Origin of the sequence: Zobellia uliginosa, from assembly GCF_018860745.1 — a bacterium.
GTDB lineage: Bacteria > Bacteroidota > Bacteroidia > Flavobacteriales > Flavobacteriaceae > Zobellia > Zobellia uliginosa_B.
This window is the reverse complement of record NZ_JAHKPY010000005.1, coordinates 57672-98149: the sequence shown is the minus strand read 5'-3', so window position 1 is coordinate 98149 and position 40478 is coordinate 57672. Positions and strand designations below refer to the sequence as shown.

Below are 40478 nucleotides of genomic sequence, written 5' to 3'. Positions count from 1 at the left end.
GATGGTATATTTTCCAGTTCGCCATTCACAGATAAATTCAATTTTTTGTTCCATAATCGTCTGTTCTTTCCAAGGCATAGCATCTGAATTTTGGTTTCAAATGCAACTTAAAAAGTGTAAACGATGTTTCTATAACTCTGTAAAGGATGTTTGTATATCGTACCAAATGTTGGGTAACGGTTCGGCTAAGCGTAGTGCGGAGGCAAGGAAACTTTTCGTTTCCGTCTGAGCACGAAGCTAAAGCTTTTGGTTTTTCTTTTTCTTTTTTTGTCCAAAGCTAAATCCCAAAGATTTAGCGACTTTATAAATATACACAGACCTTTCGGTTTTGCCCTAAAGTCCGCATTACGTTTAGGCATTGTTAGCTACCGCATTAATGCGTTCAGTTTTTCAATTAACTCTTCTGGTAAGTCCGTTAGAGTTTTAATATGTCCAGTATTTGTTTCCCAAAACATTTTCGGTTCTTTAGCCTTAGCAAAAAGGTTCTGTCCTCTCTGGAATGGTACAGCTCTGTCTTCTGTACTATGAATAATAAGCTTAGGGATGTTTTTTATGTCAGTAATATCTCTTATTGCAACATATTCTTGATTGTAATTCTCTGGATTTTTTGTAAAACTCTGTAAATAGAACTCTCGAAAATTGTCAGTTATAAAGCTATGTGCGGATTCTAATGCTCCGTCTAATACCAAAGCATCAATTTTAGTTTGATTGTCTCTAGCTAACTTAACTGCTAATTGACCGCCTAAAGACATTCCATAAACTATGGTTTTTACGCTATCATTTTTTGTTTGGTTCAAAAAATCCACAAAAGCTGTTTGGGTGTCTTTCATTACTCCTTTGTAATTAGGTATACCATTTGACTTTCCATATCCTCTCCAGTCCGTTGAATAAACTTTAAATCCATTGTCGATTAATGGTGTAATTAATTCTTTGCCTTGACTGGTATTTCCGCTATTTCCACGAATTAGAAAAACGTTTGCTTTCAATTCCGTTTTTGGGTTAAACAAATAGGTGTGGATTTTAATTGAATCTTCTACACTTAATATGTTTTCAGAGTATTCAAAATCATCTAAATTTTGGATTTCAGTCGATGGTCGGTAGAAAAGTTTAGACTCATCATTGTTTACCAAAGCCTTTATATAAGGGTCGGATTGATATTTAAAAATTCCATATGCTGTTACTAAAATTAATAGAACTACAATAATTTTGATTAGTTTTTTCATGTTTTTTTAGATATGGTAGCTAACGGCTCGTATAAGAGCAGTAGCGGTTATATTACACTTGTTTTTCAGGAAGTAAGATACTTAAATAAACACAAAAACGGTTCGAATTTGAACTCGAGCCGCTATTGCTTTTATACATTGTTGTAGCTAGTTTTTATTTTGTCAAATCAGGTCTCAAAAAAATGACTTCACGTATTACTTGCCAACGATTATCTTCGAAAATCAAGTCAATACTTAAAAGTAAAATTTGATCTATCCCACTCAAATTATTCTTTCTAGATATTAGTACATGAGCTTTATTGTTATTCACATCAATTTTATGATACTTAGCCCAAGTATTCATTGGCGGGTCACCAGCCTCTTTTTTACTTTTGAAAATTCTCTTAAAAGTTTCTTTATCTGCTATATTTAAATTATCATCTGTATCTATCATAATAACGCTGAGGTTGTCATGATATATATGGTCTAATTTTTTAATATCAAAATTAGTCGCTGTTTGTATAAGATCATCTATAACTTTTTTTACTACAGCTTCGTTTTTTTTAATGTCCATAAACTATTCTTTTTTAATAACTCTTTGAATGTAGTTTCCAAATACTTTTCTATCGAAAAACCATGAAATAGCTATAAGAACTAAAGCTATTATTGCCGGAGCATATTCTCCATCACTTACGATAATGTGAGCTGCTAGGGCTAAAATCACGTCAAATAAGAAACCAGAATAAGCGAGTTCTTTCAAGAAATTGGATTTCTTAGTTAATATCGCAATTACTCCTAAAATTTTAAGTATTGCCAAGGGATAAATAATCCAAGTTGGAAATCCAAGGCTTATAAAAAAGCCTTCTGCTCTTGGGTAGTTAAAAATATACATCATTGCTCCAGCGAAAAATAAGAGCGTTAATAGTCCAGTTGCTATCCAATAAATGATTTTATTTTTTTTCATAATTATTTAGTTTATAAAGTTTGTAATTAATTCTGTTGCTTCTTTAGCATATTCTTCAAGCATAAAATGTCCTCCTTCAAAGAAATGCATTTCAATATTTTGAAGATCCTTACTGTATTCTTTGGCTCCATTTTGATTAAAATATCTATCATTTTTACCCCAAAGAACTAGTGTTTTAGGTTGGTGATTTTTAAAATATTCTTGCCATTCTGTGTATTTTGGGAAATTACTACCGTAATCTGAAAACAATGCTGTTTGAACCTCGTTGGCATTTGTTCTGTTTAGAAAAGCCTTGTCTGTCAAGTAAGATATTGGGTCTACTTTATCAGGATTAGAAGCTTCGTTTAAGTATTGATCTTTTAACCCTTCTAGAGAAATTAGATAGTCCTTAAACTTTAAGAGTCCTTCTATGTCATTATTCTTTTTAAACGTGCCAATTTTCATTCCCCATTCTCCAATACCTTCCATATAAGCATTAGCATTTTGGATGATTAAACCTTTGATATAACTAGGATATGTCGTGGCTATTCTAAATCCTATGGGGCCTCCATAATCATGCATGAGCAAATAAAAAGACTTGAGTCCAAGTGTTTCTATAAAATCTGAAACTGACTTGGCAATGTTCTCAAATGTGTATTCAAATTCAGAGACCAAAGGCATATCACTCAGCCCAAAACCTATATAATCAGGTGCTACCAGATGATATTTGTCTGATAATTCATTAATGATTTCTCTATACATATGAGACGAAGATGGAAAGCCATGTAATAAAAGAATGGTTTCATTTTCAGGATTACCTGCCTCTCTGTAAAAGATAGAGTAATTGTTGATACTAATTGTTTTTCCTTTCATCTTAGTTAAGATTTAACAGCTGTTAATTTATTTTTTATAAGTTCTAATAAGATAGACGGCTCTAGCCTTGTCATATAGTCCTCTTCTATATGGACATATACTATTTCTCTATCTTTATTTATGACATAAACAGCAGGTACAGGTAATTCGAAACTATTATTGGCATGAATTTCATCTAGATGTATTCCAAAATTGATATACTCTTCTTTTGATGCAGTGTCTAATTGGAATACAATCCCGATTTCCTTCATCAACTGAGCATTTACATCTGTAAGAATAGGAAATGACAATGAATTCTTATCAAAGGTCTGACTAGTATATTCTACTCTTTCTGCACTAATACCTAGTATATCAGTATTTAATTGATTAAAGTCTTTTCTTAATCTTTCATATTCACGCAGCTCCATATTACAATAAGGACACCACCCACCTCTATAAAAGTTAAGAATTAGATAGTCAGCTTTTTGTAATTCACTTAAAAGAACCGTTTCTCCATCAATGCTTGTCAATGGTAAATCTGGAATTTGTTCCCCTATTTTAAGTGCTTTCTCTTTTAATCCGTTATTCTTGATTTCTTCAATACTATTTTCAAAAATCTGAATTATCGATTGAGGCATACGCTCTATAGATGCCTCTTTCATTTGTTTTAATTGTTTTCCAAGTCTCATTTTTATCAATTCTTATTTGATGCAAAGGTTGGAAGGAGTAGGAGTTAACTGATTATCTATTAGAAATTTTAGATAGTCAATATCTAACTGGAAATTATTTAACTAGTTTTTCTTTGAATTGATTTGGTGTAAAATCTGTATATTTTTTAAAGAAACGAATAAAGTTAGAAGGTTCGTTAAAGCCCATTTTATAGGCAATCTCTTGAGAAGTGTATTTGTTTTCAGAAATATTCCTTTTTATTTCTAACAATAGCCAACTATCTAAAAATTCTTTGGCTGTTTTTTGACTTATTTCTTTACAGATATCATTCAAATATTTGTAGGAAACAGATAGTTTATAGGCATAATCATTTACATTATGTGTCTCATTATAATGCTCGGTAATTAATTGTTTGAATTGAATAAAGTCTTTAAAGCGCTGACTTTTAAATATTTTGTGTTGATAGATTGATAAGCGTTTAATCTGAAAGAGTAAAGCTATAAAAACTGAATTCACTATTTCGGCTTTTAGATTATTATTGGAATCGTTTTGTAAATTTTGAAGTGTTTGTAAAAAAGGATTCAACCTAATTAGGTTTTCTTTGCCAATTAAAATACTTGGTGAATGATAAATATGTAAAAAGTGAAATAAGTTCTTTTCGTTTAAATACTGAGTAATAAAACTTTCTTCAAACGAAATCACATAACCTTTAACCAGAAGCTTTTTGTTAAATGAATGTACTTGGTCTTTTACTAGCGGAAGAATTACACCAGGCGAAAGAATTTCATCCTTAAAATCTAAATTATGATTGCTTTCTCCTTCTGTTATAATAATAAGTGCATGAAATTCGATTCTATGTGGTTTAGATAAATCAAAATTAGTTTTATCAAGTTTTTCATAAAGTTCTTTAATTGAGAGAATCTCAAAAGGAATAGATTGGTTAACAAACTGTGAAAAATTGATGTTTTCTATTTTGCTTTTCATTTTGTCATTGACACGATTGTTGTTACAAATTAGCTACAACGGTTTAGCTATGAACAGTACGGGAGCAAACTAGCGTTTGCTTTCCGCCACGCACATAGCGAAATCTTTTTGTTTTGTTTTTTCTTTTCCTTGTTTAAAGCAAAATCCCAAAGATTTTGCGGACATCATAAAAATACGCAAACCCTGCGATTAAGCCCGAAGCCCGTATTGTTTATAGGTTTTGTTGTGCTTAGTTTTCTGCGATGTTTTCCGTTATAAGGTTTTTTATCTCTTTTAAGTTTGCATAATGGGCATTTGTAAGAATTACATAACCAGAACCATTGGTTAAGTTTAAATAGAAAAAAGAGGAATATCCTACATTGGCACCACCATGACTTATCCCTTTCACTTTTTTATTTTCATCTAACTGAAGACCTACTCCTAATCCAGACCTAATTAACTTACCATTTGATAATTTTGCGGGTGATTTCAATAAAGCGATGGATTCTTTGGTTAAAATTGAAGATTTGTCATCGTTTAAACCTGCTAGTACTTCAAGTAGTAATTGGGAGTAATCAAAAGAATTAGTCCATAATGCTGCGGCAGCTTCTTGGGGATAAACTCTATATCCAAACTTAATAGGTTTCCCGTTTTTATAACCATATGCGATGTCATCTTCTTTATTTGGGTTTAAACCAAAATAGCTATTCTTCATATTTAAAGGTTGCAATAACTCTTTTTGCATAACAGTTCTGAATAACTCTCCCTTAGTGTCTTTTATTACTTTCTGTAAGTAACAATAGCCCCCGCCAGAATAATTAAATTCACTATTTACTTTATTCTTAATTTTGATTTCAGATTCCCACAAAAATGTATGTTTTCCATCAATTACATTTTCAATGGTTGGTATAATTTTTCTATTAGGTTTATAACCAAGAAATCCGTGCGTATTCATACCACCTGTATGACTGAGTAGTTGTGAAATTGTTGGAATCGTATTTGGCTCTGAGTTATAACCATCTAACTTATTAGTTTTTAGGTAGACATTCACGTCATTGTCGAGGTCAAATATTTGATTTTGAGTATTAATAAGAAATAATAATCCAGTTGGAAATTTACTTAGTGATGCTGCTTGGAAAATTGTCTTTTCGTTGACCTTATTAGAGGCATTACTAATTCCGAATCCTTTGTTATAGACAACTTTGCTGTTTTTTAAAATACTCAAGCTTGCACCAGGTATCTTATTCTCTTTCATTAAACTGTCTAATTTTTGCTCTTCTGACCTACTCAATTGACAATAGGCTGAAGTATAAATTGCTAGAAATATGATGAGAATAAATGTTCTGATTTTCATTTTTTTAAATTAAGCACAACGATAAGTATAAGAAATGTAGGGCAGGTGATAAGCGATACGTTTCGGTTTGGTACTAAGCCAAATATAATATTTTGCTTTTATCTTTTTTGTTGAAAATGCCAAATTTTATATTTGGCGACTTTATAAATAAACACAGACCTTTCGGCAAGCCAAAACCGCCCTATGTTTTTTATACCTTGTTATATGCTTTTTTCCATTCTTCTTTCAGGATACTGTAAACGTAAGTTCCTTTACTTTCCCCATAAGATTGAATGTTGTAATTTCTTAAAAGCCCCTCTTTAACTGCCCCAAGTTTTTCTATTGCTTTTTGTGATTTCAGATTTTTTATATCTATTTTGAATTCTACTCTTCTAAGTTTTAAATCGTCAAAGCAATAGTTTAGAAGAAGCCGTTTACAAATTGAATTAATTCCTGTTCCTTGGAATTTTTCACCAATCCACGTCCATCCGATTTCCAATCTTTTGCTCTGGAAATTAATATTTCCAAACATTGTCAATCCTATTGGATTATTATCATCTTTATTTACAATTATTAGAGGGTAAAGTTCTTTTTCTTTTTTTGAATTAAGACAAAAGTCAAAATAACTCATTAAATCAGTTCTGTTTTTTACTCTTGCTCCAAACTCACCAAGTTCTTTATTATAACTTATAGATTCTATCGTATCAATATCATTAATCGATAAAGGGCGCAACAAAACAGACTCGTTTTCAAGAATCAATTCAGATGAGAAAAATTTTTCTAAGTTCATTTTTGTAATTGCATATAACGGCTAGGCTAAGCGTAGTGCGGTAGTAAGGAAACTTTTCGTTACCGTCTGCGCACGAAGCTAAAGCTTATTGTTTAGTTTTATTTTTTCTTGTCCAAAGCTAAATCCATAAGATTTAGCGACTTTATAAATATACACAGACCTTTCGATTTTGCCCAAAGGTCCGCATTACGTTTAGGCTTTGTTAGCAAAAGTATTTTCCGTCCGAGTAAAGTCCATTTGCGCTCAGTTATGCGCGAACATTGATTAGTCCATAATTACTTTCTGTACTTAAATCCATATATTTCTTGCAGTCTATGATTCATGTAATTGTCAGATGGAAATACTGTCAATTCAATTTTTTCGTTTTTTGATTTAATCCATTTAACAAATTCGATATAATCAATATTATCAATTGTTAAGAATTTTATGGACATATTCTGTTTTTCATGCTTGAATTTTATTTCGTTTGTGGTTGGGCTTTTGGAAGCATTTATATATTTCAATTCCGTAATATCTGAATAATCAATATAATTTGTCTTGTTGATAAAACGATATTTTACGACTACATGTTTTTCTTCAAACAGAATAGAAAATGTATTTGTTCTTGCATAATAAATTACGAAGCCAATTAGGAATAAAGTAATAGAAATCACAAGGATTTGATATGTAGTATTTTCTAGAGCAGAAAAAATTCCATACCCAATAACGGCTATAATTATGCCAGCTGCAGATGACTCCCAAACTAGGTTTGTTTTTGAGTTATATTTTGACATATTAGTTAATTGGTCTTTTTTTTGATAATATTTTTGCTAACGGTCAGGCTAAGCGTAGTGCGGAGGCAAGGAAATTTTTCGTTTCCGTCTGAGCACGAAGCTAAAGCTTTTGGTTTAGTTTTATTTTTTCTTGTCTAAAGCTAAATCCATAAGATTTAGCGACTTAATAAATATACCCAGACCTTAGCGTTTTTACCCTAAAGTCCGCATTACGTTTAGGTATTGTTGTACGCCGTTTTTATCCGCCAAATTTGTCTGCGTAACCGCTAGTCTCAAGAAATTTTTCAAAGTCCGTAACTTCTATGATTTCTTGAATTGCTTTGTTTTTGTCCATAGCTTTTTCATAATAAGATTGTGAAATCATATAACCAATGAAATAGCCTAAGTCGGCTGGTCTATCTTTTTTTCCGCTTTCTATATAAAACCAATTTGAAATGTCGGCTGAATCCATTTCTTTTGCGAATTCAATCCAGAGTTTTTCTTCGTTTTTACGCCCATAAATGTAGGCTTGGCTCTTATAGGGTTCATTCAAGAATAGTTCGGCAAGAAAATCTGCTGAACCCTCATGGATGGCTTGTCCTAAAAGTGTTTCCACATCTCCTTTTTGTTGTAAGTGAATTGTTTCATGAACTATTGTTGATTTAATGCTATTTTGGTAGGGGAAAGTTTCTCCGGGTTTAAACTCGCTCAAATCAATCTTATCGAATTGTAAGTTCAATTCTCCGCCCATAAATATCAAATTTCCATTATTAGGAACACTTGCTTGAATAGAACGAACACCAATGAATATGCAAACATCGCCCGGTTTAAAATTCGGATACAATTCTTTTACTCTGCTAAAGCATTCAATAATTTCACTCTCTATATTTTGTAATTCTAATGTGGGATTTCTTAGGCTATTCCAAAATTTCGGATATTCCTCAAAGCTGCTTAAATAATTTTCTGGGTTTCTTATGTCTCCTGAAAGTGCAATCATTTTTTTGAATGGCTCACTTGCCTTATCTAAATAGAGTTCAGAAAACACTTTCGCTTTTTCAGCTGAGTTCTGTATAGAATCATAAGCTTTCCAAAAATTTGGAATGTCGCTCGTTTCAATAGTGAAATTATCCGAGACTTGAGCTGTGCAAGAAAATAGAATAAACGACGCTAATATTACTAAAATGGTTTTCATTATCACTTAATGTTATTTTTTGCTAAATGGCGTACAACGGTTTATGTATGAAACGTAGCGTGTAAAAAGACGCTAACTTTTCGTATTAACACAGAGCCGAATTTTTATATTTTGTTTTTAACTTATCAATCTTAAAAGCCAAATTTAAAAATTTGGCGGTTTTTGTAAATAAGCACAAACCTTTCGATTTGCGCTTATTAGCTATGTTTTATACACGTTGTTGTAACACGTACTATTCCACATACTTTTTTATCTGCTCTTTATTTTTCAAGTCAATTAGTTCGAGTGAATTCCAATCCATAAGTAGCAAATTCCATTTCGTTCCTATTTCATTTAATACACTTATTAGCTTTTCGTCATTCACGTCTAATCTCCCTGAAATCCAGATATTAGAAACTATGTCTTGGTTAAAATCAAAGAACAGTCCATTGTAATTTTCGCCATATCCAAACGTGTTTTTACTCAACATTTCGTCAGGTCTAATTCCAGTTGTTGCTATTGTATGTTTTTCTACAGATAGTTTAGATAGTATTTCATTAAGTTCAGAAACTTTTATTTTCCGCTCTTCGAGTTTTAGGCCGCTTTCTTCTCTAACATACATATCAGTAAAACTTCCTCCGTCAAAATGCTTTTCCGCAAAGTCTTTTACGTTTTCTGCCTCTTTAATTAGTCTATCAAAATTTTCATTTGGAATAATTTCTACTTGTCCAAAATCATCTTCGTGATAAAAGATTGTTCCTTTAATTTCTTTTGAAGAGTTTTTGATTTCGGTTAAATCAGAGTTTGATTTATTTTCCGTTTTATTCATTTGCGTATACGCCAAAATCAAGACTATCAAAACGACCAAAATTATTATTACTGTCTTCATTTCTCGTATGTGTTACAACGTTGTTGTATATGGTTTGTTGCGTGGTTTAAGCACCTAATTTAGCAAATACAAACCGAATAGAAAATCCGCGAGGATTTTCGTAAGTAGGCTAGAACTAGCAATAAATTATATACGGTGTTGGCAAATCGTTTTTTATTCAAATTTTCGGTAGTCATTTTTTATTTTGTCATTCAGTTTAATCCATTCTGGATTACTCTTAATTTCTATTATTTCCACTTTAATTTCTGATTCAAATTTCGGTGGGATTTTCGGTTTTTGAGTTGAGTAAATTTTCAGAGTATCATTTTCCGTTTTGTATATTATTCCGCCAAATCCGTGAAAAATATATTCAGATATTGAGTCAGGTTGAAATTCCATTTCTCTTTTCGTAGAAATCACAGATATTTTATGGTCAGCCGTTAATCCCCAATTTTTACTTTTCAGATACAGAGAACTTTTTTTATTCGGAAAGTAAATCTGTTCCCTTTCAAATACAGGTTTTCCTATTTCGTCCCAACTTGCAAATTCACGTTCTACTTTCATTCCGAACCAAAAGGAAAGTATAATTAGTAAAATCGAAATTATTATTAAATGTCTTTTTTTCAATTCGGATTTCGGTTTTTCTTAAATGTTTGCCAACGGTCCAGTGTATGAAACGTAGCGTGTAAAAAGATACTACATTTTGAGTTTAGCACTGAGCCAAATTTTTACATTTTGTTTTAACTTTTCTATTCTTAAAGCCAAATTAAAAATTTGGCGGTCTATGCAAATAAACACAAACCTTTCGGTTAAGCACTTATTAGCTATGTTTTATACACCGTGTTACCTGCTGGCTTTTCTTTCGGTTGTTATTTCCCCAACTAATTCTGTTCCTTCTTGATTGAAAAAGAAAGTTGTCGAATTCTTCGGGTCTTCTTTGTTCGAAATATGCAAACTTAACAGTTCGTAATTCGAGTCATACTTTTTAGTGTTATTAGTCAATTCCTCAAGTCCGTTTACAGTTATATAATCGGAACTTGATTCTATCAAAGAGTTATAAATCCGCAAATTCAATTCGATACTTTGAGAACCAATGCTTTTTCTCAATTTATTCTCTTTACTATATTTTTCTATTATTAATTTAATTAGTGGAAGGTTAACTCTGTCGTCAATATATAAATCTTCTCTACCCAAATACATTTGAAGCAATTTTTTAAAGAGGTCAGTGTCCGACTTTAAATCTGTTCCCTTGTATTCATCTGTATTTCTCGTAACTTTTAAGTTGTTGAGTTTTATTCTACGTCTTTTGATTTCTAAATCAGCTTTGTAAATACAATTGTTAGTCCAACTTCTTGTAAAGAATAGCGAATCCTTATGAATGAATATATTCCATTTTTCATCCATACTTCTGGCAAAAATACCTCTGTCTAAAAGCTCGAACTCTTTTTGTGATAAGTCAATATCCAATTCAGTCTCGGCATATTTATTCGAGAATGATTCGGCTATTTTTATTTTTCGTTCGGTTTTCATTTTTCAGCTTGCAGGTAACGGCTCGTATAAATGGTCGTTTTAATGCCATTTATACCTTGTTGTATGCCGTATTATTTTATTCATAGTCATCTTCAAATGAAGTATATGACCAATTATTAATATTTAAGTTCTCTAAAAGATTATCAAATCGTTCTCTATGACTTGTTCCAATAAAAATAGCCGTACAATTATTGTTCTGATCAAAACTCAGGCTAATAACTTCTTCAAAATCAATAGTGTAAATTCGTTGCTTTTCCCAACTGATTTTATCGATTTCTTTCCAAATTTCCTGAATCTTTTTTACTGTATCAGGTTCTATATTTTCAAAACAGTTTGCATTATATTCTAGTCCACCTAATGTTCCATTATAAACCCCCATAAGTAATAAGAAATTCTCAATTGTATTTGTTTCTAAATGCCAATCAGGAGATTCGTTTGTTCCATAATTCCCCCAAACAGGCGGGTTGTCAAGTTTTAAATCTTCTTGTTTAACTCCCCAATATGCTGATGCTTGATTCTCCTCATAAAAGACTAAATATCCGTCATCAGAAAATCCAATTTCTTGATTTGGTTTTAAAAGTCTGTTGTGAGAGTTATTTATGTTTTCGTTCTTTCCTAAAGAAAGATAATAACTTTTTAGTGTTTGAGGGATTTTGGTTTTTAATCGAGATTCAACTTCATTTATCTCATCCACTCGATAGCCAAACTCATTTTCTTTTTCAGATATATTGTAAAGTTTTATTATTTCATTCCAATTAGTCATTCGGTTCAGCTTTATGGCATACAACGGTTCGGCTATACTTAGTGCGGGGCGGAAATCCAGCGGATTTCCTGTCTCGCGCTTAGCTAAACCTTTGGGTTTCGCTTTTTCTTTTTTTGTCCAAAGCTAAATCCCAAAGATTTAGCGACTTCATAAATATACACAGAACTTGGCGTTTAAACCTAAGCCCGCATTAAGTATAGGCATTGTTGTCATTAGTGATTTTGCGTTCTGCTTGGCACGTTTTACTTGCGTAACTATTACGTTTTGATTGGTTGTTTTCGCAATGAAGCTAGAAAGTCCATCGACATAACAGTTGCGTTTGAGTAAGTTGTCCATTTACTTAAAATCCGAGATTTGCTTTTCGAATTTAGAACTGTCTTTAAATGCACATAAATTACCGTCAGGGTCTCGGAATTTTGCAATGGTACCCCAAGAATGTTCTTGATAGTCCACTTCTATATTATTAGAAGTCAATCTATCCGAAAGTATTTTTACATTTGGAACATTCATACGCAAACACATTTTTGTCCGTTCCGTTCCAGTTTTTTGTCCATCATATTCGTCATCCAACTCCACCATCAAATATGCTTGTCCGAATTTAAAACAAGTCAAATTTTTGCCCTCAAACATTTTTTTAAGACCTAGAATTTTTTCATAAAACTCTACGCAATTGTTGTATTCAAGAGTATATAATATTATTCCTGTTCGGTCAAATTCCATTACACGATTTTATTTTTTCATCATTAATGACAACGGTTGGGCTAAGCGTAGTGCGGGGGCAAGGAAACTTTTCGTTTCCGTCTGCGCACGAAGCTAAAGCTTATTGTTTAGTTTTATTTTTTCTTGTCCAAAGCTAAATCCATAAGATTTAGCGACATTATAAATATACACAGACCTTTCGGTTTTGCCCTAAAGTCCGCATTACGTTTAGGCATTGTTGTAAAACGTTTTTTATCCAATCCAAATTCTTAAATCCTGATTCGGAATCTGTTTTTCCCATAATCTTGTGAAAATTAGATTAGATGGTCGAACTTTTAGGTCTTGTTGATTTTTTAGTTTAATGTAATAATATCCGTATTCGGGAACATCCAGAACCATTATTTTCTTTGCTCTTTCTCCGAATTCGTATGACTGAACTCTCCAATCCGTATTTTTCGGGGATATAATTTTATTAGTTTCTCTGTTTTTTAAAGAGAACGAAAAGTCTCCAATTGAAACTTACCAACCGCCAAGAACTTTAACGCTGTATATGCCAACTGGTAATTCTATTATTTGACCAGAATTATGAATACTAAAAGGAAATCTTAGTTCTAAAAACCTTAATTCAGTTTTTGAAATTTTAATATTTTCTGGGACCTTATCACGGTGAAGAAATCCTAAAATCTTTTTGTCGGGAGTTAACTGATTGTAGCTACTTTTAATATAGGGTCTTGCTCCATCTGAAGGCTCGAATTTTGTTTCCAAATATTCAATTTCTCCTTTGTCCAGTTCTCTTACAGTTCCATCAATTTCAACGTAAACATATTCAAATCCATCATTATTTGTTTCCAATAGATATTATTTTATGATTGAAATTAATGTTTGTGTAAATGTTTTACAACGTCTGAGCTAAGCGTAGTGCAGTTGTAAGGAAAATTTTCGTTTCCGTCTGAGCACGAAGCTAAAGCTTATTGTTTTGATTTATTTTTTTTGTCCAAAGCTAAATCCATAAGATTTAGCGACTTTATAAATATACACAGACCTTTCTGTTTTTCCCTAAACTCCGCATTACGTTTAGGTTTTGTTAGCATACGTACTTTTTTACTCCGCAACTATTTTTTTCCATTTGTCCGTTTCCGCAAAGTCCTTTACGATTCTATTCCGCTCTGCTAATAAGTCCGTCATATATTTTAGCAAGAATAACTTGTCCGCTAACTTGCCCAAGATTCCAAAAGGAGATTCATAATCAAAATAGTCGGTCATCAAAGTCCCGCCATTCGATTCCGTAAAATGATGTTCGTGTCTAAAACCCTTAAAAGCTCCTTTTACCATTTCATCTACAAACAAATTGGCGCGTTCAAATTCCGTAATCTTCGACGTAAGCAGTTGATAGATCCCAAAGTGTTTTGCTCTCCACGTAACAGATTCATCCATTCCAATTAATCCGCTAGTTTTTCCCGCAATTGCAGTTTCGTTGGTGTGTTCAATAGAAATTTTGTGAAGGTCGATACTCCGAGATAAGTCAAAAACGATTTCTTTATTGGCGTTTATTAGAGTTTTTAGTTCTATTCTTGGCATAATCTAGAAGTTTCTAATCAGTAGGGTTATGCCAAACATGATTAATATCAGAGCCACCACCCAAGTATTTACAAAAGCTTTCCAAGTGAATAAGTCATGCTTATTCATGTTAAAAGATTCTTTTTTCCTAATCTGATAGACAAAAACTAGGATGCCAAGGACTAAAAACAATATTCCAAAATGGATTGGATAGGTGTCAATCAGGTTTACAAAAAAGTCTTTTACTTTTCTCAATTAGATTAAAATTATTAGAGTATGTATGCTAACGGTTTAGCTATGATTAGTTGCGGCGTTGAAATCCGCAGGATTTCCCGCCACGCAACTAAGTTAATTAAATTGCGCTAGATTTTCCGCAGGAAAATCCCAAGCAATTAATTATAGGTTTTGTTGTCATTAGTGATTTTCGCACTATTGGCACGTTTTGCTTGCGTATTACTGCGTTCTGATTGGTTGTTTCATAACGAAGCTAAAAAGTCCATCAACATAACAGTTGCGTCTGAGTAAGGTCCATCAGCGCAAACTTGCTAAGAAGTCCATCTGCGCAGCGATTAGATAGGAGTGAAGTCCATTTGCGCAAAGTTGTTCAGAAATTCATTTTAGAGTTCGAGAAAAGCCAAAAAAAATCGGGACTTACGTCCCTAAAATGACCTTTGTTTTAGAAGTTGTTTATCGGTCGAAATATTTTTTATCATTAATGACAACGGTTAGGCTAAGCGTAGTGCGGAGGCAAGGAAACTTTTCGTTTCCGTCTGCGCACGAAGCTAAAGCTTATTGTTTAGTTTTATTTTTTCTTGTCCAAAGCTAAATCCATAAGATTTAGCGACACTATAAATATACACAGACCTTTCGGTTTTGCCCAAAAGTCCGCATTACGTTTAGGCATTGTTGTAGTGCGTTTTTTTCCGCAAACTTGTCCATTTCTGCTTGCGTAAAGATTGGTTATTCCAATTCTCCGTTATCTTTTAGAAATTTAAATATTTTTTTGTCCACTTCAGATATGATGTCCAAATCCTTATAGTTTAGCCATCTAATTTCTTCAATTTCGCTAGTCGGTTCCATAATTCCTTCATACTCCGCTTTGTAACAAGTCATTTTTACAATAACTCCTTCTTTTGCTCCGTCAGATTGAGCTTTGAAGGTCCCAACGTATCCAATCGTATTATTATCAATCCGTACGTTTAACTCTTCGGATATTTCTCTAATCAAAGTTTGCTCGTCCGTTTCTCCAGATTCCCTTTTTCCACCAGGAATATAATATTTCGATTTCCCTTTGGATTTGGTGCTTAGAATCTGTCCATTTTTTATTTCTATAAATGCGATTTTATCGACTTCCTTCATTCTTGCAAAAATTTTGTCAAAATGCACTACAACGTTAAATATATGGCAAGTTGGGCAGAAAATAAAAAATAACTTTCGGTTTAGTCCCAAGCCAAATCTTTTTATTTTGTTTTAATTTTTCATTTTAATACCAAATCAAAAGATTTGGCGACTTTGTAAATAGACAACAGCCTTTGGATTAAAAACTAATCGCCCAATTTGCTATATATAGTGTTGCCAACAGTTATTTTTAGTACCACTTTTCATATTTTATTGAGGTTGGGATATTTTTTGCTTGTTTTGTCTTATTACAGTTTTCACATAAAAGTTGAATATTTGTAACGTCATTAATTCCACCAATTGCTAGAGGAATTATATGGTCAAAATTCCCAATTTCACCTATACTAATTTGTCCACTTACGTCTTTATTACAGCTAGCGCACATTCCTCGGTCACGGTGTAATACTGCTCTTTGTACCCATTTAGGAATGTTTACTCTTTTTAAAACTCCATTTTTTCTAAAATAAGGTAAATCCTCCTGATTTAGTTCGTCTAATTCTTTGTCCTGAATTTGGTGAGAAATTAATTGGTTAAATCTTTGTAAAGTCTGTCTATTTAAAAATAGTATAAAGAAAATTTCTTCAGACATTTTTTCTAATAGTTCTTCATAAGGGCCATAAAACATTAAATCTCTAAAATAGTCGGCAATGTCATCATCTATTGCTTGTGAGATATTTTTGTCTTTTTCTTTTAGCCAATCTTGAAAACTATCATATTCTAATTCATAATGCTCAAGAGCTAACTCAATCCACAACTTTCTTTTTCCATTAAGAAAAGATTCATTTTCAGCTTCTTTCGTATCATCATAATTTATAGAATCAATTATAAAACTTATAAAATCGTGTAACCGGGAAACTTTAGGAAATGGTTCAATAAAATTCACATAATTTTCATCTCCGAAAAAATCATTTAGAGAACGTAAATATTCGAAAGGGTCATTTAAAATATTATTCACAATGTTTGCGAAGTAGTAAGTTTCAAAATATCTTATTTCAGAAATGTTTGGTCTCAACTCTCTAGGTTAGTTTTAATTGTTGGCAACGGTTTGTGTATGAAACGTAGCGTGCAAAAAGACACTAACTTTTCGGGTTAACACAGAGCCGAATTTTTATATTTTGTTTTTAATTTTCTCTTTTAAAAAGCCAAATTAAAAAATTTGGCGGTCTTTGTAAATAAACACAAACCTCTAGGTTAAACACTTATTAGCTATGTTTTATACACCTTGTTAGGCGTAGTAATTTATTACATCATCAAGTTTCCTAATTCTCTTGTGTTTGCATTAACTCTATCTAAAACATTTTCATCCATTTCTAATGTTAGCTTGAACTCTAAACTTATATCTTTTTCCCCATTGAGAACTTTTTCTTTAGCTTGTTTTAATTGTTCTTTAATTCTAAAAGGAAAATTCCAAATCTGTTCAGATGGTTTTAAAATTAATTCTGAAAGATCCATTTTTATGTGATTATATTCTTCGTCTATGTATGTACTTTTCGTTTCAATACTCCAATTTAAAAGACTTTTATATAATTGAGAGTACTTTAGGGCGACATAATAAAGCCCTTTTAAATCAGCAGGCTTGCCAGGCTCATTTAAAAACTTAATTAAAGCATCATTTACTAAACTAGAAAAACCTCCAATAAGATTTTGTGCAGTTGCAAGTCTTTCTCCTGCCCAAATAGGAATATCATTTAAATCGTTAACAGTATGTTTGGGTTCTGTTAAAATGGAATATTCAATGTCATTTTTTAAAAATTCATTTTTTTGAATTTCGTCTACAAAAACTTGAGCTAAGAACATATATTCAAACATTGTATTTTCTTCAATTATGATTTTCAGAGCTTTATCGGAAAGGTTTAATTGAAAAAAATCAGAAATTTTTTCATCTATTTTATTTTTAGCCTTTAAACTATCTTTAAAAAGATAAGATAACTGAATTTTTAGGGTACTTATTATGTCTTGCGCTTTATCAAAAGGAAAAGTCCAAATTTTTGAATTATTTCTAATGTCATCTATAAATTCAAATATTTGTGTGTTATCTACAATATCAGAAAAATCCCCTTCTTTATTCTTTCTCCAAAAGCTTAATGCATTTAATGTGGTTTTATCAATAAAGCAAAAAATAGGAATTCCTTTTTTCTTAGCTACTAAAAATTCATTATTGGTAATTGATTTTCCATTATCAATTATACTTCCATATCTATTACCAACAATAAGCACCAAAATATCAGCATTGTCTTTCACAATTTTAATACAGTTCTCTATTGTGTTTAACTCTGGAGTAATTGGAAAATTTTCGAACTCAGATAAGATAGGATTATGTCCAGAGTTATTGATGAATTCTGAAATATCAACTCTAATTTGTGCTAAATCATAGCAAGTTGAACTGATAAAAATATTTATATTGTTCATATTCTTAAATGAAGTTTGTGTATTACGCCTAACGTCTAAGCTATGGCAAGTAGGGCAGGTAAGGAAACTTTTCGTTTCCGTCTGCGCACTTAGCTAAAGCTTTTTGTTTTGTTTTTATTTTTTTCATTTTAAAAGCCAAATCCAAAAGATTTGGCGGACTTAGTAAATAAGCGCAAACCACTAAATTTAATACTTTACGCCCTATTTGCTATAGGTGTTGTTGGCACCAGTTTTTATTTTTTTCCTTTCAGTTACTTTTTCCGCTAAAAGGTCAAACCTCACAATTTTCTTACGATACATTGGGCTGTCATATCCACAAATTTCATTACCATCAAAAGTCCGTAAATCCAGTACATTAAATATTTTTTTATACCGAATCAATTCTCTTTTTTCAATATCTAAAACCATTATCTGCTGGACAGTCCCTCTCAGGAATTTTCTTGTCCAACCTGGTATGGCAACTTTAGTCCCTGTGGTATTCCATAAAGCGGGTCCGCCACACCATTTTTCCAATATTTGTTTTTCCCCAGTTTGGTTAATCCAAGAACAAGGTCCGCCCAATGGCGCACCCATTGCAATTTCCATTAAATTGTCATACTCAATTTTATTAATTCCGTCATTTGAAATCAATTGAGGGTTTCCATTAAAAAAATCCCACGGGTTTGGATATGTATTTAATACTTCTTCTGTCATTTTTAAATTGGTGCCAACGTCTCGGCTATGCTCAGTGCGGGGCTGCATGAAACTGCTTTTGCCCCACGCAATAGCCAAAATCTTTTTGTTTTGGTTTTATCTTGTCCCGCGTAAAAGCAAAATCCAAAAGATTTTGCGGTGTTCGAAAACACGCCCAGACCTTTGGTTTAGGCACTTACGCCCGCATTGAGTATAGCCTTTGTTACCCAACGTTTTTTGTTTCACTGATTCTCTCAACCTATAATTTTCTCCAATCCGAATTTAGGCTAATTTTTTAATTTCGATAAAATTTATCAATCCATCTGTTGGTTTTTCAAGAACTTATGTTTCAATTTAAATCTTTAATAGTGTAGAGGACTTTTTTTTCTTTATTCAAAATAAACATTGTGTGAAAGCTAGTTTTTATCTCGTTCTTGGACTGATAAAATTGTTCTGTGATACAGGCACCAAAAAATCCCTCTTCAAACTTCAAATCCTGGAGTACCTTGCATTCCGGGTAATTTTTGTGAAAAAAATCAAACATCTGAAGAATCTCTTTTTTTCTTCTTTCAGATAGAAGTTTATATGGTGTCCAAGGTTGTTGCATCGGTCTTTTCGAATAACCTTCGCACGTTAAATTATCCTGCCATTCGTCAAGTGGTACGCTATTTTTTAAATCAATCTTATTTATTCTATATGCCGCAGGAGAACAGACCGTTGATTCTTCCAAAATATTTGCTTTGTCTGGAATTTCCTGATTTCTCACATAATCACAAGAATAAATTAAACCTATTATAATATAGAATATTACCTTTTTCAATGATGTTTCTTTAAATGTTGGGTAACGTCTCGGCTATGGCAAGTAGGGCAGCAAGGAAACCTTTTCGTTTCCGTCTGGTCTACAAGCCAAAGCTTTTTGTTTTGTAATTATTTTTCTTTTTTCAATTGCCAAATCCAAAAGATTTGGCGGATTTAGTAAACACGCCCAAGCCTTTAAATATTGCACTTTTTGCCCTATTTGCTATAGCCATTGTTACCTACAGTATTTATTTCGGAGTGTAAAAATTCTATAATATCAAAATATGGAATTCTCCCAAAATGTTCTGGTCTTTTGTCTCCACCTTTTCTCTTAATTTCATCTCGTGCTGAACCTACAGCGTCGAAAATTTCAGTCCTGAAAACCGCTTTTGAATGTTTGTCAATCAACTTTAGTTCCACTTGATTTCTAATTGCAGATGCTCCGTTTGAATATTTGCCTTCTACATTACCTGAGACAATGTCTAGCCAAACAATAACATTTGCTTTGTCAATATCTCTGCTGTAATATGGACTTACTTTTGAACTTTGTTCAAAATCCTTTATAATGTAGTCGTTAATCTCACACTTATCGTCTTTTCCCGAAAATAGCACAAAGAAAACTTCAATGTCCGTCTGGATTTCCGTGTGGTTTAAGTTTTCGCAATCGAATGTTCCAAAATATTTTACAGTCGATTCCCCCCAAAAGTCAATTTGTTCCTGAAGTTCGATTGCATCTTCTCTTGGAGTTATAACAAAATGCTGATATGCCAAATAAATACCAAGGAGGATTAAAATAATTAGTGAACATCCACCACCACTTCTATTACTAGACATATTGAATTTTTCTTTTACGTTGAAGAGAAACTAAATCTTGATAATTCTCAGACGCAATAATATCTTGTTTGAGATTATTGAAAAATTTTCTTTGTTTTCTTCTTGCTTTCTGAAATGAACGGAATTGTGAAATTTGAAAAATTACACCAAAAAGTAAAAAGATGAAAGAAATGGCTAAAACTAGCATCAAAAAAGTCCCATCTATCATTTCTCCAAATGGCACAAGAACCAAGCAAATCATAAATGGCACAAGAACCATCATTGATTCGCTCCGATGTTCCTGAAAATATGACTTCGGTTCTGGAAAATCCAAGTAAGGATTAGCATCGAACGCACTTTTTAAGTTTTCGTAAGTCTGTCGGTCAATTAATTTTCCGTTGAATTCATAGACCTGATACGGTATTTGGTAAATCATGGTTTAAGGTTCTTCAATATTGTAGGTAACGTGTTTGTATATGGTTTGTTGCGTGGTTTAGCACGTAATTTAGCAAATAAAAACCGAATAGAAAATCCGCGAGGATTTTCGTAAGTAGGCTAGAACTAGCAATAAATTATATACGGTGTTACCACACGTTTTTATTCAAATTTCTTATAATTTTCAGTCCAATATTTTTCTATAAATTTCCATTTATTCTCAAGGTCTTTATTCTTAATCGGAATGAGTTTTATTTGTTTCTTATTTTCTCCGTTAATTTTGTAAATATAAATTCCGGTGTCATTTTCATTGTCGCATTCTATAGCGTGGATATTTCCAATTTTTACAGCTTTATTTTCTTTTAAATAATATAAATCGCTATCCCAATTCGAGTCAGCACAACCACTTCTTTGATAAGAATAGTAATAATCCGTGTTTTTTATTTTTATCGAAGCAGGAAAGCTTGAAAAGTTCTCTATTTCTGTAAATTGTTTCAACTTTGGATTGAAAATGAGAATTTCATTCACTCCAGGAACATTTGTCATAAAATGCAGTTCAATATCTAAAAAACCATCTTCGTTAAAATCTGTGAATATATATTCTGAAGGATTGTTGTCGTTTTTGTATAAAATATCTCCTTCTGATGATTTCAGAGTAAATAAATTATATTGTTTTAGGCAAGTTTTGAATATTATGCCATTTTTAGATTGTTCTTCGCATATTGTCAATTCTTCTTCACCTATTTGTTCGTTAACAATAATTTCCTCCGTTTTTCCAGTTACAATAAATTCGTTTTCTTTTATTACGATTTGTTTTTGAGAATCTTCTTTTACTCCTTTTGCAAAGCCATACATTTCAACTCCGAAATATGTAATTCCGATAATTATAATTCCAATTATTGTTATTAATATACCTTTTTTCATTAGTTCGCTCAAATGTGTGGTAACGGTCTAGTATAAGAATAGTGCGGTTTTGTGTGCGAGGATTTTCCGCAGGAAAATCAGACGTAACAAAATTGCACTAACCTTTGATTAAGCACCTAATTTAGCATTATTTTTATACATTGTTGGGCACAGTATTTTTATTCATATTATTTAATTCAGCATCTTTTTTCCAAATGAAGAATAAACTTGAAATGAAGTTGAATATTACTAAAAGCCAAGTCCATTCAGTTTTTGTTTTTTTCTCTACATTTTTATAATTCCAAAGTCGATAAATCAGATACCCGATTTGTATTAAAATCAGTCCGTTAACAATTGGTCCTTGATATTCAAATCCGACAACATTATTCGTAATCCATTTGAAAAAATCAACACTCAAAAAAGTGAACATATAAACAATTCCGACAATCGATGGAATTGACAATAATATTTTAATCGGTTTCGTCATATTTTATAAATTCCCAAGGTATTTCTTTTTTAAAGGTCTGAATACATTCCTCCATTAATTCAAGTGATATATTTTCTTTAAATATTCGGATTTTTCTAGTTTTTTCTGTGTCGTCTCTGAAAATTTCCGCAATCAATTCGTCATTTCGATAGATTTCAATTCCGATTCCGTCACGTTCATTTACGTCACTTGCGATTATCACTCTATCTTTATTTTCTTTCATTTGCGTTCTGTTCAGATATTGTGCCCAACGGTTCGGCTAAGCGTAGTGCGGTAGTAAGGAAACTTTTCGTTTCCGTCTTCGCACGAAGCTAAAGCTTATTGTTTAGTTTTATTTTTTCTTGTCTTAAGCTAAATCCATAAGATTTAGCGACATTATAAATATACACAGACCTTTCGGTTTCTCCCTAAAGTCCGCATTACGTTTAGGTATTGTTACCACACGTTTTTTTGCGTCCGAGTTGGCATTTCCGCTTTAGCCCACCAGAGTTGGAAGTCCATCCGCAACAGTTGCACTTGAGTGAAATCCATTTGCGTAAAGATTGTATATTCCGTTTACGTTCAGATTGGAAATTCCATTTGCTACTTTTTACTTTTATAAAAAAGGGGCATTAATGCTGACAGTATTATACCCGTAACTATAGCCGCAATCCAATTTAATTCTCCATGAACAAAGTAATCATAAATAAGAAATCCTGTTGCGAATCCAAAACCTATTTTGAGATTCTTTAAAGTGAAAAAGTTTTTCATTGTGTTGGTTATTTATACATTATAATTCCTCTATGTTTTACATTCGAGGTTTTAGTTAATAGCAAATCTTAACCACTTTTGTTGAAGAGGTCAATTAATATTCCAATTAAAAAAATAAGAAAGGAGCCTGTCGTTGTTCCAAAAAGATAAGCCAGTAAACCTTTTAAATAGCTCGAAATTTTCTTTTTGTTAAAGAAGTTTCCAATTGCCCAAGAAGAATATATTAGCGCAAAAAGGTATGCAGGATTATTTACATCAAAACCTGAAATACTTTCCACAATACCGAAAAATGAAAATATTAAGTTTCCAATTCCGATTGTAAAAAAAACTAAAATAAATATTTCATAAATATTGAATTTTGATTTCAAAAAGAACAACCTAATCCAGAATCCAATAAAAAAACCCAGAACAATATTTACAATTCCAAAGTTCTTTCCAACCCATTCAAATGCTTTTTTAACTCCATCACTTTCTATATTATCTGGTGCTGACCCAGTATTGAATCCTAATATTTGTTGAGCTATCACAAAAAATAATGAGCTAAAAATCACAAAAATGATTGGCTTAACAAGTCTTTTTCTATCATAAAGTAGAAATTCACGAACTGTTTGACCTGGTCTTACAAACAATTCTTTTATGGTATAAAATATTCCTTTATCAAAGTTTAGAACGCTACTAATTTCACTCCAAATATATTTTCCGTCAATCCTTTCCAAAGTTTCGAAGTTTTCTATTTCTTTGAGTTCCTCCCTTTTAACGGCATTATTCATATGTTCGATTTTTTCTAAAATGTGTGGTAACGGTCTTGTATATGAAAAGTAGCGGATTTTGAAGAACTAACTTTTCAGAAAGCAATATACCCAATAAAACACAAAAACGGTTCAGGTAGTTACCTAAACCGCTATTTTTTATATACGTTGTTGTACCCAGTTATTTTTTTACTTTTCGATTCAAATAGAAGTTAATTGAAATTAGAATTAAGTAAAAAATAGCTAAATATGGTGGTTTAGATTCCATTGGTAAAATTTCAGCAGGAACATCAGGGTGTAAATGGACATAAATTGCAACCACCATCATAATTGCAACGGTCAAATTACTTAAATAAAATAATTTTCTTTTTATAGAACTGTCTAAATTATCTGCCTTAAATACTAAAAATAATAGTGCAAGTCCAACACCAACTTCACCAAACTTTACAAAATATTGCATTATTTCTGGGAAGGGCATTTCAGTAATCGATACTTGTCTATAAATCCAAGTTTTAAATGGTTCAAAAAACTTGGCTATTCCAGGAATTAACATTCCAAAGCCTAATAATCCTGTTATGATTTTAACTGATTTTTTCATTTTATCTTTTTAATGTATTAATATTTAAAATAGCATAAAGCGGATCCCAAGCTAAAAAAGTAGGCATCATTATTATTGCTCCGACAATTCCCCACCAAGATTTAAAATAAAATCCTGATGCGATAATAATTAGACCAAGAATAGCTCGTATAATTCGTTCTGTAGTTCCAACATTTTTTTTCATTGTTATTATATTTTGTTATTGGAAATTGCTTTTCTAATCATCCAACCATTCATTATACTAAACCCTTTAATAGAGAAAATTCTTTTAGCCATAAAGACCATCATTTTGTTCATAAATCCGGGAATTATTGTTCCTTTTTTTCCGAGATTATTTAATGATATTTTGGCAACTTCAGAGGGTTTCATACTTGACATAGGTAATTTTGACCAGTCAATTCCATTATCAGCAACCATATTCGTTTCAGTTAAACCTGGTGCGAGAACACTGATATCTACATTATTCGCCTTGAGTTCTGGATATAACGATAGTCCTAAATTGTGAACATAAGATTTCGTTGCAGCATAATTACTGAAATATGGTGTTCCCATTAATCCAGCCATACTTGATATTAATAAAATACCTCCTTTTTTAACTGCTGACATTTTTTTTGCGAAATGATTAGTCAGTAAATAGGTTGAAGTGACATTCAGTTTAATCATTTGTAATTCTTTTTCTTCTGAAATTTTAAGAAAACTACCGTTGTTTTCCATTCCTGCACAATGAACAAGCATTCCAATTTCTTGTGTATCAATATCTTTTAAAAAGTCTATGATAGCTTGTTCGTTTGATAAATCAACAGAGTAAGTTTGAGGAACAATATTGTACTTATTTGAAATTTTCTCTGCAATGGATTTTAATTTCTCTTTGTTTCTTGCAACTATAATTAGTTCAATTCCAAGTTCTGCAAGTTCTAAAGCAAATGCCTTTCCAATTCCTGATGAACCACCAGTCACTAATGCTTTATTCCCATATTTGTATTTTAAATTTTTCATTTTGAGTTTGTTTTACATAACTAAACAATCATTTAGTTATTGATTAAAAAAATATTATAATTGTTTGAAAATGTTTTCTATATAATTGGTTAGTTGTTTTTGATTAAAAATTCTTGATGCTGAAGAAAGACCAACCATTGAAATGATTAGATAATCTCCTAGTTCTTGAATTTCTGATGTTGCTTTGGTGTTTTCCTGTTCTAAATTTTTTATAAATAGTTGTCTAACATCTGTACTGAATTTTACGATTTGGGCAAGTATATTTTGGTCTGCATCTTTATCAACTTCATTTGCAGTATTGGTAATTAAACAACCTTTGCATAAATCATTTTCTTTAGAGAAATCAATAAAACTATAGAAGTATTCTTTAATTCCAATAATTCCGTTATTTGAGTTCTGTAATTTATTAGTGATTGTGTTTAAACGCTTTCTGTAGAATTTCATACTCTCAACAAATAAGCCATCCTTACTGCCAAAACTTGAATAAATGGAAAACTTATTAATTCCCATTTCCTTCTCAAGCATCTGCATAGAGGTAGTTTCATAACCCTTTTTCCAGAATAAATTCATTGCTTTTTCGAGAACTTCCTGTTCGCTATATTTCTTTGTTCTTGGCATTAATATTCAATTACAGGACAAAACTAAACAATCGGTTAGAAATAAAAAAATATTTTAACTTTTATTTTATAATTTCAATAGATTTAGTTCAGTTTGAGTAGTGAGGTTGTTGTTTGGGTTAATTGGGTACAACGGTTTTGTGTATGGTTAGTTGCGTGTTTAAGCAACTAATTTAGTAAACAAAAACGAACGCGAGAAAATTCCGAAGGAATTTTCAAAATAAGCACTTGCCAAAGCAATTAATTATACACGGTGTTGTAAAACGTTTTTTTATTTTAATTAAAGTGCATATTGTAATTGATAAAGTTCGTCTTTGTCCGATTTAAAATCTATATCTATACTAAATTCGTGATTCTGATTTTCTCTTAGTAAAGCTCCAGATAGATGCAGTATTTCAGTTCCTTTGTATGGAACAACTTTAAATCCGAAAAAGCGATATTCTTTTACATCTCCAAATTGTGGTTCAAGTTCCATTAAGCGAGAAATAAGTTCTTCTTTATCGAAAGTTATTAATTCGTTATTGAGCATAGGTTTTAGCTCCTCAAACTTTTTTTCTTTCAATATATTTATCGTTTTGTCATTCAAAGCCATTCTTTGTTGGACTTGTTCAAGAGTCGAAATAGGAAATTTGAATTCCTGTTCAGATTTATCTTCAGAAATCAAAACAACGTGAATTGCATCATAGTTCTTTTTTTCTTCTTTTAGGTTTTTGAAGAATATATATGCAATATTCGATGAAGGTAAGTGTACTTTATTCAGTCGTTCTTCAATCGCTTCGCTTTGGCTCATTTCAAGTTCAAAGTATTTTTTACTTCCATCTTTTGTTGAAGCCGAAGCTCCAATTGCATACTTACATTGTCCACCATAAAAATCAAGAATTTCTTTTACTCCAGCGTCCTCATTATCAGTTATATCTATAAAATTCGATAGTATTCCAGTTTTTTGTTCTCCATCACGTTTATTTCCGCAAGATGTTATTAAAAAAGTACAAATTAGTAGGCTTAAAATTCTGTTCATAGGTTTTTCGTAAATGTTTTACAACGGTTGAGCTAAGCGTAGTGCGGTAGTAAGGAAACTTTTCGTTTCCGTCTGAGCACGAAGCTAAAGCTTATTGTTTAGTTTTATTTTTTCTTGTCCAAAGCTAAATCCATAAGATTTAGCGACATTATAAATATACACATACCTTTCGGTTTTGCCCTAAAGTCCGCATTACGTTTAGGTTTTGTTAGCTGCTGTGGTTTCGTTTGAGTTAGCACGAAACTTTGCGTTTTTTTGCGTTTTTATTCCGTAACCAGTCCATTTACATAATGATTGGGTAGGAGTGAAGTCCATTTGTGCAAACTTGCTAAAAAGTCCATTGACGCGCTTCCTTAAGGTTTTCAATTCCAAAAGAATAAAAGTTTATATTTTATTGAAAATCAATAATTTGCATTCTAATCTGAACAGAAATTCAATTTTTTTTAGTATATTTATTTTATGGATTTACAAGAATTTATGAATAATATAACTGGTATAAACATTGCTATGGCTGCAGTTGTTGCAGTTGTTTTAGTTTGGACTATTATAACTCACTTTAACAAAAAAGGCAGTAACTCCCGCAGAAGTATAGGGGACAAAAGGTCAAGAAGACTTTTCTAAAATATTTGCAAATATTTTTGTGGATTGTTCTTCTATTAAGCAAACTAACTAAAAGGTCCATCAGCGCAACGATTACGCGAGAGTGATGTCCATCCACACAACCCTGCTCAACAATTCATTTCTGATTTTTTTAAAATCGTATAAAATTCAGGACTTACGTCCCTAAAATGACCTTTGTTTTAGAAGATGTTTGCTGGTGAGACTGTTTTTATACCATTGCAGCTAACGGTTGGGCTAAGCTTAGTGCGGTAGTAAGTAAACCTTTCGTTTCCTTCTTTGCACTAAGCTAAAACTTATTGTTTAGTTTTATTTTTTCTATTCTAAAGCTAAATCCATAAGATTTAGCGACACTATAAATATACACAGACCTTTCGGTTTTGCCCTTAAGTCCGCATTACGTTTAGCCATTGTTGGCAACTGGCTTTATTCGATATATTTGTTATTCAGACAATTTATTCTGAATGTCGTCTGAATCCTTTGCTAAATTTTCTTTTAAGTATTGTTGATAGGTGAAATTTGGGTCTTTTCTTTTTTTTCGCCTACTTGTAAAGCTCTCCCAATGACTAATTCCTGGTAGCGCTGGATAGGTTTCCATTATTGGTAAAACATTTAGAGTTGCATCTATTCCATAATGTTGCTTTAAATAGGTTAGATGGTATAGAGTATTTTCTTCGTTCTTTTCCCATATAAATCTGTCAGGAATATTTTGAATTTTGTCTTTTGCTCTTCTAAATCCAGTATAATTTGGATTTCCTAATTTTTCTTTAAGTGTTCGAAGTAGTTCTTTACTTTGTTCAGTTGCTAAAGTTTCTAATTGATATCTAGTTATAACGCTATCCTGAGTATTAAAATACAATGCAGCTTTATTTTCATAGTTAGCTTTTGGATTTTTTCCAGAAAAATTTATTTGATTAAAAATCAATATTTTATCTGAACCTGTTGATGTATATTTATAATCACCATCAGCTACTCCAATATTATAAGTTTTCAATTTTATATCTTTTGGAATTACGTCCGAAATTTTGTCTTGATTCAGTGTGATTTTTGCTAAATCAAAATCTGAAGGTGACTTACAACTTTGTAATAAAAAGCACGATAAAAATATTCCTAATATTACTTTCATTTCCGTATAATTAATTACGTTTTTCAGCTTGTTGCCAACGGTTTAGCTATGAACAGTACGGAAGCAAACTAGCGTTTGCTTTCCGCCACGCACATAGCAAAATCTTTTTGTTTTGTTTTTTCTTTTCCTTGTTTAAAGCAAAATCCCAAAGATTTTGCGGACTTCATAAAAATACGCAAACCTATTGATTAAGCCCTAAGCCCGTATTGTTTATAGGTTTTGTTATCTGCTGGCTTTTTACAGGGCTAATATTTTATCCGCTATGATTAGGCACTCTTCCAAATCACTTGGCATTCCGATTGTATTTGTTTCTAAGTCCAAAAGTCTTTTTCCTATTTTTATTCGGTCTGCTCCTTCCTTTTTTAAACTAAAAATACCTGCCACGTAACTAGAATATTCATCTCTGGGAGCAACATCATTAATTCCAATTGGGTCCCAGTCATACCAAAGGATGTCGTCTATTTTTTTATATGTAATTAGGTCTTTAGCAGCTTTCACACTTTTTCGAAGCCCTTTGTTTCTATTGAAAATTAGAATAGTTGCTTTTACTTCTTGGTTTAAATGTTCATCCGAAATTGTATCCGCAAATTTTAATGCTAATCGCGGAATGTAAAATCCACTATCAGAGTCGAAAGGTGCGGGCAGTCCAGTAGCATTGTATGTGATTTTAGCTATACATTCTGCAAGGCATAGATATATCTCAAACTCAGAATCTGTGTTTTTTAGATTCAATCTTCTAATCGCAGTAAATTGTTCGTGAGCATCTTTCCATTTTTTCGAATCCTCAATGATTTCCTGAAGTCCGATTATTTCCGATGGTAATTTGTCAATATGTCTATCAAATCGCTTTAAAATTAAACCAGCCCAATCTGGACGAACAGCACTCGGTACATTGTCGAATATTTGTTGACCTACATTGATGTCGGTTTTTATTTTCTCCATTTTTTGAGCTTGCAGATAACGGTTTAGCTATGAACAGTACGGGAGCAAACTGGCGTTTACTTTCCGCCACGCACATAGCGAAATCTTTTGGTTTTGTTTTTTCTTTTTTTGTGTCAAAGCGAAATCCCAAAGATTTCGCGACCTCATAAAAATACACAAACCCATTGGTTTAAACCCAAAGCCCGTATTGTTTATAGGTTTTGTTGTAATCAGTAGCTTCCCGTCCGAGTAGGTACAATTCGATTCCGTCTTTTTCCGACCGAGTAAAGTCCATCTGCTCATCTGTTGCGTCTTGATAATGTCCATCTGTGTTATACTGAGAGGAGCTTCATTTACAAATTACATTTAATTTAACTTTTTAAGTCAAGTACTAAAATTGTAAAATACTAGTTTTGGATTGTAGAGAACCATGTTGTGTTTACAAGAAAATACTTTCAGTAAATCATCTAAAAATAAGAACAGCATCAAATATTCAATTAAATTTCCCGTATTAATTCTATTCATTTTAGGCTTTTCAACTGGGTATGGACAAACCAATAATGAACTAGAAACAAAAAAAGCTACTACTACAGGTTTATTTTTAGACACCTATATTTTAGACCTCTGGGATGGATTAGATGTTGGCGCTTCAGGCTTTTATGCTAAAGATTTTTACAATAAACGTAAACATTCTTTTGCCTATTATTCATCTTTAGGCTTCTATAATTCAGAAGAAACTGAAAACCGTTATATAATTGGTCTCGGAATACAATATCGTTTCGAGCCTGTTAAACGTGGTGCTATTAGGGTAACCTTGGCTGGGAACTATATTTTAACAAATTTCTTATATGACCGTTTTGAATATAATTCAGAAGGTGAATTTGTAAAACAAAAAAGTACTAAAAGTAATTTTGGACCATCCATTAAATTACAATACAGTTATGATATTTTTAAAATAAAATCAGCTTCTTTCGCACCTGTTATAGGGTATCAGTTAATCAAATTGGATGGTGGGAAATATGCAAAAATTACGGAGGGATTTGAATATGGTATTTCTCTAGGTATCTTATGTAAATTTTAGTGGGTATGAAAAAAATAAAATACATTGTTTTACTAGCGTTTTCTTTTCTTCTTCTCGTATCATGTTCTAAAGCTGAATTTGTACCAGCAGAACTTACTAATAATCCATTATCTTCTTCAACGGATATTGCTGTTAATGAAGTATATGAGACCTACAAGGATAAATTAAATACAGTTGGTCTATCAATTGGTATTATTAAGGGTGAGGACATCTCTTTTTATGGTTATGGTGAAACTAAAAAAGGGAATGGAACAATACCAAATGAAAACACCTTTTATGAAATAGGTTCTATTACAAAGACTTTTACCGCAATAATGGCTGCGCAAATGCTTTTAGAACAAGATTCAAACGTCGATACACCGATAAAATCCTACCTCCCTGACGACCTGCCAACTTTAAATAGAAATGGAATAGAGGTTAATTTTAAACATTTGCTTACCCATACTTCTGGTTTAGCTAGAATGCCGAGTAATTTTAAACTTCTAAAGAATCCTGCAAAGGCATACGCCGATTATGATAATCGGCGTTTATACTCGTTTTTAGAAAATGCTCGTTTGCATGCAGACCCTTTTACTCAATACTCATATTCTAATGCTGGAATGGGTGTGGTAGGCACCATTTTAGAACGCAATTATGATATGGATTATGGAGAAGTACTTCGCCAAAAACTCGCAGAGCCTTTGAATTTAAACAATACTACAGCCTATTTTAATGAAACGAATTTAGCCCAATGGGCGCAAGGTTATGGACTTAATGGTAAAGAAGCGGACTACTGGAAATCTTTAAATGCATTAGATGGGGCAGGTGTTATTAAGTCAACAATGATGGATTTATTAACATATGCTTATGCAAACCTTAATCCATCTGAATCAAGGCTTGGGGATGCAATTAAAATGACACATACTCTTTATTTTAATGAATATGAAGATGTTGATTTTTTCAAGGTAAGAAGCTGTTTGGGTTGGCATGAATATGTAAACAAGGCTCTACCTGAAAAAACTTTTTTATGGCATGGCGGAGACACAGCGGGTTTTAGCTCAACCATGATTCTTGACCTAGAAGGAAAAAACGCTTTGGTACTGCTTTTTAATGCTCAAGTCCAACCCGATGAACGTCAACTCTTGATTTCTGATTTACTACAATTAATGTTAGATTAGAAAAAATCAATTTAGCTTATAATCTAATGGCAAGTGGAGTTGATTTGTTTTTTTTAGCTATTGATTACAACGTTAAGTATATGAAAAGTAGGCGATTCGAAGCACTGAACTATCGTTTAAGCACAAAGTTTGATACGAGCCAAAAGCCTTGAATTTATTACTATCTCGCCTATTTTTTATATACATTGTTCTCTGCAGGTTTTATTCCTTCACGATGATTTCAATCGCTTTTTCAAGTAATTCATCTTTTCCTTGTCTTATTCCTTCAATGGTTGGATGAACTTCTATGTCTGGAACAATTCCAATTCTTTGCGTTTCACCGCCATTTGGATAGTTAACCCCAATTCCTGAAATCATTGTTCTTAATCCTCCGGGAAGCATAATTGCTGATACGTTTCCGTCTGCTCCTGCTGTTGTACTTCCTATAATTTTAGTATTATCGCCTGCTCGAAATGCCATTGAAGTATATTCTGCTTGACTTTGAGATAATTCATTGACTAATACAACTAATTTCCCCTTGTAAGTTTTGCCTTGACTCGGAATTTCTAAATTACTTGTAAATGTAAATTCGCCTGGGTTATCAACATTTCCGTTCGTAAATTTCACAAAAGGTGTGGAAGAAGAAACGAAATAAGAACCTAAACTAAAAGGAACAAAAGTTGACGGATAATTGCGGATGTCAATGATCATTCCTTTAGTGTTTTTAAAATCATCTTTGATTTGTGCAATATCATCTTCTTTGATTGTTTGAAGTGTAACATAGCCTATGTTGTTATCCAACATTTTAAAGGATTTACCATCACTTTTTCTGTACCAACGATAAATGTCAAGGCTATCTTTTGGGTATAGTTTAAGATTCTTTGTTTGAGGTTTGGAATTACCCGAAACAAACTCAATTTCAATATTATTCGAGTTTGAGCGTAAAAGGTCTGCCGAAATATCTCGTAGTCTTGTTGGCTCATTTGAAGCTGGATAATATTTAGATTTTTCATTTACGATTTTGTCGATTGGGTTGCCATTTATTTTGGTAATTACATCACCAATTTTTAATCCAACTTTGTTTTTTAATTCTTGATTGTAATAATCTGTGACAACCAAATGATTTTTGATAAAACGAACGTGTATTGGTGGATAGTTTGAGCCTTTCCATTCATCAATTTTGTCCGCTCCACCCCAAAGATTTGCGTGAGTATCTTGTATATCACCAATTATTTGAACTGTTGCCAATTCATATTCCAACTCATTTTTTGCATTTATGAATAGCGGAATATATTCTATTAATTTTTTGTTCCAATCTTCATCCATTAAGTGTTTGTATGGGAAAAAGTAGTTAATCATATTCCAATACCGATAAAGTGATAGTAGTCTAAAGCCATCATCTGGGTAAGGCATATTTGAATATGGATTTTCATTTTTAAATTCGGGGTTGCCAACATTTGTAGTAATCCCGATATAATAGTGTTTACCTTGTGAACGGTTGTTGTAAACGTAAAGCAATTTGTTTTTCAAATCTGCACTTTGATTGTTAATCCATTCCATATTGGGTTTCAGAAAAGCATTTTCATTTGTCGGCTGACATTTTGTACATTCTTTTACTTGACCAAAAGAGTTAATCCATTCAATAAGAAGTTTATCTCTTTTGATAGTGTTTTCTGCCTTAACGTATTGTGGTAAGAACCTAAAAAGTTCATAGTCCAAATTGTAGTTTCCATTTGCAATTTCGGGATGATGATATTTGAGAAATCCCCAAACTCTGCCTAACAATTCAAGGTTCTCAGTATTTTCAGAAGTCAAATTAGAAAACTCAATTAAAGACCCATTATCAAATTCTTTGTCAAGTTGTGCTTTTGATAATTTTTTTTCTACTTCTTTTAAAGTTTGTACATTTTTACCATCAATTGATAAAACAAAATCATCAAACCAAGCTTCGCCTTTGCCTGTAAGTATTCCTGCAATAAATATATTTTCTGCTCCTTCTGGATAGCTGAGAGTTATATTATACTTCTGCCAATCCCTAGTCCCTGTTATGTTTTGATTTTGCATATTGTCAAATGCCAAAGAAGTACCACTCCCGTCAACTCTTAACAACAAACCTGCAAATCCGTTTTCAACATCTTTGATTTTCATAAATCCCTCAAGTCTTATTTCTTTTCCTTCATAGTTTGCTGGGATTTTGTATGCAATACTCCCAAAAGAACTTCCTGTTTGGTCAGATGTGATTTTTCCTGATTTTGTGCCTGAATGAGCAAAGGAATCTGTTGTTAATTCATAATTACCCCATTTAACCCATCCGTCAGAAAGTGATGCACTGTCACTCTGTTTTTCAAAACCGAGATTGTATTTTTCAGGTTTTTGGGCTTGACAACTGATCGAAACAATTGTCAGTAATACTATTAGTATTTTTTTCATCGATTCGTTTTTTAACTTGCAGAGAACGGTCTAGCTATGAACAGTACGGGAGCAAACCAGCGTTTGCTTTCCACCACGAACATAGCGAAATCTTTTGGTTTTGTTTTTTCTTTTTTTGTGTCAAAGCGAAATCCAAAAGATTTCGCGACCTCATAAAAATACACAAACCTTTCGTTTAAGCCCGATGCCCGTATTGTTTATAGGTTTTGTTGTGCTACGTATTACTTTTCCATAAGCCACTCAATTGCTTTTCCTTTTGGATTAGTGGTTAGCACATCAGGCTTAATTTGTCCACCATATAAGTTTTTTAGCCTATCAGCCATAATTGTAGTGGTAAGAATAAGTCTAGCTCCATCACTTAGTTCATAAACGGTGTTTCCTGTTGATAGTCCTAAAGTTTTTTCACCAAATGACTTAGTAGAAGAAAGTCCATTGAATGCTATTACTATTGCTTCTCCCGAACTTGCTGTCATTTGACCAGTTAAGATAGCAATCTTAGTTGGTGTCTTATTTAGCACGTATGAGTTTTCAATTTCTAGTTTAATATCCTCTTTATTGTACACAGCGTTATTTTTGAAACTCCATTCTGCGCTGTTTTGCTCCCAATCAAAAAAATATCCTGAAATACCTTCGCCTATTAGTGGGGCTAGTCCAAGATACATTGGCCACATATTCCCTCCGTAATTTTCAGATAAATCTACAATCCACCCTTTAATTTCAGGTTTATCCATAGCTTTTATTTTATTCTGGATTTTTGAGGCAAATCTACTGGCAAGGTTTCCACCGTTATTAAATGCAGGGATTTTTAAATAAGCAATTTGTTTGTTAAAAATTTTAGCTTCAATTTGGGGTATCGTCCCTTCACTTTCTGCTTTAATTGAATCAGTTGATTTTGGTAAGAAAAAGCTATGATTGTCTCCTAATTCTTTTAATGTACTTTCAATTATTGGATATACTTCTTCGATAGTTCGTTTACCTTTCAAATTTTTATTAGCATTATCCCTTAGGTTTTTCCAATTGATACTTTCAGTTTTTATTGAATTTTCTTGCATAATATCAATAGCAGAATTGAGGTATGTTTCCGCCATGTTTTCCTTCGTGCAGGTAAGAAAAAGAAATGTTGAGATTATGATTAAAATTTGATTTTTCATATGTAGCACAACGTACGGATATGTGTACAATTACATATATCCCAATTATATAAACTCTAATCTAAAGGATTTTTAATTGTTTTAAAAGTATTTGTTGCAACATGAGTGTAAATTTCTGTTGTTTTACTTGAGCCATGGCCTAAAAGTACTTGAATCTGCCTAAGGTCAACATTAGATTCTAAAAGATGTGTAGCAAAACTATGACGAAGTGTATGTGGTGACACATTTTGTTTTATACCTGCTTTATTAGCCGCTTGTTTAACGATTTGTACTACACTTTCTGGGCTATATTTTCCTCCTTTGCGCCCTTCGAAAAGAAATTCTTTAGGCTTCCATTCCTTAAAATACATCCTCAAATCTTTGAGTGCATTCTTTGATAAAAGAGTAAGTCGGTCTTTATTGCCTTTAGCTACTTCAACTCTTATAAGCATTCGTTTGCTATCAATATCATTTAGTTTTAGGTTCAAAAGCTCGCTACGGCGCAAACCAGAACCATACAGAAGTTGTACAATACATCTGTGCTTTAAGTTGTTGGTATGTTCAATAATAGCTATTACTTCCTCTTTTGAAATGACTTTGGGTAGTTTATGTTCTTTTCTTGGACGTTCTATTTCGTAAAATCTATTGGGCATTCCCAGTACAACTTCATAATAGAATTTAATGGAGTTGATAACCTGGTTTAGATAAGAGTTGGATACGCCTTTGTGAATCAAAAATTGAAGAAAGGCCCTGATATCGCTTTCATCAAGAGTTTTTAGCGCTCTGTCCTTATAGTAGTTAATGAACATTTCAAAGTAAGTAACATAGGTTTTAACGGTAGAATTTGCATAGCGTTTCAGTTCTAACTTTATTAAGTATTCCTCTGGGCAAAGTCTATATTCCGGTACGGTAATCCGGTCTCTGAACCATTGCACATCTACCGTTTTATTACTGGTATTAACAGGTCTGTTTGAAAAGAAACGGTTATAGTTTATCCAAACGACCCCTTTGAATGTATGGAACAATATACCTAGGTTATCCTTTGTATTGCATATGTAGGCCATGTTGTACTGGGTGCTCCATTTTGGGTCCGGGAGTCCTTTAATTAAGTTTTGAATCAGCTTGTCCGGTGAAAATTTTATACCGATCATCTTTTGATTTTTAATCATTAAATGGTAAAGCGTTATTGATTTTGCGGAATTCATGGGGCAAGTGTAGTAACCCTATAAACTTTTAGTAGTATATTATGCGTATAATATATTTTTATTTGTGATAGCTGAGAAAATATGCCCAATATGTGGCCATGCCGTATTTGGAAGATCGGACAAGAGGTTTTGTTCCTCAAAATGTAGGTCTATTGATCAATATGAAAAAAGGCAGAAAGAGGAACCTTTTTTTCTAAAAGTAGATAGGCAACTAAAGATCAATAGAAAGATATTGAAGAGATACAACAAATCTGGATATGCTACGATTCGAAAAACCGAAATCGTTTCTAAAGGATTCAACCCAAAATTCTTTACTCATTATTGGAAGAACAAACAGGGTAATGTATATTTTTTTGTGTATGAATACGGGTTTTTGAATATCAAGAATAATGGTAAGGACAAATACCTTCTTGTAAAATGGCAAAGTTATATGGATAAATCTTAACGTTCTTGGTACAAAAATCGTTTATCATTTCTTAAGGTGAAAAACTAATGCTCTAAAATAAGAACTAAGCCCTTTTCTGACTGTTTCATCAGAAGATATTAGTATATCTTACCATAGCGTAAACCAATTATATCAATCCATGAGATGATTCTTAATACCCAAAGACCTTCTACATATAAACTGACCGGTTTATCAAGAGGGCTACATATGCCAAAGAATCATATATGTTTTTACGCATACAACTATAATTTTATTCGTAAAGATTACTGATTTTTAGTGGTTTTAGAGCAACCGCACCGCTATTAGCTTCTCGTAGATTTTGAACAACCGGCCATCTTCCCCTAAATTTTATCTAATACTACGGGTGTGTTGGTATTTCTTCAAGAAATTGGAAATATGTATAGGATTATGCAAAATAAATTTATTCAGTTACCGATTGGATACAATTTTATTGTTCACTAATTGAAAAGAGGAGTTAGAAAATCGGGAAAATATAGGAAATAAAAAAGCCATCCGACTGAAAATCAATCTAATGGCTTCTTTGTTAGTAGCGGGGACTGGACTCGAACCAGCGACCTTCGGGTTATGAGCCCGACGAGCTACCTACTGCTCTACCCCGCGATATGGGTTTTTATCTCACTTGTTTTGCAACTTCAGGTCATTACACTGACGAGATAAAGGCGCGCTACTATTTGTAACGGGCTGCAAATATACAACTGTTTTTTACTTAAAACCAAACTTAGGACAGAAACTTTTTAAGCATACCTTAAAAAATATCCAAATTCCATACCTTAGGAGCTTGCAAGCCTATTTATGGATACGATAAACGATTTTATTTCCGCCGCACTGCCTTATACGGAGTGGCCCATGTTTCTTTTACTAATTGGTGGGGGACTTTTTTTGGTATTTTATTCCAAGTTCTTACCCTACCGCTTCTTTGGCCACGCCATTGCAATTACGGCGGGTAAGTATGATAGTGACAAGTCTGAAGGAGACGTAAGCTCCTTTCAGGCCCTGTCCGCAGCTGTTGCTGCAACCGTGGGTCTGGGTAATATATCCGGAGTAGCAATTGCTATTCACGACGGCGGCCCAGGGGTTGTTTTTTGGATATGGGTTACGGCGCTTATCGGTATGTGTATCAAGTTTTACTCGTGTAGTTTGGCCGTCATGTTCCGTAGTACGGATTCAGATGGTAAATTGCAAGGAGGCCCCATGTACTATATAACGCAAGGTTTAGGGCCAAAGGCAAAGCCTCTGGCTATATTTTTTGCGGTCTGTGGGTTATTCGGGTTTTTAGGGGTCTTTACCGCTAACCAGTTTACGGAGACCTTTATGAGTGTGGTGGAACCTAACCGAACAATTGCGGACATGGGTAGTTTTAATTGGCAGTTATGTATTGGTGTTGTACTGGCGGTGGTTACTTCCTTCGTAATTTTTGGCGGATTGGAGAAAATAGCCAAAGTGGCCTCTGCCATTGTTCCGTTTATGGTTATGGTGTACTTAATTGCCGTTGTAGTGGTAATGGTTTTGAATGCTTCGCAAATTATTCCATCTTTAAAATTGATAATTACGGAAGCATGGAACTTTAAGACGGTCGTAACCGGTGGATTCTGGGGGTTGGTCATAATAGGGGTTCGCCGGGCTATGTTTTCCAATGAGGCAGGTCTGGGTAGTGCGCCTATGTACCATGGGCAATCAAAGACGGATAATCCTATAAAGGAAGGTCTAGTAGCTATGCTAGGGCCGTTTATAGATACCATTTTAGTGTGTACGTTTACCGCTGTTGTTATAATTTTAAGCGGGGCGTATTTAGAGGATGGCAGTGGCATTGTAATGACCTTGTCCGCTTTTGAAACTACACTTTTTGGTTATGGCGATGTTTTGCTGATGATTATTGTTACCGCTTTTGCCATGTCTACCTTATTCACCTATTCGTATTACGGGGTAAAGTGCCTTTCTTTTTTGACCAATGCAAGAATCGGGAAATTTTATAACTGGTATTTTGTTATTATGATCGTGTTTGCAGCAGTGGCTTCATTGGATTTGGTCAAGAATCTTATAGATCTTTCCTATGCTTTAATGGTCATACCCAATATGATTGCCGTACTTTTGTTGGCACCAAAAGTGAATAAGGAGGCAAAGAAATATTTTCAGAAGTTAAAAAGTGAGCACTGATAATTTTGAACATGAGTTTTTTGGTATTGGTATCCAGAATGGGAAAACGCCTGAAAATTTAGGGGTATTATGGCGTACAGCTCAGAATTTGGGCGCCAGCTTTATCTTCACTATTGGTAATAGGTACGCAAAACAGGCAAGTGATACGCACCAAGCGGTTAAGGCAATGCCTTATTTTCATTATGATACGTTTGAGGCGTTTTATGCCAATTTACCTAAAGGTGCAATGTTGGTTGGGGTAGAGATGACAACTAATGCAGTAGACTTGGAAACGTTTGAGCACCTTAGGCGATGCGTTTACCTGTTGGGGGCGGAGGACCACGGACTTTCCAATACGGCTTGCGAAAAATCGCATCATTTGGTCCGTTTTAAATCGGTAAAAAGTCTAAATGTTGCTGTTGCCGGAAGTATTGTAATGTATGATAGAAATCTATCGAAACCGCGAATGCGTTAAAAGAAAGAAACATGGATAATCACAAGGCAGGATTTGTAAATATTATAGGTAATCCCAACGTGGGGAAATCTACTTTAATGAACGCTTTTGTTGGTGAAAAGCTATCTATAATCACGTCAAAGGCACAGACCACAAGACATCGTATTCTGGGTATTGTAAATGGCGATGATTTTCAGGTGATACTTTCCGATACTCCGGGAATTATTAAACCGGCCTATGAACTGCAATCTTCTATGATGAATTTTGTGAAGTCCGCTTTTGAAGATGCAGATGTGCTTTTGTACATGGTAGAGATAGGAGAAAAGGCCCTGAAGGACGAAGCTTTCTTCGAAAAAATAAGAAATAGCAAAATCCCCGTTCTGTTATTATTGAATAAAGTGGATACGGCAACACAGGAATTGCTGGAGGAGCAAGTACAGTACTGGCAAGAAATGCTACCTACGGTAGAGTTGCACCCAATTTCGGCTTTATCCAATTTCAATATCAAGAATATTTTTGAACGTATTATAGAATTACTTCCCGAAGCACCGGCGTATTATCCCAAAGACCAACTTACGGATAAGCCTGAGCGGTTTTTTGTAAATGAGAATATTAGGGAAAAAATCTTAATGTATTACAAAAAGGAAATTCCGTACTCCGTAGAAATCGAGACCGAAGAGTTTTTTGAAGATGAGGATATCATTAGAATGCGATCGGTTATAATGGTAGAGCGTGATTCTCAAAAAGGAATCATTATTGGTCATAAAGGCAGTGCGTTAAAAAGAGTAGGGGTAGAGTCCCGTAAAGACCTTGAAAAGTTTTTTGGCAAGCAAGTACATTTAGAACTTTATGTGAAAGTCAATAAGAATTGGCGTAGTGATGCCCGCCAATTAAAACGGTTTGGTTACAATAACTAAAAGCAGTTAACAATTTGGTTGCGTTCTAATAATCTTTGGTTATTCTTAAGCTAACCTTTAAGTGACCTTGAAATTTCATCTTTGGCGATCAATAATCAACCTGAAGATGAAAAATTATAAAAGTAT

The 40478-nt window shown here is 32.9% G+C and carries 46 protein-coding genes and 1 tRNA gene (1 of these 47 only partly in view); 7 read left to right on the top strand and 40 right to left on the bottom strand.

The features are described from left to right. Positions 1 to 365: 365 nt before the first annotated feature. The 36 genes from KO521_RS10015 to KO521_RS09840 all read right to left on the bottom strand — a co-directional run bounded on the left by KO521_RS10015 (position 366) and on the right by KO521_RS09840 (position 29421). Positions 366 to 1223, bottom strand: a complete 858-nt coding sequence (locus KO521_RS10015) for an alpha/beta hydrolase (protein ID WP_215939787.1) — start codon at positions 1221 to 1223, stop codon at positions 366 to 368. 154 nt (positions 1224 to 1377) lie between these two features. Further along, a complete protein-coding gene (locus tag KO521_RS10010; protein WP_194550649.1) occupies positions 1378 to 1776 on the bottom strand; it encodes a nuclear transport factor 2 family protein in 399 nt (132 codons plus the stop codon). Between the two features lie 3 nt (positions 1777 to 1779). Then, complete coding sequence (locus KO521_RS10005) at positions 1780 to 2166, bottom strand: DoxX family protein (RefSeq protein ID WP_194550648.1); 387 nt, start codon at positions 2164 to 2166, stop codon at positions 1780 to 1782. Between the two features lie 6 nt (positions 2167 to 2172). Then, a complete protein-coding gene (locus tag KO521_RS10000; protein ID WP_215939786.1) occupies positions 2173 to 3018 on the bottom strand; it encodes an alpha/beta fold hydrolase in 846 nt (281 codons plus the stop codon). 5 nt (positions 3019 to 3023) lie between these two features. After that, on the bottom strand, positions 3024 to 3686 hold the full coding sequence (locus KO521_RS09995; protein WP_194550646.1) for a peroxiredoxin-like family protein: 663 nt from the start codon (positions 3684 to 3686) through the stop codon (positions 3024 to 3026). Between the two features lie 94 nt (positions 3687 to 3780). Then, a complete protein-coding gene (locus tag KO521_RS09990) occupies positions 3781 to 4650 on the bottom strand; it encodes a helix-turn-helix domain-containing protein (protein ID WP_215939785.1) in 870 nt (289 codons plus the stop codon). A 229-nt stretch (positions 4651 to 4879) separates the two neighbouring features. Then, positions 4880 to 5983, bottom strand: coding sequence for a serine hydrolase domain-containing protein (locus tag KO521_RS09985; protein WP_215939784.1), 1104 nt, complete (start codon positions 5981 to 5983; stop codon positions 4880 to 4882). Between the two features lie 190 nt (positions 5984 to 6173). Next, positions 6174 to 6752 carry a GNAT family N-acetyltransferase gene (locus KO521_RS09980; RefSeq protein WP_215939783.1) on the bottom strand — a complete coding sequence of 193 codons (579 nt, stop codon included), beginning with the start codon at positions 6750 to 6752 and terminating at the stop codon, positions 6174 to 6176. Between the two features lie 275 nt (positions 6753 to 7027). Next, on the bottom strand, positions 7028 to 7525 hold the full coding sequence (locus tag KO521_RS09975; protein WP_215939782.1) for a hypothetical protein: 498 nt from the start codon (positions 7523 to 7525) through the stop codon (positions 7028 to 7030). Between the two features lie 238 nt (positions 7526 to 7763). Further along, positions 7764 to 8696, bottom strand: a complete 933-nt coding sequence (locus KO521_RS09970) for a DUF2268 domain-containing putative Zn-dependent protease (protein WP_215939781.1) — start codon at positions 8694 to 8696, stop codon at positions 7764 to 7766. Positions 8697 to 8928: 232 nt separating this feature from the next. Further along, positions 8929 to 9564 carry a hypothetical protein gene (locus KO521_RS09965; RefSeq protein ID WP_215939780.1) on the bottom strand — a complete coding sequence of 212 codons (636 nt, stop codon included), beginning with the start codon at positions 9562 to 9564 and terminating at the stop codon, positions 8929 to 8931. A 153-nt stretch (positions 9565 to 9717) separates the two neighbouring features. Further along, positions 9718 to 10107, bottom strand: coding sequence for a hypothetical protein (locus KO521_RS09960; RefSeq protein WP_215939779.1), 390 nt, complete (start codon positions 10105 to 10107; stop codon positions 9718 to 9720). Between the two features lie 279 nt (positions 10108 to 10386). Next, a complete protein-coding gene (locus tag KO521_RS09955; protein ID WP_215939778.1) occupies positions 10387 to 11073 on the bottom strand; it encodes a hypothetical protein in 687 nt (228 codons plus the stop codon). Between the two features lie 76 nt (positions 11074 to 11149). Further along, on the bottom strand, positions 11150 to 11836 hold the full coding sequence (locus tag KO521_RS09950; RefSeq protein WP_215939777.1) for an SMI1/KNR4 family protein: 687 nt from the start codon (positions 11834 to 11836) through the stop codon (positions 11150 to 11152). 336 nt (positions 11837 to 12172) lie between these two features. After that, a complete protein-coding gene (locus KO521_RS09945) occupies positions 12173 to 12556 on the bottom strand; it encodes a VOC family protein (protein WP_215939776.1) in 384 nt (127 codons plus the stop codon). A gap of 498 nt (positions 12557 to 13054) precedes the next feature. Beyond that, positions 13055 to 13387 (bottom strand): hypothetical protein, encoded by a 333-nt coding sequence (locus tag KO521_RS09940; RefSeq protein ID WP_215939775.1) that lies wholly within the window; start codon positions 13385 to 13387, stop codon positions 13055 to 13057. Positions 13388 to 13636: 249 nt separating this feature from the next. Then, positions 13637 to 14113, bottom strand: coding sequence for an SRPBCC family protein (locus KO521_RS09935; protein WP_215939774.1), 477 nt, complete (start codon positions 14111 to 14113; stop codon positions 13637 to 13639). A gap of 939 nt (positions 14114 to 15052) precedes the next feature. Beyond that, positions 15053 to 15451, bottom strand: coding sequence for an NUDIX hydrolase (locus KO521_RS09930; protein WP_215939773.1), 399 nt, complete (start codon positions 15449 to 15451; stop codon positions 15053 to 15055). Between the two features lie 229 nt (positions 15452 to 15680). Beyond that, the gene (locus KO521_RS09925; RefSeq protein ID WP_215939772.1) at positions 15681 to 16502 is read right to left on the bottom strand and encodes an HNH endonuclease; all 822 of its coding nucleotides are present in this window, start codon (positions 16500 to 16502) and stop codon (positions 15681 to 15683) included. A 230-nt stretch (positions 16503 to 16732) separates the two neighbouring features. Next, positions 16733 to 17899, bottom strand: a complete 1167-nt coding sequence (locus tag KO521_RS09920; protein WP_215939771.1) for a DUF4062 domain-containing protein — start codon at positions 17897 to 17899, stop codon at positions 16733 to 16735. A gap of 201 nt (positions 17900 to 18100) precedes the next feature. Continuing rightward, positions 18101 to 18640, bottom strand: coding sequence for a hypothetical protein (locus tag KO521_RS09915; RefSeq protein ID WP_215939770.1), 540 nt, complete (start codon positions 18638 to 18640; stop codon positions 18101 to 18103). Between the two features lie 280 nt (positions 18641 to 18920). Next, on the bottom strand, positions 18921 to 19391 hold the full coding sequence (locus KO521_RS09910; protein ID WP_215939769.1) for a hypothetical protein: 471 nt from the start codon (positions 19389 to 19391) through the stop codon (positions 18921 to 18923). A gap of 194 nt (positions 19392 to 19585) precedes the next feature. Next, positions 19586 to 20203 carry a hypothetical protein gene (locus KO521_RS09905; RefSeq protein WP_215939768.1) on the bottom strand — a complete coding sequence of 206 codons (618 nt, stop codon included), beginning with the start codon at positions 20201 to 20203 and terminating at the stop codon, positions 19586 to 19588. Beyond that, on the bottom strand, positions 20196 to 20618 hold the full coding sequence (locus KO521_RS09900) for a hypothetical protein (protein WP_215939767.1): 423 nt from the start codon (positions 20616 to 20618) through the stop codon (positions 20196 to 20198). Before KO521_RS09900 ends, KO521_RS09905 begins: the two co-directional genes overlap by 8 nt. Positions 20619 to 20779: 161 nt before the next feature. Further along, on the bottom strand, positions 20780 to 21541 hold the full coding sequence (locus tag KO521_RS09895) for a hypothetical protein (protein WP_215939766.1): 762 nt from the start codon (positions 21539 to 21541) through the stop codon (positions 20780 to 20782). Positions 21542 to 21674: 133 nt separating this feature from the next. Then, the gene (locus KO521_RS09890; RefSeq protein ID WP_034645839.1) at positions 21675 to 22007 is read right to left on the bottom strand and encodes a hypothetical protein; all 333 of its coding nucleotides are present in this window, start codon (positions 22005 to 22007) and stop codon (positions 21675 to 21677) included. After that, positions 21991 to 22230 carry a hypothetical protein gene (locus KO521_RS09885; protein WP_144709182.1) on the bottom strand — a complete coding sequence of 80 codons (240 nt, stop codon included), beginning with the start codon at positions 22228 to 22230 and terminating at the stop codon, positions 21991 to 21993. The genes KO521_RS09890 and KO521_RS09885 overlap by 17 nt, the downstream gene beginning before the upstream one ends. A gap of 359 nt (positions 22231 to 22589) precedes the next feature. After that, complete coding sequence (locus tag KO521_RS09880) at positions 22590 to 22757, bottom strand: hypothetical protein (RefSeq protein WP_215939765.1); 168 nt, start codon at positions 22755 to 22757, stop codon at positions 22590 to 22592. A 68-nt stretch (positions 22758 to 22825) separates the two neighbouring features. Beyond that, positions 22826 to 23527 (bottom strand): DUF3667 domain-containing protein, encoded by a 702-nt coding sequence (locus KO521_RS09875; protein WP_215939764.1) that lies wholly within the window; start codon positions 23525 to 23527, stop codon positions 22826 to 22828. 160 nt (positions 23528 to 23687) lie between these two features. Next, positions 23688 to 24104, bottom strand: a complete 417-nt coding sequence (locus KO521_RS09870) for a hypothetical protein (RefSeq protein ID WP_215939763.1) — start codon at positions 24102 to 24104, stop codon at positions 23688 to 23690. 1 nt (position 24105) lies between these two features. Beyond that, positions 24106 to 24288: a YgaP family membrane protein gene (locus tag KO521_RS09865; protein WP_215939762.1), complete on the bottom strand. Its 183-nt coding sequence runs from the start codon at positions 24286 to 24288 to the stop codon at positions 24106 to 24108. A gap of 5 nt (positions 24289 to 24293) precedes the next feature. Next, complete coding sequence (locus KO521_RS09860; RefSeq protein WP_215939761.1) at positions 24294 to 25100, bottom strand: SDR family NAD(P)-dependent oxidoreductase; 807 nt, start codon at positions 25098 to 25100, stop codon at positions 24294 to 24296. 54 nt (positions 25101 to 25154) lie between these two features. Further along, on the bottom strand, positions 25155 to 25718 hold the full coding sequence (locus KO521_RS09855) for a TetR/AcrR family transcriptional regulator (protein ID WP_215939760.1): 564 nt from the start codon (positions 25716 to 25718) through the stop codon (positions 25155 to 25157). A 279-nt stretch (positions 25719 to 25997) separates the two neighbouring features. Then, on the bottom strand, positions 25998 to 26735 hold the full coding sequence (locus KO521_RS09850) for a hypothetical protein (RefSeq protein WP_215939759.1): 738 nt from the start codon (positions 26733 to 26735) through the stop codon (positions 25998 to 26000). A 1060-nt stretch (positions 26736 to 27795) separates the two neighbouring features. Beyond that, complete coding sequence (locus KO521_RS09845; RefSeq protein WP_215939758.1) at positions 27796 to 28479, bottom strand: hypothetical protein; 684 nt, start codon at positions 28477 to 28479, stop codon at positions 27796 to 27798. Between the two features lie 237 nt (positions 28480 to 28716). Continuing rightward, positions 28717 to 29421: a hypothetical protein gene (locus KO521_RS09840; protein ID WP_215939757.1), complete on the bottom strand. Its 705-nt coding sequence runs from the start codon at positions 29419 to 29421 to the stop codon at positions 28717 to 28719. Between the two features lie 409 nt (positions 29422 to 29830). On the opposite strand from KO521_RS09840, the gene KO521_RS09835 reads away from it, so the two are divergent. Then, positions 29831 to 30481, top strand: coding sequence for a hypothetical protein (locus tag KO521_RS09835; RefSeq protein WP_215939756.1), 651 nt, complete (start codon positions 29831 to 29833; stop codon positions 30479 to 30481). Between the two features lie 5 nt (positions 30482 to 30486). Further along, the gene (locus KO521_RS09830; protein WP_215939755.1) at positions 30487 to 31638 is read left to right on the top strand and encodes a serine hydrolase domain-containing protein; all 1152 of its coding nucleotides are present in this window, start codon (positions 30487 to 30489) and stop codon (positions 31636 to 31638) included. A 201-nt stretch (positions 31639 to 31839) separates the two neighbouring features. Here the strand turns inward: KO521_RS09830 and KO521_RS09825 are convergent, their stop codons facing one another. From KO521_RS09825 to xerA, 3 genes are all read right to left on the bottom strand, one after another. Continuing rightward, positions 31840 to 34047, bottom strand: a complete 2208-nt coding sequence (locus KO521_RS09825; protein ID WP_215939754.1) for a S41 family peptidase — start codon at positions 34045 to 34047, stop codon at positions 31840 to 31842. Positions 34048 to 34268: 221 nt separating this feature from the next. Next, complete coding sequence (locus KO521_RS09820; RefSeq protein ID WP_215939753.1) at positions 34269 to 35135, bottom strand: S41 family peptidase; 867 nt, start codon at positions 35133 to 35135, stop codon at positions 34269 to 34271. 119 nt (positions 35136 to 35254) lie between these two features. Further along, entirely contained in the window at positions 35255 to 36346 is a 1092-nt protein-coding gene (gene xerA / locus KO521_RS09815) for a site-specific tyrosine recombinase/integron integrase (RefSeq protein ID WP_215939789.1), read from the bottom strand. 268 nt (positions 36347 to 36614) lie between these two features. Between xerA and KO521_RS20615 the strand changes: the two genes are divergently transcribed. After that, entirely contained in the window at positions 36615 to 36827 is a 213-nt protein-coding gene (locus KO521_RS20615; RefSeq protein WP_354668200.1) for a hypothetical protein, read from the top strand. Between the two features lie 548 nt (positions 36828 to 37375). Here KO521_RS20615 and KO521_RS09805 read toward each other — a convergent pair. Continuing rightward, a tRNA-Met gene (locus KO521_RS09805) sits at positions 37376 to 37448 on the bottom strand. Between the two features lie 192 nt (positions 37449 to 37640). On the opposite strand from KO521_RS09805, the gene KO521_RS09800 reads away from it, so the two are divergent. From KO521_RS09800 to KO521_RS09785, 4 genes are all read left to right on the top strand, one after another. Then, a complete protein-coding gene (locus KO521_RS09800; protein WP_215939751.1) occupies positions 37641 to 39002 on the top strand; it encodes an alanine/glycine:cation symporter family protein in 1362 nt (453 codons plus the stop codon). After that, a complete protein-coding gene (locus KO521_RS09795; RefSeq protein ID WP_215939750.1) occupies positions 38992 to 39456 on the top strand; it encodes an RNA methyltransferase in 465 nt (154 codons plus the stop codon). The genes KO521_RS09800 and KO521_RS09795 overlap by 11 nt, the downstream gene beginning before the upstream one ends. A gap of 11 nt (positions 39457 to 39467) precedes the next feature. Continuing rightward, complete coding sequence (era, locus tag KO521_RS09790; RefSeq protein ID WP_215939749.1) at positions 39468 to 40352, top strand: GTPase Era; 885 nt, start codon at positions 39468 to 39470, stop codon at positions 40350 to 40352. Between the two features lie 106 nt (positions 40353 to 40458). Further along, on the top strand, positions 40459 to 40478 hold the 5' end (the start) of the coding sequence (locus KO521_RS09785) for a choice-of-anchor I family protein (RefSeq protein WP_215939748.1). 1513 nt of this gene lie beyond the right edge of the window; the window shows 20 of its 1533 coding nt (coding positions 1-20); the start codon lies at positions 40459 to 40461; its stop codon lies beyond the right edge, outside the window.

Excerpts from the sequence above, each read along its gene's own strand:
- KO521_RS10015 (WP_215939787.1), bottom strand. The coding sequence starts at position 1,223 with ATGAAAAAACTAATCAAAATTATTGTAGTTCTATTAATTTTAGTAACA.
- KO521_RS10010 (WP_194550649.1), bottom strand. The coding sequence starts at position 1,776 with ATGGACATTAAAAAAAACGAAGCTGTAGTAAAAAAAGTTATAGATGAT.
- KO521_RS10005 (WP_194550648.1), bottom strand. The coding sequence starts at position 2,166 with ATGAAAAAAAATAAAATCATTTATTGGATAGCAACTGGACTATTAACG.
- KO521_RS10000 (WP_215939786.1), bottom strand. The coding sequence starts at position 3,018 with ATGAAAGGAAAAACAATTAGTATCAACAATTACTCTATCTTTTACAGA.
- KO521_RS09995 (WP_194550646.1), bottom strand. The coding sequence starts at position 3,686 with ATGAGACTTGGAAAACAATTAAAACAAATGAAAGAGGCATCTATAGAG.
- KO521_RS09990 (WP_215939785.1), bottom strand. The coding sequence starts at position 4,650 with ATGAAAAGCAAAATAGAAAACATCAATTTTTCACAGTTTGTTAACCAA.
- KO521_RS09985 (WP_215939784.1), bottom strand. The coding sequence starts at position 5,983 with ATGAAAATCAGAACATTTATTCTCATCATATTTCTAGCAATTTATACT.
- KO521_RS09980 (WP_215939783.1), bottom strand. The coding sequence starts at position 6,752 with ATGAACTTAGAAAAATTTTTCTCATCTGAATTGATTCTTGAAAACGAG.
- KO521_RS09975 (WP_215939782.1), bottom strand. The coding sequence starts at position 7,525 with ATGTCAAAATATAACTCAAAAACAAACCTAGTTTGGGAGTCATCTGCA.
- KO521_RS09970 (WP_215939781.1), bottom strand. The coding sequence starts at position 8,696 with ATGAAAACCATTTTAGTAATATTAGCGTCGTTTATTCTATTTTCTTGC.
- KO521_RS09965 (WP_215939780.1), bottom strand. The coding sequence starts at position 9,564 with ATGAAGACAGTAATAATAATTTTGGTCGTTTTGATAGTCTTGATTTTG.
- KO521_RS09960 (WP_215939779.1), bottom strand. The coding sequence starts at position 10,107 with ATGAAAGTAGAACGTGAATTTGCAAGTTGGGACGAAATAGGAAAACCT.
- KO521_RS09955 (WP_215939778.1), bottom strand. The coding sequence starts at position 11,073 with ATGAAAACCGAACGAAAAATAAAAATAGCCGAATCATTCTCGAATAAA.
- KO521_RS09950 (WP_215939777.1), bottom strand. The coding sequence starts at position 11,836 with ATGACTAATTGGAATGAAATAATAAAACTTTACAATATATCTGAAAAA.
- KO521_RS09945 (WP_215939776.1), bottom strand. The coding sequence starts at position 12,556 with ATGGAATTTGACCGAACAGGAATAATATTATATACTCTTGAATACAAC.
- KO521_RS09935 (WP_215939774.1), bottom strand. The coding sequence starts at position 14,113 with ATGCCAAGAATAGAACTAAAAACTCTAATAAACGCCAATAAAGAAATC.
- KO521_RS09930 (WP_215939773.1), bottom strand. The coding sequence starts at position 15,451 with ATGAAGGAAGTCGATAAAATCGCATTTATAGAAATAAAAAATGGACAG.
- KO521_RS09920 (WP_215939771.1), bottom strand. The coding sequence starts at position 17,899 with ATGAACAATATAAATATTTTTATCAGTTCAACTTGCTATGATTTAGCA.
- KO521_RS09915 (WP_215939770.1), bottom strand. The coding sequence starts at position 18,640 with ATGCAGCCCCGCACTGAGCATAGCCGAGACGTTGGCACCAATTTAAAA.
- KO521_RS09905 (WP_215939768.1), bottom strand. The coding sequence starts at position 20,203 with ATGTCTAGTAATAGAAGTGGTGGTGGATGTTCACTAATTATTTTAATC.
- KO521_RS09900 (WP_215939767.1), bottom strand. The coding sequence starts at position 20,618 with ATGATTTACCAAATACCGTATCAGGTCTATGAATTCAACGGAAAATTA.
- KO521_RS09895 (WP_215939766.1), bottom strand. The coding sequence starts at position 21,541 with ATGAAAAAAGGTATATTAATAACAATAATTGGAATTATAATTATCGGA.
- KO521_RS09890 (WP_034645839.1), bottom strand. The coding sequence starts at position 22,007 with ATGACGAAACCGATTAAAATATTATTGTCAATTCCATCGATTGTCGGA.
- KO521_RS09885 (WP_144709182.1), bottom strand. The coding sequence starts at position 22,230 with ATGAAAGAAAATAAAGATAGAGTGATAATCGCAAGTGACGTAAATGAA.
- KO521_RS09880 (WP_215939765.1), bottom strand. The coding sequence starts at position 22,757 with ATGAAAAACTTTTTCACTTTAAAGAATCTCAAAATAGGTTTTGGATTC.
- KO521_RS09875 (WP_215939764.1), bottom strand. The coding sequence starts at position 23,527 with ATGAATAATGCCGTTAAAAGGGAGGAACTCAAAGAAATAGAAAACTTC.
- KO521_RS09870 (WP_215939763.1), bottom strand. The coding sequence starts at position 24,104 with ATGAAAAAATCAGTTAAAATCATAACAGGATTATTAGGCTTTGGAATG.
- KO521_RS09865 (WP_215939762.1), bottom strand. The coding sequence starts at position 24,288 with ATGAAAAAAAATGTTGGAACTACAGAACGAATTATACGAGCTATTCTT.
- KO521_RS09860 (WP_215939761.1), bottom strand. The coding sequence starts at position 25,100 with ATGAAAAATTTAAAATACAAATATGGGAATAAAGCATTAGTGACTGGT.
- KO521_RS09855 (WP_215939760.1), bottom strand. The coding sequence starts at position 25,718 with ATGCCAAGAACAAAGAAATATAGCGAACAGGAAGTTCTCGAAAAAGCA.
- KO521_RS09850 (WP_215939759.1), bottom strand. The coding sequence starts at position 26,735 with ATGAACAGAATTTTAAGCCTACTAATTTGTACTTTTTTAATAACATCT.
- KO521_RS09845 (WP_215939758.1), bottom strand. The coding sequence starts at position 28,479 with ATGAAAGTAATATTAGGAATATTTTTATCGTGCTTTTTATTACAAAGT.
- KO521_RS09840 (WP_215939757.1), bottom strand. The coding sequence starts at position 29,421 with ATGGAGAAAATAAAAACCGACATCAATGTAGGTCAACAAATATTCGAC.
- KO521_RS09835 (WP_215939756.1), top strand. The coding sequence starts at position 29,831 with ATGTTGTGTTTACAAGAAAATACTTTCAGTAAATCATCTAAAAATAAG.
- KO521_RS09830 (WP_215939755.1), top strand. The coding sequence starts at position 30,487 with ATGAAAAAAATAAAATACATTGTTTTACTAGCGTTTTCTTTTCTTCTT.
- KO521_RS09825 (WP_215939754.1), bottom strand. The coding sequence starts at position 34,047 with ATGAAAAAAATACTAATAGTATTACTGACAATTGTTTCGATCAGTTGT.
- KO521_RS09820 (WP_215939753.1), bottom strand. The coding sequence starts at position 35,135 with ATGGCGGAAACATACCTCAATTCTGCTATTGATATTATGCAAGAAAAT.
- xerA (WP_215939789.1), bottom strand. The coding sequence starts at position 36,346 with ATGATTAAAAATCAAAAGATGATCGGTATAAAATTTTCACCGGACAAG.
- KO521_RS09800 (WP_215939751.1), top strand. The coding sequence starts at position 37,641 with ATGGATACGATAAACGATTTTATTTCCGCCGCACTGCCTTATACGGAG.
- era (WP_215939749.1), top strand. The coding sequence starts at position 39,468 with ATGGATAATCACAAGGCAGGATTTGTAAATATTATAGGTAATCCCAAC.